This window comes from Streptomyces sp. NPDC002835 (genome assembly GCF_053591995.1).
This window is the reverse complement of the sequence record NZ_JBSFUW010000001.1, coordinates 510,859-568,529: the sequence shown is the minus strand read 5'-3', so window position 1 is coordinate 568,529 and position 57,671 is coordinate 510,859. Positions and strand designations below refer to the sequence as shown.

At 72.0% G+C, this 57,671-nt stretch carries 50 protein-coding genes, 1 tRNA gene and 1 other RNA gene (2 of these 52 only partly in view); 39 read left to right on the top strand and 13 right to left on the bottom strand.

Features of this window, described 5'->3' with window-relative positions:
* The 4 genes from ACWD01_RS02535 to ACWD01_RS02520 form a co-directional block, all read left to right on the top strand.
* Window positions 1-642: the 3' end of a serine/threonine-protein kinase gene (locus ACWD01_RS02535; protein WP_451157247.1), read on the top strand. It extends 1,002 nt beyond the left edge of the window; 642 of the gene's 1,644 nt are visible here — the last part of the coding sequence; the start codon falls outside the window, past its left edge; its stop codon occupies window positions 640-642.
* Between the two features lie 129 nt (window positions 643-771).
* Entirely contained in the window at window positions 772-2,043 is a 1,272-nt protein-coding gene (locus ACWD01_RS02530) for a serine/threonine-protein kinase (RefSeq protein ID WP_451157245.1), read from the top strand.
* An 85-nt stretch (window positions 2,044-2,128) separates the two neighbouring features.
* Complete coding sequence (gene prfB / locus ACWD01_RS02525; RefSeq protein ID WP_451157243.1) at window positions 2,129-3,235, top strand: peptide chain release factor 2; 1,107 nt, start codon at window positions 2,129-2,131, stop codon at window positions 3,233-3,235.
* 378 nt (window positions 3,236-3,613) lie between these two features.
* Window positions 3,614-4,489, top strand: a complete 876-nt coding sequence (locus ACWD01_RS02520; protein ID WP_451157241.1) for a hypothetical protein — start codon at window positions 3,614-3,616, stop codon at window positions 4,487-4,489.
* Between the two features lie 101 nt (window positions 4,490-4,590).
* On the opposite strand, the gene ACWD01_RS02515 is transcribed toward ACWD01_RS02520, so the two are convergent.
* Entirely contained in the window at window positions 4,591-4,782 is a 192-nt protein-coding gene (locus ACWD01_RS02515) for a hypothetical protein (protein ID WP_451157239.1), read from the bottom strand.
* Window positions 4,783-5,036: 254 nt separating this feature from the next.
* Between ACWD01_RS02515 and ftsE the strand changes: the two genes are divergently transcribed.
* From ftsE to ACWD01_RS02430, 17 genes are all read left to right on the top strand, one after another.
* Complete coding sequence (gene ftsE / locus ACWD01_RS02510; RefSeq protein ID WP_005316903.1) at window positions 5,037-5,726, top strand: cell division ATP-binding protein FtsE; 690 nt, start codon at window positions 5,037-5,039, stop codon at window positions 5,724-5,726.
* A 40-nt stretch (window positions 5,727-5,766) separates the two neighbouring features.
* Window positions 5,767-6,684, top strand: a complete 918-nt coding sequence (gene ftsX, locus ACWD01_RS02505) for a permease-like cell division protein FtsX (protein WP_451157236.1) — start codon at window positions 5,767-5,769, stop codon at window positions 6,682-6,684.
* A 67-nt stretch (window positions 6,685-6,751) separates the two neighbouring features.
* Window positions 6,752-7,909, top strand: coding sequence for a S41 family peptidase (locus ACWD01_RS02500; protein WP_451157234.1), 1,158 nt, complete (start codon window positions 6,752-6,754; stop codon window positions 7,907-7,909).
* 18 nt (window positions 7,910-7,927) lie between these two features.
* A complete protein-coding gene (gene smpB / locus ACWD01_RS02495; RefSeq protein WP_451157232.1) occupies window positions 7,928-8,407 on the top strand; it encodes an SsrA-binding protein SmpB in 480 nt (159 codons plus the stop codon).
* 101 nt (window positions 8,408-8,508) lie between these two features.
* Window positions 8,509-8,878, top strand: a transfer-messenger RNA (tmRNA) gene (gene ssrA, locus ACWD01_RS02490).
* A 183-nt stretch (window positions 8,879-9,061) separates the two neighbouring features.
* Window positions 9,062-10,159, top strand: a complete 1,098-nt coding sequence (locus tag ACWD01_RS02485) for a class I SAM-dependent methyltransferase (RefSeq protein ID WP_451157230.1) — start codon at window positions 9,062-9,064, stop codon at window positions 10,157-10,159.
* Window positions 10,160-10,568: 409 nt separating this feature from the next.
* Window positions 10,569-11,174, top strand: coding sequence for a hypothetical protein (locus tag ACWD01_RS02480; RefSeq protein WP_451157228.1), 606 nt, complete (start codon window positions 10,569-10,571; stop codon window positions 11,172-11,174).
* A 69-nt stretch (window positions 11,175-11,243) separates the two neighbouring features.
* Window positions 11,244-13,370: a glycosyltransferase gene (locus ACWD01_RS02475; protein ID WP_451157373.1), complete on the top strand. Its 2,127-nt coding sequence runs from the start codon at window positions 11,244-11,246 to the stop codon at window positions 13,368-13,370.
* Window positions 13,367-14,527, top strand: a complete 1,161-nt coding sequence (locus ACWD01_RS02470) for an acyltransferase family protein (RefSeq protein WP_451157226.1) — start codon at window positions 13,367-13,369, stop codon at window positions 14,525-14,527. The genes ACWD01_RS02475 and ACWD01_RS02470 overlap by 4 nt, the downstream gene beginning before the upstream one ends.
* Window positions 14,528-14,600: 73 nt before the next feature.
* Complete coding sequence (locus tag ACWD01_RS02465; protein WP_451157224.1) at window positions 14,601-15,953, top strand: nitrate/nitrite transporter; 1,353 nt, start codon at window positions 14,601-14,603, stop codon at window positions 15,951-15,953.
* A gap of 128 nt (window positions 15,954-16,081) precedes the next feature.
* Entirely contained in the window at window positions 16,082-17,233 is a 1,152-nt protein-coding gene (locus ACWD01_RS02460) for a uroporphyrinogen-III synthase (RefSeq protein ID WP_451157222.1), read from the top strand.
* An 89-nt stretch (window positions 17,234-17,322) separates the two neighbouring features.
* Window positions 17,323-17,955, top strand: a complete 633-nt coding sequence (locus tag ACWD01_RS02455) for a CGNR zinc finger domain-containing protein (protein ID WP_451157220.1) — start codon at window positions 17,323-17,325, stop codon at window positions 17,953-17,955.
* Window positions 17,956-18,047: 92 nt separating this feature from the next.
* Window positions 18,048-18,641 (top strand): sigma-70 family RNA polymerase sigma factor, encoded by a 594-nt coding sequence (locus ACWD01_RS02450; protein ID WP_264243816.1) that lies wholly within the window; start codon window positions 18,048-18,050, stop codon window positions 18,639-18,641.
* The gene (locus ACWD01_RS02445; protein ID WP_451157217.1) at window positions 18,638-19,468 is read left to right on the top strand and encodes a zf-HC2 domain-containing protein; all 831 of its coding nucleotides are present in this window, start codon (window positions 18,638-18,640) and stop codon (window positions 19,466-19,468) included. The genes ACWD01_RS02450 and ACWD01_RS02445 overlap by 4 nt, the downstream gene beginning before the upstream one ends.
* Before the next feature lie 189 nt (window positions 19,469-19,657).
* On the top strand, window positions 19,658-22,075 hold the full coding sequence (locus tag ACWD01_RS02440; protein ID WP_451157215.1) for a HelD family protein: 2,418 nt from the start codon (window positions 19,658-19,660) through the stop codon (window positions 22,073-22,075).
* A gap of 410 nt (window positions 22,076-22,485) precedes the next feature.
* The gene (locus ACWD01_RS02435) at window positions 22,486-23,919 is read left to right on the top strand and encodes a malic enzyme-like NAD(P)-binding protein (RefSeq protein WP_451157213.1); all 1,434 of its coding nucleotides are present in this window, start codon (window positions 22,486-22,488) and stop codon (window positions 23,917-23,919) included.
* A gap of 353 nt (window positions 23,920-24,272) precedes the next feature.
* Entirely contained in the window at window positions 24,273-24,554 is a 282-nt protein-coding gene (locus tag ACWD01_RS02430; RefSeq protein ID WP_004571953.1) for an HU family DNA-binding protein, read from the top strand.
* 758 nt (window positions 24,555-25,312) lie between these two features.
* Here the strand turns inward: ACWD01_RS02430 and murA are convergent.
* Window positions 25,313-26,653, bottom strand: coding sequence for a UDP-N-acetylglucosamine 1-carboxyvinyltransferase (gene murA, locus ACWD01_RS02425; RefSeq protein WP_451157211.1), 1,341 nt, complete (start codon window positions 26,651-26,653; stop codon window positions 25,313-25,315).
* Window positions 26,654-26,942: 289 nt separating this feature from the next.
* On the opposite strand from murA, the gene ACWD01_RS02420 reads away from it, so the two are divergent.
* From ACWD01_RS02420 to ACWD01_RS02395, 6 genes are all read left to right on the top strand, one after another.
* The gene (locus ACWD01_RS02420; RefSeq protein ID WP_451157209.1) at window positions 26,943-27,503 is read left to right on the top strand and encodes a YqgE/AlgH family protein; all 561 of its coding nucleotides are present in this window, start codon (window positions 26,943-26,945) and stop codon (window positions 27,501-27,503) included.
* Between the two features lie 136 nt (window positions 27,504-27,639).
* On the top strand, window positions 27,640-27,939 hold the full coding sequence (locus tag ACWD01_RS02415) for a DUF3039 domain-containing protein (protein ID WP_451157207.1): 300 nt from the start codon (window positions 27,640-27,642) through the stop codon (window positions 27,937-27,939).
* 399 nt (window positions 27,940-28,338) lie between these two features.
* Window positions 28,339-30,009, top strand: a complete 1,671-nt coding sequence (locus ACWD01_RS02410) for a beta-N-acetylhexosaminidase (RefSeq protein ID WP_451157205.1) — start codon at window positions 28,339-28,341, stop codon at window positions 30,007-30,009.
* A 293-nt stretch (window positions 30,010-30,302) separates the two neighbouring features.
* Complete coding sequence (locus ACWD01_RS02405; RefSeq protein WP_451157204.1) at window positions 30,303-31,199, top strand: FAD binding domain-containing protein; 897 nt, start codon at window positions 30,303-30,305, stop codon at window positions 31,197-31,199.
* On the top strand, window positions 31,196-32,785 hold the full coding sequence (locus ACWD01_RS02400; RefSeq protein ID WP_451157202.1) for a 2Fe-2S iron-sulfur cluster-binding protein: 1,590 nt from the start codon (window positions 31,196-31,198) through the stop codon (window positions 32,783-32,785). The genes ACWD01_RS02405 and ACWD01_RS02400 overlap by 4 nt, the downstream gene beginning before the upstream one ends.
* Window positions 32,782-35,097 (top strand): xanthine dehydrogenase family protein molybdopterin-binding subunit, encoded by a 2,316-nt coding sequence (locus ACWD01_RS02395; RefSeq protein ID WP_451157200.1) that lies wholly within the window; start codon window positions 32,782-32,784, stop codon window positions 35,095-35,097. The genes ACWD01_RS02400 and ACWD01_RS02395 overlap by 4 nt, the downstream gene beginning before the upstream one ends.
* A gap of 61 nt (window positions 35,098-35,158) precedes the next feature.
* On the opposite strand, the gene ACWD01_RS02390 is transcribed toward ACWD01_RS02395, so the two are convergent.
* Complete coding sequence (locus tag ACWD01_RS02390; protein WP_451157198.1) at window positions 35,159-36,115, bottom strand: serine/threonine protein kinase; 957 nt, start codon at window positions 36,113-36,115, stop codon at window positions 35,159-35,161.
* Between the two features lie 178 nt (window positions 36,116-36,293).
* Window positions 36,294-36,368: transfer RNA gene (locus ACWD01_RS02385), tRNA-Cys, on the bottom strand.
* Window positions 36,369-36,538: 170 nt separating this feature from the next.
* Here ACWD01_RS02385 and ACWD01_RS02380 point away from each other — a divergent pair.
* The 6 genes from ACWD01_RS02380 to ACWD01_RS02355 all read left to right on the top strand — a co-directional run bounded on the left by ACWD01_RS02380 (window position 36,539) and on the right by ACWD01_RS02355 (window position 42,652).
* Window positions 36,539-38,065, top strand: a complete 1,527-nt coding sequence (locus ACWD01_RS02380; RefSeq protein WP_451157196.1) for an MFS transporter — start codon at window positions 36,539-36,541, stop codon at window positions 38,063-38,065.
* A gap of 31 nt (window positions 38,066-38,096) precedes the next feature.
* Window positions 38,097-38,303, top strand: a complete 207-nt coding sequence (locus ACWD01_RS02375; protein WP_451157194.1) for a hypothetical protein — start codon at window positions 38,097-38,099, stop codon at window positions 38,301-38,303.
* Entirely contained in the window at window positions 38,300-38,674 is a 375-nt protein-coding gene (locus ACWD01_RS02370; protein ID WP_451157192.1) for a type II toxin-antitoxin system death-on-curing family toxin, read from the top strand. The genes ACWD01_RS02375 and ACWD01_RS02370 overlap by 4 nt, the downstream gene beginning before the upstream one ends.
* 127 nt (window positions 38,675-38,801) lie before the next feature.
* The gene (locus tag ACWD01_RS02365) at window positions 38,802-40,586 is read left to right on the top strand and encodes a DEAD/DEAH box helicase (protein ID WP_451157190.1); all 1,785 of its coding nucleotides are present in this window, start codon (window positions 38,802-38,804) and stop codon (window positions 40,584-40,586) included.
* A gap of 269 nt (window positions 40,587-40,855) precedes the next feature.
* The gene (locus ACWD01_RS02360; RefSeq protein WP_356889352.1) at window positions 40,856-41,497 is read left to right on the top strand and encodes an IclR family transcriptional regulator; all 642 of its coding nucleotides are present in this window, start codon (window positions 40,856-40,858) and stop codon (window positions 41,495-41,497) included.
* 366 nt (window positions 41,498-41,863) lie between these two features.
* Window positions 41,864-42,652 (top strand): S16 family serine protease, encoded by a 789-nt coding sequence (locus ACWD01_RS02355; RefSeq protein WP_451157187.1) that lies wholly within the window; start codon window positions 41,864-41,866, stop codon window positions 42,650-42,652.
* Here the strand turns inward: ACWD01_RS02355 and ACWD01_RS02350 are convergent.
* The 4 genes from ACWD01_RS02350 to ACWD01_RS02335 all read right to left on the bottom strand — a co-directional run bounded on the left by ACWD01_RS02350 (window position 42,591) and on the right by ACWD01_RS02335 (window position 45,334).
* Window positions 42,591-43,958 carry an MFS transporter gene (locus ACWD01_RS02350; protein ID WP_451157185.1) on the bottom strand — a complete coding sequence of 456 codons (1,368 nt, stop codon included), beginning with the start codon at window positions 43,956-43,958 and terminating at the stop codon, window positions 42,591-42,593. The two genes, ACWD01_RS02355 and ACWD01_RS02350, sit on opposite strands and share 62 nt — an antisense overlap.
* Window positions 43,955-44,137: a hypothetical protein gene (locus ACWD01_RS02345; protein WP_451157183.1), complete on the bottom strand. Its 183-nt coding sequence runs from the start codon at window positions 44,135-44,137 to the stop codon at window positions 43,955-43,957. The genes ACWD01_RS02350 and ACWD01_RS02345 overlap by 4 nt, the downstream gene beginning before the upstream one ends.
* A 14-nt stretch (window positions 44,138-44,151) precedes the next feature.
* Window positions 44,152-44,766 carry an ArsR/SmtB family transcription factor gene (locus ACWD01_RS02340; RefSeq protein WP_451157181.1) on the bottom strand — a complete coding sequence of 205 codons (615 nt, stop codon included), beginning with the start codon at window positions 44,764-44,766 and terminating at the stop codon, window positions 44,152-44,154.
* Window positions 44,767-44,854: 88 nt separating this feature from the next.
* Window positions 44,855-45,334: an Lrp/AsnC family transcriptional regulator gene (locus tag ACWD01_RS02335; RefSeq protein ID WP_356889358.1), complete on the bottom strand. Its 480-nt coding sequence runs from the start codon at window positions 45,332-45,334 to the stop codon at window positions 44,855-44,857.
* 121 nt (window positions 45,335-45,455) lie between these two features.
* On the opposite strand from ACWD01_RS02335, the gene hppD reads away from it, so the two are divergent.
* The gene (gene hppD / locus ACWD01_RS02330) at window positions 45,456-46,601 is read left to right on the top strand and encodes a 4-hydroxyphenylpyruvate dioxygenase (RefSeq protein WP_451157179.1); all 1,146 of its coding nucleotides are present in this window, start codon (window positions 45,456-45,458) and stop codon (window positions 46,599-46,601) included.
* Between the two features lie 120 nt (window positions 46,602-46,721).
* Here the strand turns inward: hppD and ACWD01_RS02325 are convergent, their stop codons facing one another.
* Entirely contained in the window at window positions 46,722-48,362 is a 1,641-nt protein-coding gene (locus ACWD01_RS02325) for a tetratricopeptide repeat protein (protein ID WP_451157177.1), read from the bottom strand.
* Window positions 48,363-48,471: 109 nt separating this feature from the next.
* On the opposite strand from ACWD01_RS02325, the gene ACWD01_RS02320 reads away from it, so the two are divergent.
* Window positions 48,472-49,839: an FAD-binding oxidoreductase gene (locus tag ACWD01_RS02320; RefSeq protein ID WP_451157175.1), complete on the top strand. Its 1,368-nt coding sequence runs from the start codon at window positions 48,472-48,474 to the stop codon at window positions 49,837-49,839.
* A 34-nt stretch (window positions 49,840-49,873) separates the two neighbouring features.
* Here the strand turns inward: ACWD01_RS02320 and ACWD01_RS02315 are convergent, their stop codons facing one another.
* Entirely contained in the window at window positions 49,874-50,344 is a 471-nt protein-coding gene (locus tag ACWD01_RS02315) for an SsgA family sporulation/cell division regulator (protein ID WP_451157173.1), read from the bottom strand.
* Window positions 50,345-50,569: 225 nt separating this feature from the next.
* On the opposite strand from ACWD01_RS02315, the gene ACWD01_RS02310 reads away from it, so the two are divergent.
* Entirely contained in the window at window positions 50,570-52,114 is a 1,545-nt protein-coding gene (locus ACWD01_RS02310) for an RDD family protein (RefSeq protein ID WP_451157171.1), read from the top strand.
* A gap of 86 nt (window positions 52,115-52,200) precedes the next feature.
* Window positions 52,201-52,893, top strand: a complete 693-nt coding sequence (locus ACWD01_RS02305; RefSeq protein ID WP_451157169.1) for an RDD family protein — start codon at window positions 52,201-52,203, stop codon at window positions 52,891-52,893.
* Here ACWD01_RS02305 and ACWD01_RS02300 read toward each other — a convergent pair.
* A complete protein-coding gene (locus ACWD01_RS02300; protein WP_451157167.1) occupies window positions 52,879-53,190 on the bottom strand; it encodes a hypothetical protein in 312 nt (103 codons plus the stop codon). The genes ACWD01_RS02305 and ACWD01_RS02300 overlap by 15 nt on opposite strands.
* A gap of 376 nt (window positions 53,191-53,566) precedes the next feature.
* Here ACWD01_RS02300 and ACWD01_RS02295 point away from each other — a divergent pair, with 376 nt between their 5' ends.
* Together ACWD01_RS02295 and ACWD01_RS02290 are read left to right on the top strand one after the other, a co-directional pair.
* Window positions 53,567-55,984, top strand: coding sequence for an immune inhibitor A domain-containing protein (locus ACWD01_RS02295; RefSeq protein ID WP_451157165.1), 2,418 nt, complete (start codon window positions 53,567-53,569; stop codon window positions 55,982-55,984).
* 122 nt (window positions 55,985-56,106) lie between these two features.
* Complete coding sequence (locus ACWD01_RS02290) at window positions 56,107-56,412, top strand: hypothetical protein (protein ID WP_451157163.1); 306 nt, start codon at window positions 56,107-56,109, stop codon at window positions 56,410-56,412.
* 317 nt (window positions 56,413-56,729) lie between these two features.
* Here ACWD01_RS02290 and ACWD01_RS02285 read toward each other — a convergent pair whose 3' ends face one another.
* Window positions 56,730-57,314, bottom strand: coding sequence for an isochorismatase family protein (locus ACWD01_RS02285; protein ID WP_451157161.1), 585 nt, complete (start codon window positions 57,312-57,314; stop codon window positions 56,730-56,732).
* A gap of 193 nt (window positions 57,315-57,507) precedes the next feature.
* Window positions 57,508-57,671, bottom strand: the final stretch of a protein-coding gene (locus tag ACWD01_RS02280; protein ID WP_451157159.1) for a nicotinate phosphoribosyltransferase. The gene runs 1,165 nt beyond the window's last position; the window shows 164 of its 1,329 coding nt (coding positions 1,166-1,329); its start codon lies off the right edge, out of view; its stop codon occupies window positions 57,508-57,510.

Sequence of the window (57,671 nt, the reverse complement as noted above, 5' to 3'; positions counted from 1 at the left end):
GCCGCCGCGACCAGCGTCATGCCGCAGACCGGGCAGCCCGGCGGCAACGCCGACCCGACCGCCGTCATGCCGCCCGTACCCCCGGGGCAGGGCCCCGAGGAGCCGCACCCCTGGCAGAGCCAGCTCCGCGCCGCGCGGGACCGCAACGAGCAGACCCAGGTCCAGTACCTCGACCCGAGCCAGGACCCGCTGCGCCGCCGTCCCCAGCGCCAGGCCCCGCAGCAGCCGCCGCAGAACCAGCAGCGGCCGCCGCAGAACCGTCAGCCGCAGCGCCCCCAGCCGTACGCGCCGGCTCCCCAGCCGCCGCGCCAGCAGTACGCCCCGCAACAGCAGCAGTACGCGCCCCCGCAGGCGCCGCCGCCCCAGCAGCCGCCGGCGCAGCGCCCGCCCCGCCAGCCGAGGCAGCGCGCGAACCCGATGCGCATCCCGGGGCTCGGCTGCCTCAAGGGGTGTCTTTTCACGGTGCTGCTGTTCGTCGTGGCCGGCTGGCTGATCTGGGAGCTCACCCCGCTCCAGGGCTGGATCGCGGAGGGCAAGAGCTACTGGGAGGCGATCGGCGACGCCGTTTCGACGGTCACCGACTGGATCGGGCAGCTCGGCGAGGCCAAGGACACCGCCGACCAGATCGGTAACCAGCAGTAACCCTGTCGTTTTGTCGACTTCTGCGGGCCGACTTATCCCGCAGAAGTGGAGGTTGGCGCCATCCGGGGCACACAGCACCCCGATGCCCGCGTACGTTGTGGGACAACGCCAGCCGCTGAGGGAGCAGTCTTGGCACGGAATATCGGCAGCCGGTACACGGCCCACCAGATCCTCGGGCGGGGCAGCGCCGGCACGGTGTGGCTCGGCGAAGGACCCGAAGGGCCCGTCGCCATCAAGATTCTTCGCGAGGACCTTGCCTCCGACCAGGAGCTGGTCGGACGCTTCGTCCAGGAGCGCACCGCCCTGCTCGGACTCGACCACCCCAGAGTCGTCGCCGTCCGCGACCTCGTCGTGGACGGCAACGACCTCGCACTGGTCATGCAGCTCGTACGCGGCACCGATCTGCGCACCCGGCTGGACCGCGAGCGCCGCCTCGCGCCCGAGGCCGCGGTCGCGATCGTCGCCGACGTCGCCGACGGCCTCGCGGCCGCCCACGCGTCGGGCGTCGTGCACCGGGACGTGAAGCCGGAGAACATACTGCTCGACATGGAGGGCCCGCTCGGGCCCGCCGGCTCGCACCCCGCGCTCCTCACCGACTTCGGCGTCGCCAAACTGATCGACACCCCGCGCCGCACCAAGGCGCCCCGCCCCGCCGGCGGCGCCGCGCCGAACCCGTCGGGCATCATCGGCACCCCCGACTACATCGCGCCCGAGATCGTCGAGGGTCTGCCGCCCCGCGCGGCCGTCGACATCTACGCGCTCGCCACGGTCCTCTACGAGCTGCTGGCCGGCTTCACCCCCTTCGGGGGCGGCCACCCCGGCGCCGTACTGCGCCGCCACGTCACCGAGACCGTGGTGCCGCTGCCCGGCATCCCCGACGAGCTCTGGCAGCTCGTCGTCCAGTGCCTGGCGAAGGCCCCCGCCTCCCGGCTGCGCGCCTCCGAGGTGGCCTCCCGGCTGCACGACCTGCTGCCGACGCTCGCGGGCATCCCGCCCCTGGACGTCGACGAGCCCGACGCGGAGCAGCCCCCGGAGCCGTACGAGGACGTCGCCCGGCCCGCCCCCGGCGAGCAGCGCCGCCGCGCCGCGGTGCCGCTGGTCCCGGGCGGCGCACCGGCCGACTCCAACCGCGACACCCACACCTCGATGCGCGTCCCCGCCCCCGACGAGCTCGCGGGCGGCGCCCACGGGACGGCGCGGGCGCCCCGCACGCCCGGCCAGCGCAGGCCCGGCTCCGCCCGGAACCGGGCCGCCGCGCTGCGCAGGCGCCGCATCACTCTCGGTGTCGCCGCACTCGCCGTGGCCGCGGCGGTCGGCGTCGGCGGCTGGCTGGCCGCCGGCGGCGACGACGGCCAGGCGCCGCCGCAGGACAACCGGCAGTCGGCGCCCGCGGAGCCGTAGGGCCCGCGGGGCCCCTGCGGGCCCCCGGAAGCCCGGGCCACCGGGGGCAGCACTGGTCCGCCGGCTCAGCCGTTACGCTGGACCCGTGGCAGTCGTCGATGTATCCGAAGAGCTGAAGTCCCTTTCCTCGACCATGGGGTCGATCGAGGCCGTCCTGGACCTCGACAGGATGAGGGCAGACATCGCCGTGCTCGAGGAGCAGGCGGCGGCACCGTCCCTGTGGGACGACCCCGACGCGGCGCAGAAGATCACCAGCAAGCTTTCGCACTTGCAGGCCGAGGTCCGCAAGGCCGAGGCGATCCGCAGCCGTATCGACGATCTCGAGGTCCTCTTCGAGCTCGCGGAGGCCGAGGACGACCCGGACGCCCTCGCCGAGGCGGAGGCCGAGCTGGCCGAGGTGCGCAGGGCCCTCGACGAGATGGAGGTCCGCACCCTCCTCTCCGGCGAGTACGACGAGCGCGAGGCCCTCGTGACCATCCGCGCCGAGGCCGGCGGCGTCGACGCCTCCGACTTCGCGGAGCGCCTCCAGCGCATGTACCTGCGCTGGGCCGAGCGGCACGACTACAAGACCGAGGTCTACGAGACGTCGTACGCGGAAGAGGCCGGCATCAAGTCGACCACCTTCGTCGTCCACGCCCCGTACGCGTATGGCACCCTCTCCGTCGAGCAGGGCACGCACCGCCTGGTCCGCATCTCGCCGTTCGACAACCAGGGCCGCCGCCAGACGTCCTTCTCGGGCGTCGAGGTGCTGCCCGTCGTTGAGCAGACCGACCACATCGACATCCCGGAGAACGAGCTCCGCATCGACGTGTACCGGTCCTCCGGCCCCGGCGGTCAGTCGGTCAACACCACGGACTCCGCCGTCCGCATCACGCACCTGCCCACCGGCGTCGTGGTCTCCTGCCAGAACGAGAAGTCGCAGATCCAGAACAAGGCGTCCGCGATGCGCGTTCTCCAGGCCCGGCTGCTGGAGCGTCAGCGGCACGAGGAGCGCGCCAGGATGGACGCCCTCAAGGGCGACGGCGGAAGTTCGTGGGGCAACCAGATGCGTTCGTACGTGCTGCACCCGTACCAGATGGTCAAGGACCTGCGCACCGAGTTCGAGGTCGGCAACCCGCAGTCGGTGCTCGACGGCGAGATCGACGGTTTCCTCGAGGCGGGCATCCGCTGGCGCAAGCAGCGGGAGAAGTAACGCGCGACAAGGCACGCCGAAGGCGCCGGGTTCCTCTGGGCCCCGGCGCCTTCGGCGTTCCGCCGTCCGGCCCCGGGCGATTCGCGCCCGCAAGCGCCGCGCGGGCGTATTCGGCGCTTTATCGACAAGGGAACTGCCGCCTACGAGGCGGCAGTTCCTTTTTATGTCACAGTTGCATGCCCCCAGGCCAGGCAACTGAGAGTATTCCGGACATCGCGTCTGCTAACGAACTTGACGCCCTTTCGAAAACTGGGAAGGGTGGCGCGCGGCATGCGTACTTCTGGGGCGCGTGTGAACTGGGGGCGCGACACAAAGGCCCCCGGACCCGCTGCCCCTGACGCAGCTCCAATGACGAGAGCTACTGGGGGTAGCAGTTACATGACGAAGAACACGCGGATCCGTGTCGCGCGTATAGCCGCGGGCGCAGTGATCGCCGCGGGTGCGTCGCTGACCGCCGCAGGCGCGGCGCAGGCATTCGACCTGACCGGCGACGTCGAGGTTGCCGGCATCGGCGTCAGTGGCGAGGTCACCACCAACGATGAGCCTGACTGCGAGCTCATTCCGACGCTCTGCGAGTCCGGTGGCACCAGCACGGGTACCTCGGGTGAGACGAGCACCGGTACGTCCGGTGAGACGAGCACCGGTACCTCGGGTGAGACGAGCACCGGTACCTCGGGTGAGACGAGCACCGGCACGTCCGGTGAGACGAGCACCGGTACCTCGGGTGAGACGAGCACCGGCACGTCCGGCGAGACGAGCACCGGTACCTCTGGCGAGACCAGCACCGGCACGTCCGGCGAGACGAGCACCGGTACCTCTGGCGAGACCAGCACCGGCACGTCCGGCGAGCAGTCCGGCGGTAACGGCAACTCGGGTGGTAACGGCAACTCGGGTGGTAACGGCAACTCGGGTGGCAACGGCAACTCGGGCGGCAACAGCGGCGGCAGCACCACCGGCGGCGGCAACGGTGGCGGCGGTGTGATCGACGGTGACGGTGACGGCACCGACACCGACAACGCCGGCTCCAAGCCCATCGAGCAGAGCCAGGGCAGGGAAGAGCTGGCCGGCTCCGGCGACGCCGGCACGGGCACCGGTACCGGCACCGGTACGGGCACGGGCACCGGCGGTGAGCTCGCCGAGACCGGCGCCGCCGAGACGACCTTCCTGCTGATCGGCGCCGCCACGATGATCGCCGGTGGCATCGGCTTCCGTATGCTGCCGCGTCTGGTGGCCGGTGGCCGCGCCGTCGCCTAAACGACGGACAGTGCACAAGCGGTAACGCACCACGAGAAGAGCCCGGGGCCGACGGCCCCGGGCTCTTCCATGTCTCGCGCGCGCAGCGCACCCCGCGCGCCCTACCCGGTCTGCGCCGCCAGGAGGGCCACCGCGGCCACCAGCAGCACCAGCAGGGCGAGCAGCGCAGCCGGGTTCAGGCCGCCGAGCGGCCCTTCCTGCTGCAGTCGCTCACGATTCGCCCGGCAGACCGGGCAGCGGCCCTCGGTGACAGGTGCCGCGCAGTTGGCGCACACCAATCGGTCATAGGTCATGCGCTCTCCTCCTCACCGCGCGCCGGGGCCGCAAGGTGCGCGGACCGCAAGCACATTTCTCTCCCGACAACGCACAGGGAAACGCGACTGTTCCCCTACCACTGTGCCAGCTCGCGCGCTTTTAGGCGCGGGCCGCCGGATTTGCCCTTGGCCGACGAACGGACAAAATACGCAAGTCAGGACGGGGACTGCGCGGCCGCGGCGCAGTCGCGTAAGGTCACGCTCACCTACTCCCGGCCGACCGTGGTGCACCCGTGATCCGATTCGACAACGTCTCCAAGACATACCCCAGGCAGAACCGTCCTGCCCTGCGCGACGTCTCCCTCGAGATCGAGAAGGGCGAGTTCGTCTTTCTCGTGGGCTCGTCCGGTTCGGGCAAGTCGACGTTCCTGCGGCTGGTTCTTCGCGAGGAGCGCGCGAGCCAGGGCATGGTCCATGTCCTCGGCAAGGACCTGGCCCGGCTCTCCAACTGGAAGGTGCCGCAGATGCGCCGCCAGCTGGGCACCGTGTTCCAGGACTTCCGGCTCCTGCCCAACAAGACCGTCGCGGAGAACGTGGCGTTCGCGCAGGAGGTCATCGGCAAGCCGCGTGGCGAGATCCGCAAGGCCGTGCCCCAGGTGCTCGACCTCGTCGGCCTCGGCGGCAAGGAGGACCGGATGCCCGGCGAGCTCTCCGGTGGTGAGCAGCAGCGCGTGGCGATCGCCCGGGCCTTCGTCAACCGCCCCATGCTGCTCATCGCGGACGAGCCGACGGGAAACCTCGACCCGCAGACCTCCGTCGGCATCATGAAGCTGCTCGACCGGATCAACCGCACCGGCACCACCGTGATCATGGCGACGCACGACCAGAACATCGTCGACCAGATGCGCAAGCGCGTCATCGAGCTCGAGAAGGGCCGTCTCGTCCGCGACCAGGCCCGCGGCGTCTACGGCTATCAGCACTGAGCCCGGACAGACTGCAAGACTGAAAGGCTGACAGCACGCCATGCGCGCCCAGTTCGTGATGTCGGAGATCGGGGTCGGTCTCCGCCGCAATCTCACGATGACCTTCGCGGTGATCGTCTCCGTAGCCCTGTCGCTCGCCCTGTTCGGCGGTGCGCTGCTCATGCGTGAGCAGGTCAGCACGATGAAGGACTTCTGGTACGACAAGGTCAACGTCTCCATCTTCCTCTGCAACAAGAACGACGCGGCGACCTCGCCCCAGTGCTCCAAGGGGGCCGTCACCGCGGCGCAGAAGGAACAGATCGAGACCGATCTGAAGAAGATGGACGTCGTCGACAAGGTTCACCACGAGACGGCGGAACAGGCGTACAAGCACTACCGCGAGCAGTACGGCGACACTCCCATCGCGTCCACGATCACCCCGGACCAGATGCAGGAGTCGTTCCGCGTGAAGCTGGACGACCCGGAGAAGTACAAGGTCGTGGCGACCGCGTTCGCCGGCCGGGACGGCGTGCAGTCGGTCCAGGACCAGCGCAACATCCTGGAGAACCTGTTCTCCCTGATGAACGGCATGAACGTGGCGGCGATCTTCGTCATGGGACTGATGCTCGTCATTGCGCTGATGCTCATCGTCAACACCGTGCGCGTCTCCGCGTTCAGCCGTCGGCGTGAGACCGGCATCATGCGGCTCGTCGGCGCCTCGAGCTTCTACATCCAGATGCCGTTCATCATGGAAGCCGCTTTCGCGGGCCTGTTGGGCGGTGTGGTCGCCTCCCTGATGCTGCTGGTGGGGCGTTACTTCCTGATCGACCACGGTCTGGCGCTCTCCGAGAAGATGCAGCTGGTCAACTTCATCGGCTGGGACGCCGTGATCACCAAGTTGCCCCTGGTGCTGGCGATCGGGCTGCTGATGCCCGCTGTGGCCGCTTTCATCGCATTGCGCAAGTACCTGAAGGTGTGACAAGCGCCCCGGGCGCCGTACGGGCAACCTCCGTACGGCGCCCTTTGCTTGTCCTAGACTCGTCGCCATGTCCGGCCCCGAGTTCAGTCTCAGGCCCCACGGTATTCGCCGCGGGGCTGCCCTGACTTTGGTCTTCGGAGTCGTCGTGGCCACGGCCGCGGTCACCAACTGCCTGCCGCAGGACGACGCCTCCGCACGGCCCGCGCTCTCCGCCCGCGCCGCCGCGGCGACGGTGGACCGCGAGGACGTGGCCCGCGCCGCCGCCGAGGCCGCGGCCAAGGGCAAGTCGGGTACGGAGGCGGCCGAGGAGGTCGTCAGCCGCAGCGGCGACCGCTGGGGCGCCGTGTACGACAAGCAGGAGTACGAGGAGTTCCGCAAGGCGCTCGACGGCGAGTACACCGGCGTCGGCCTCGGCGCGAGACGTGCCGCCGGCGGCACGGTGGAGATCGCCCGGGTGCAGCGGGACAGCCCCGCGGCGCGGGCCGGGATCAGGGCCGGCGACCGGCTCCTCTCGGTCGACGGCAAGGACGTCGACCGGCGGCCGGTCACCGAGGTCGTGGCGCTGCTCCGCGGCGGCAGCGGCACCGATGTGGTCCTGGAGCTGGAGCGCGACGGGCGTCGCTGGTCGAAGACGCTGACCCGTGCCCTGCTGAGCACCGAGACGGTCACCGTGGAGCATCTCGCGGACGGCGCCGTCGTGATCAGGGTCTCGTCGTTCACCAAGGGCTCCGGCGAGCGGGTGCGGCGGGCCGTGCACGACGCCCCCGAGGGCGCCGGCGTCCTCCTGGATCTGCGGGGCAACGAGGGCGGCCTGGTGTCGGAGGCGGTCACCGCCGCGTCCGCCTTCCTCGACGGCGGCCTCGTCGCCACGTACGACGTGGACGGCCGGCAGCGGGCGCTCCACGCGGAGCAGGGCGGCGACACCGGACGGCCCGTCGTCACCCTCGTCGACGCGGGCACCATGAGCGCCGCCGAGCTCGTCACCGGGGCGCTCAAGGACCGTGGCCGTGCTGTCACGGTCGGTACCCGCACCTTCGGCAAGGGCTCGGTGCAGATGCCGAGCAGGCTCCCGGACGGGTCGGTCGCCGAGCTCACCGTGGGTCACTACCGGACGCCCGCGGGTCACAGCGTCGACGGCAAAGGCATCGCCCCGGACCTGGTGGCGCCCGAGGGCGCCGAAAAACGGGCCCAGACAGTATTGAGTGGCCTCGGGGGCGGGTCGTAGTGCGAAAATGACCGCACTATGGCTAAGGAAACAGGGCGCAAACTGATCGCGCAGAACAAGAAGGCGCGGCACGACTACCACATTCTCGACACCTACGAGTGCGGTCTGGTGCTGACCGGTACCGAGGTGAAGTCGCTGCGCCAGGGGCGGGCGTCGCTGGCGGACGGCTTCGTGCAGATCGACGGCAACGAGGCATGGCTGCACAACGTCCACGTGCCGGAGTACAGCCAGGGCACCTGGACCAACCACAGCGCCCGCCGCAGGCGGAAGCTGCTGATGCACCGGGTGGAGATCGACAAGCTCGAGTCGAAGTCCCAGGAGACCGGGCACACGATCGTCCCGCTGGCGCTGTACTTCAAGGACGGCCGGGCGAAGGTCGAGATCGCGCTGGCGAAGGGCAAGAAGGAGTACGACAAGCGCCAGACGCTGCGGGAGAAGCAGGACCGCCGCGAGACGGAGCGCGCGGTGTCGGCGGTCCGCCGGAGGGCACGGGGCTGACCCCGGGGAATACGCTGGCATCGGGGTGCGTTGGTCACGTACGATGGCAACAGTCCCGCCGAGCGGGGCGCCGCCCCTCCGGGGGCTTGAAAAATACACATGGGGATGATCGGTTTCGACAGCGGATGTTGAAGCAGGGGAAGCGTGTCGAGGAAGCGGCAATGATCTCGTAAACCATATGTCGCAAACAATAATCGCCAACACCAAGCGCGATTCCTTCGCCCTCGCTGCCTAAGTAGCGATTTGCGAAGTGTCAGCCCGGGGCTGTTCCCGACCCGGATCCTGGCATCAGCTAGGGAACTAAACCTCTAAGCCCGGTCACGGGGCGTAGAGGGAAATCAAACAGTGACTGAGCCCGTCGGAGACTTGTTCGCGTGATCTCCGGGGCCGAGAAAATCGCAGCGAACTGCACACGGAGAAGCCCTGATTCTGCACCGTTGGACGCGGGTTCGATTCCCGCCATCTCCACTCATCCCATGTAGACCTCCGGCCCGCGGACACCTCCGCGGGCCGGAGGTCTTTCATGTGCGCCGTGCCCGTGCCTCTCTGTGCGCCCCCGGTATCGATTTGACCGTTGTTGTCCGACTTGTAGTGAACTAGCCTTATTTGTGGGGCTGATGCAGTCGCGTCGGCCTCTCTCTGGAGGCGGTCCTCATGGCAACAGCAGCAGAGGCCGGTCGCGCGACCGGCCAGCAGGCACTCGACTCGGCGCGCCTGGAACAGCTACTCGGGCAGGCCGTCACCGACATGGGAGCCGCCATGAACGGCGTGCTCATCATGATCGGTGCGGAGCTCGGCCTGTGGTCGGCGCTCAAGGACGCCGGACCGCTGACGGCGGCGGAGGTCGCCGAGCGCACCGGTGTGCCGGTCCTGTACGTGAACCAGTGGCTGGCGGCCCAGGCGGCGAGCGGCAATGTCGACTACGACGCCGGCGGCGGCACGTTCACCCTCTCGCCCGAGCAGGCGCTCGTCCTCGCCGACGAGAACAGCCCCGTCTACCTGGTCGGCGGCTACCACATCGTCGCGTCCGTCTACCGCGACCGCGACCGGATCGCCGAGGCGCTGCGCAGCGGGCGGGGATTCGGCTGGCACGAGCACGATCCCGAGCTGTTCCGCGGCACCGAGCAGTTCTTCCGGCCCGGCTATCGCAGCCACCTCGTCGCGGAGTGGATCCCCGCCCTCGACGGGATGACGGAGAAGCTGCGCGCCGGTGCGAAGGTGGCCGATATCGGCTGCGGCCACGGCGTGTCCACGATCCTGATGGCCCAGGCGTATCCGGCCTCCACGATCCACGGGTTCGACTACCACCAGGCGTCGGTCGACAAGGCGGCCGCCCTCGCGGCCGAGGCGGGGGTCTCTGACAACACCGCCTTCGCCGCCGCTTCGGCGAAGGACTTCCCCGGCGAGGGATACGACCTGGTCTGCTTCTTCGACTGCCTGCACGACATGGGCGACCCGGTCGGAGCGCTGCGGCACACCCGCGAGGTCCTCGCCCCCGACGGGGCGGTCATGCTGGTCGAGCCGTTCGCCAACGACGAGCTCGCGGACAACCTCAACCCGGTGGGCCGCATCTACTACGCCGCGTCGACGGTCATCTGCACCCCGTCGTCGCTGTCGCAGGAAGTCGCCGCCGGGCTCGGGGCGCAGGCCGGCGAGAAGAGGCTGCGCGAGGTGGCGGAGGAGGCCGGGTTCACCCGGTTCCGCCGCGCCACGGAGACGCCCTTCAACATGGTGCTCGAAGCCCGGCCGTAGCCGGTTCTTCGCGGCCTGCTTGAACGCCCGCACCGGCGAAGCCGTACAGGCCGGTGCGGGCGCGGTCGTGGGTGCGGGCGCGCGGGCCGGACGGCGCCGCGGGCCGCCGGATTCGACGCGCCCGGAAGCTGGCCGGAAAGCGCGCATGTCGGTGGTTGCCGGAACGAGATATGTCCCTGATGTGTGACAAGAACCGGCTGCGGTGCGCCGGGTGCGACAGGGTGCGCTACATTCATGGATCGGGTGAGTGAGTGGGGTAGAAGCGCTCGGACAGGGCTTGGGGACCGCGTCCGAAAGCAGCCGGGGAGCTGTGCGCGCACCCGAATCCAGTCAGTGGGGGGATGTGCCACACGCCATGGAGAATTGGCAAGAAAACGCCGGTGCCGGTCATACGCACGAGCCGCACGAGGTGACGATTCAACTCGACGGCCTCGGACGGCAGCTGCGGGACCTGCCCGTCGAGCCCATCGCCGTCCAGGAGAGCGACGAAGGGCCGGTCTTCGTCGACGAGAGCGGCCGGCGCAGCAAGAAACTCCGCCGTATCGGCTGGGTGCTGGCCGCCGCCTGCGCCTGCTACGCCATCACCCTGGTCGCCGCCCTCCTCGGAGGCGACTCCAGCGCGCCCTGGATGCCCGGCCTCGGCCAGGCGGGGGACCAGAAGCCCGAGCACGTCGAGATCCAACCCGCGCCCACCGACCGTGAGTCGACGGTGGCCACGCCCAACGCCCCGCCCGGCAAGCCCGCCCCCGACGACTCCGCCGACGCCGTGCTGCCCCGGCCCACAGGCAGCTCCGCCGGCAGCAGTGCACCGCCCGCCGTGCCGCCCCCCGCCGCGACCCCGGCCCCGCGGCCGACGAGCAGCGGCACCGGCGCGGACCCGGGCGGCGGCCCCGCGGCCCCGGCCAGCAGTGCGCCCACCCCCGACACCACTCCGTCCGGTGGCAGCGTGCCCTCCGAGCCCGCGGCTCCCACCAGCGACGCCCCCGTACAGCCCGTGCAAGAAGGCGCACCGTAAATGACCGTCCCCACCCCAGGGGCTCCGCCGCGGCGGAGTCCCAAGCGAGTCGTACGCCGCAGACTGCCGATGCGCTATCTGCTGCCCGTGGTCTTCCTGGTCGCCCTGCTGGCGATGCTGATGCTGCGCGGCTATGTGAACAGCGAGATCCTCGCCGACCACCGCGTCCGCCCCCCGGCCCCCACGGACCAGGTCCCCGAGCACATACTCACGGGCGGCCCCGTCATCGACGCGCGGGACAAGCAGAACCCGAAGGCGCTCAGCGTCCCCGAGCGGCGGCTGGTGCTGACCTTCGACGACGGTCCGGACCCCGTCTGGACGCCGAAGGTCCTCGACGAGCTCAAGGAACACGACGCGCACGCCGTCTTCTTCGTCACCGGCACCATGGCCTCCCGCCACCCGGACCTGGTCGAACGGATGGTGCGCGAGGGCCACGAGATCGGCCTGCACACCTTCAACCACCCCGACCTTTCCTTCCAGTCCACCGACCGCATCGACTGGGAGCTGTCGCAGAACCAGCTCGCGATCGCCGGCGCGGCGGGCATCCGCACCTCGTTGTTCCGGCCGCCGTACTCCTCCTTCTCCGACGCCCTCGACAACGAGGCCTGGCCGGTCACCCAGTACATAGGCACCCGCGGCTACATCACCGCCTTCAACGACACCGACTCCGAGGACTGGAAGCGTCCCGGCGTCGAGGCGATCATCGAGCGCGCCACCCCCAAGGGCACCGAGGGCTCCATCGTGCTGATGCACGACTCCGGCGGCGACCGCTCCCAGACCGTGGCCGCCCTCGACCGCTTCCTGCCGGACATGAAGGCGCGCGGCTACCGGTTCACCAACCTCACAGAGGCGCTCGGCGTGCCCAGCGCCCACACCGGGGTGAGCGGCCTGGAGCTGTGGAAGGGCAAGGCGTTCGTCGGGGCCGTGGCCGTCTCGGAGAACACCACCGAGGTCCTGGTCGTCTGCCTGGCCGTGATCGGCGTGCTGGTCTTCGCCCGCTTCGGGCTGATGCTGATCCTGTCCTTCGCCCATGCCCGCAAGGTCCGGCGCAGGAACTTCAGCTGGGGGCCGCCGATCACCCGGCCGGTGTCCGTGCTGGTCCCCGCGTACAACGAACGCGAGTGCATCGCCAACACGGTCCGCTCACTGATGGCCAGCGACCACCCGCTGGAGGTCATCGTCATCGACGACGGCTCCAGCGACGGCACCGCCGACATCGTCGAGGCGATGGGGCTGCGCGGCGTCCGTGTCGTACGGCAGCCCAACTCGGGCAAGCCCGCCGCCCTCAACAACGGGATCAGGAACGCCCGGTACGAGATCGTCGTCATGATGGACGGCGACACCGTCTTCGAGCCGGCCACCGTCCGCGAGCTCGTGCAGCCCTTCGGCGACCCGCGCGTCGGCGCGGTCGCGGGCAACGCCAAGGTCGGCAACCGCGACACCCTCATCGGGGCCTGGCAGCACATCGAGTACGTGATGGGCTTCAACCTCGACCGGCGCATGTACGACCTGCTCGGCTGCATGCCCACCATCCCCGGTGCCGTCGGCGCCTTCCGCCGCACCGCGCTGGAGCGGGTCGGCGGCATGAGCGAGGACACCCTCGCAGAGGACACCGACATCACCATGGCCATGCACCGCGACGGCTGGAAGGTCGTCTACGCGGAGAAGGCCCGCGCCTGGACGGAGGCCCCGGAGTCCGTGCAGCAGCTGTGGTCCCAGCGCTACCGCTGGAGCTACGGCACCATGCAGGCGATCTGGAAGCACCGTCGCGCCCTCGTCGAACGCGGGCCCTCGGGCCGCTTCGGCCGGGTCGGCCTGCCGCTCGTCTCCCTCTTCATGGTCCTCGCGCCGCTGCTGGCCCCGCTGATCGACGTCTTCCTGCTGTACGGGCTGGTCTTCGGCCCCACCCAGAAGACCATCGCGGCCTGGCTCGGCGTGCTCGCGATCCAGGCGGTCTGCGCCGCCTATGCCTTCCGGCTCGACAGGGAACGCATGGTCCACCTCCTCTCCCTGCCGCTCCAGCAGATCCTCTACCGCCAGCTGATGTACGTGGTGCTCCTGCAGTCCTGGATCACCGCCCTGACCGGCGGCCGGCTGCGCTGGCAGAAGCTGCGGCGCACCGGGGCGGTCGAGGCCCCCGGCGTCGCCCAGAACCAGCGGCAGCGCGCCGCCGCGGAGCGGAGGCCGGTCGCATGACCGCCACGTCACCGCGGACGGCGCCGACGCCGACGGAGGGGACCTCCCCGGTCCCCGCCGGCGGCAGGGACCGCTACTTCGACCTGCTGCGGGCGCTAGCCCTGTTCCGGGTCGTGCTCTACCACCTGGTGGGCTGGGCCTGGCTGCCGCTCCTCTTCCCGTCCATGGGCGTGATGTTCGCGCTGGCCGGCTCCCTGATGGCCCGCTCGCTCGCCCGCCCGGCGCTCCAGGTGATCCGCGGCCGGATACGGCGGCTGCTGCCCCCGCTGTGGGTGCTGGGAGCCGTGGCGGTCACCGCGATGCTCGTCGGGGGATGGCGCCCCGGGCCGTCGGCGGTCTTCTGGATCCTGCCGCTGAGCGACCCGCCGTACCTCGCCGCCGGCTGGGCCGGCGACCTCGCGGAGCCGCTCTGGTACCTGCGCGCCTATCTGTGGTTCGTGCTCCTGACGCCGCTGCTGCTGCGCTGCCTGCGCAGGCTGCCGTGGGCGACCCTCGCCGCACCCCTCGTCCTCTCCTTCGTGCTGGCCACCGGCCACCTCTCCACGCCGGAGCGGATCGACTCGGCGCTCACCGACTTCACCACCTTCGGCGCGTGCTGGATCCTCGGCATGGCCCGCCAGGAAGGCGTCCTCGCCCGCCTGCCGCGTTACGTCGTGCCCTCGCTGTCGCCGATCGTGATGGCGGCCGGGCTCTGGTGGGCCGTGCGCCACGGCTTCCCCTCCGGCGACGGGCTCGACGGCATCCCGCCGGCCGCCGCCCTCTGGTCGCTCGGCGCGGTGATGCTGCTGATGCACGTCAGCCCGTCCTGGGAGTCCTGGCCGCCGAAGCTGCGCCAGTGGGACAGCGTGATCACCCTGCTCAACGCCCGGGCCGTGACCGTCTACCTCTGGCACAACGTGTGCATCCTGCTCGCGGCGGCGCTCTGGGACCGGATGTGGGACATCGACGCGCTCGCCGAGCACGCGCCCTGGCTGCTGGAGAGCTGGGTGCCCGTGCTGCTGGCCGCCTGGGGGCTGATCGCCGTGTGCGTCCTGCTCTTCGGCTGGGCCGAGGACCTGGCGGCGAAGCGCCGTCCGCGGCTGTGGCCGAACGGTCAGGGGAGCGGCCGCTCACACTCCGCCCGGCCCGCAGGTGAGAGCAAGGTTTCGCATCGGTGACGTGTAACCACCGGCCCTGAAACGCGCCGTCCATAACGTCGCTCCCACGATCGGAAACAGGTGGAGGCGCGTGATGGCAGGCCGATGGATCGAAGAGTGGGACCCAGAGGACGAGACCTTCTGGCAGACCAAGGGGGAGCGGGTCGCCCGGCGCAACCTCGCCTTCTCGGTGCTCAGTGAGCACATCGGCTTCTCGATCTGGAGCCTGTGGTCCGTGATGGTCCTCTTCATGGGGCCGGAGTACGGGGTCGACCCGGCGGGCAAGTTCTTCCTGATCGCTACGGCGACGCTCGTCGGCGCCGTGATCCGGGTGCCGTACACCTTCGCGGTCGCGAAGTTCGGCGGCCGCAACTGGACGATCTTCAGCGCGCTGCTCCTGCTGCTGCCGACGGGCGCGGCGTATCTGGTGATGGAGCCGGGCACCTCGTACACGACCTTCCTCGCGGTCGCCGCTCTCACGGGTGTCGGCGGCGGCAACTTCGCCTCGTCGATGACCAACATCAACGCCTTCTTCCCGCTGCGGAAGAAGGGCTGGGCGCTCGGCCTCAACGCGGGCGGCGGCAACATCGGCGTACCGGTGATCCAGCTGGTCTCGCTGCTGATCATCGGCACGGCGGGGGCCGCCCACCCGCGGCTGGTGCTGGGCATCTACCTGCCGCTGATCGTGGTCGCCGCGATCTGCGCCGCGCTGTGGATGGACAACCTCGCGCCGGTGAAGAACGACACCGGCGCGGCGATCGACGCTGCCAAGGAGGGCCACACCTGGATCATGGCCTTCCTCTACATCGGCACCTTCGGCTCGTTCATCGGCTACAGCTTCGCCTTCGGTCTCGTGCTCCAGACCCAGTTCGGCCGCACCCCGCTCCAGGCGGCCTCCCTCACCTTCATCGGCCCGCTGCTGGGCTCGCTGATCCGGCCGCTGGGCGGCGCGCTCGCCGACCGCTTCGGCGGAGCGCGCATCACCCTGTGGAACTTCGTGGGCATGGCCGCCGCCACCTCCGTGGTCATCGCCGCCTCCGTCCAGGAGTCCCTGGCCGTGTTCCTCGTCGGCTTCATCTCGCTGTTCGTGCTCACCGGCCTCGGGAACGGCTCGACCTACAAGATGATCCCCGGCATCTTCCAGAACAAGGCGCTCGCCAAGGGCCTGACCGGTGAGACCGCGGCCGCCTACGGGCGCCGGCTGTCGGGCGCCTCCATGGGGCTCATCGGCGCCGTCGGCGCGGTCGGCGGGCTCGCCATCAACCTGGCCTTCCGCCAGTCCTTCCAGACCGCCGGCACCGGAACCGCCGCCTTCGTCTCCTTCCTCGTCTTCTACGCGGTGTGCTCGGCCGTCACCTGGGCGGTATACCTTCGCCGGCCCGTCGCGGTGCCGGTCCGCACCGCGGACGCGCAGACGGAGCCCGCGCGCGCCTACGCACGGGTCTGAGCGAGCGGAGTCCGTAACCACGGTGAAATATGAGCGAACCGGGCCTGTCACGCACCTTTGACAGGCTCGGTCGCCCGTTCACCGTCCGATGGCACCGCCGATGGGGCACTCAAGTGGGGACGACCGAGATGCACGACCAAGGCCAACCGCACGGCCCGCTCGCGGGCTTCACCGTCGGCGTGACCGCCGCCCGGCGCGCCGACGAGCTGGGCGCACTGCTGCAGCGGCGGGGCGCGGCCGTCCTGCACGCCCCCGCGCTGCGCATCGTTCCGCTCGCCGACGACACCGAGCTGCTCGCCGCGACCAAGGAGCTGATCGACCACACCCCCGACGTGGTCGTCGCCACGACCGCCATCGGCTTCCGCGGCTGGGTGGAGGCCGCCGACGGCTGGGGGCTGGGCGAGGAGCTGCTCGGCCGGCTGCGCGGCGCCGAGCTGCTGGCACGCGGCCCCAAGGTCAAGGGTGCGATCCGGGCGGCCGGGCTCACCGAGGAGTGGTCGCCGCCGTCCGAGTCCATGGCGGAGGTCCTGGACCGGCTGCTCGGCGAGGGCGTGGCGGGCCGCCGGGTCGCGCTCCAGCTGCACGGCGAGCCGCTGCCCGGGTTCGTCGAGTCGCTGCGGGCGGGGGGCGCGGACGTCGTCCTCGTACCCGTCTACCGCTGGATGCCGCCCGAGGACATCACTCCGCTCGACCGGTTGCTGGACGCGACGATCGCGCGCGGCCTGGACGCCGTCACCTTCACCAGCGCCCCGGCCGCCGCCTCCCTGCTGAACCGGGCGGAGAGCCGCGGCCTCCTGCCCGAGCTGCTGGGCGCCCTGCACCGCGACGTCCTCGCGGCCTGCGTCGGCCCGGTCACCGCGGTGCCGCTGCAGGCCGCCGGCGTCACCACGGTGCAGCCGGAGCGGTTCAGGCTCGGCCCGCTCGTGCAGCTCCTCGGCGCCGAACTGCCCGCCCGCGCCCGTGCGTTCCCGGCCGCGGGCCAACGCGTCGAGATCCGCGGCCACGCCGTCCTCGTCGGCGACGAGCTGCGTCCGGTGCCGCCCGCCGGCATGGCCCTGCTGCGCGCCCTCTCCGAGCGGCCCGGCTGGGTCGTCTCCCGCGCCGATCTGCTGCGGGCCCTGCCCGGCTCCGGCAAGGACGAGCACGCGGTCGAGACGGCCATGGCCCGGCTGCGTACCGCCCTGGGCGCGCCCAAGCTGATCCAGACCGTCGTGAAGCGCGGCTACCGGCTCGCCCTCGACACCGCGTCCGACGCCAAGTACGCCGACAACGACACCTGACCGCGTCCCGATGAGGTCTTCCGGCGGCACCCGCCGGCGGGCACTCTGGTGGGAACACCCGACGGTGATCCCGAGGCGGTGACAGGCGCATGACAGCGGCGGGCGGCTCCCACGCGCAGCCGTGGCGGTTCGACTCCGGTCGGATCTGCCTGGACCTGGTGGCGACGGCACAGGAGGCGGACCGGCGGCCCGGCGGGCGCGACCCCCTCGCGGACCCCGGGAGGCTGACGAGCTGGCTCAACTGCGCCGGTCTCGTCCCCGCGGGGGCCCGGCCGGCCGGGGTCGACGGCGACTGGGTGGCGGCCTTCGTCGAACTGCGCGACTGCGTCGACCGCCTGGTGCGCACCCGCCCCGCCGACCGCTGCGCGGAGCGGGACCTGGAGGTCCTCAACTCCCGCGCGCAGAGCGCCCCGCCCGGCATCAGGGCCGTGACCGACCAAGAAGGCCGCCTGGTACGGGCGCTGAGCGCCGAACCCGGGTGCGCCGCGCTGCTCGCGGTCGTCGCACGGGACGCGGTCGACCTTCTCACCGATCCCGTCGCGCGCTCGCGGCTGCGGCAGTGCGAGGGCGACAACTGCCGCCGCGTCTATCTGGACACGTCACGGGGCAGGCGTCGGCGCTGGTGCTCGAGCGAGGTGTGCGGAAACCGCGAGCGCGTGGCCAGGCACCGCAGGCGGACCTCGGTAAAAGATCTTGAAGTTTCTTCCGCCGGTATTGAGTGAACCTCCCGCCGTCCCCGTAGTGAAGAGGGACCAGGCCACGCCCCAGCGACGCCTGGCGGCTCAGCCGACGAACACAGGGTCTCGACCGGGAGGTGCAGGTGCGCAAGGATGCCGCCGTGGCCGATGACCGTCCGCAACGGGCCCGCCATCGCAGTGAGAAGCCACGTATCGACACCTCCGTGCCCGACGAGGAGTTGATGCGTGCTCTCTACCGCGAACACGCGGGACCGTTGCTCGCCTATGTACTGCGTCTCGTCGCCGGCGATCGCCAGCGTGCCGAGGACGTCGTGCAGGAGACGCTCATCCGTGCCTGGAAGAACGCCGGCCAGCTCAACCGTGCGACCGGCTCTGTCCGACCCTGGCTGGTGACGGTCGCCCGGCGTATCGTCATCGACGGTCACCGCAGCCGGCAGGCCCGGCCGCAGGAGGTCGATCCGTCGCCGCTGGAGGTCATGCCCGCGGAGGACGAGATCGACAAGGCGTTGTGGCTGATGACGCTCTCAGATGCGCTCGATGATTTGACGCCCGCCCACAGGGAAGTTCTTGTCGAGACGTATTTCAAGGGGCGTACGGTCAATGAGGCGGCCGAAACGCTCGGCATACCCAGCGGGACCGTGCGGTCCCGAGTGTTCTACGCACTCCGTTCCATGAAGCTCGCTCTTGAGGAGAGGGGGGTCTCGGCATGACGATGTACGAGCAGGAATCCGTGCACGACGCCGTCGGCGCATATGTGCTCGGCGTACTCGACGAAGCGGACGCCTCCGCCTTCGAAGCGCATCTGGCGGGGTGCGACATCTGTGCCGCCCACCTCGAGGAGTTCTCGGGGATGGAGCCGATGCTCGCGATGCTCGCGGAGGCCCCCGCCGCCGCGCCACCGCAGGGCAACGTCTACAGCCTGCCCGGGATGCGCGGCATGGAGGACTTCCCGCCGCCCCGGCCCGTGCCCGTGGTGCCCACGGCCCCGAGCCCCAAGGTGCTCGACGGCCTGCTGAACGAGGTCGCCGTCAAGCGCGCCCAGAAGCGCAGGCGCGGCATGTACCTGATCGCCGCGGCCGCCGCGCTGGTCATCGGCGGTCCGGCCGTCGCGGTCGTCGTCACGGCGGACGGCACGGGGAACAACGTGGCGGGCGCCGACCCGCACCCCACCAGTCCCGCGGAGGACGCCTTCTTCCACCACATGGACGAGAAGGTGCAGGCCACGGACGCGACCACCAAGGTCAGCGCCGTCGTCGGCATGGAGAAGAAGGGCTGGGGAACGCACGCCGTCCTGGAGCTGAAGAACGTCAAGGGACCGCTCAAGTGCAACCTCATCGCCGTCTCCAAGACCGGTGAGGAGGAGGTCGTGACCTCCTGGGCCGTCCCCAAGTGGGGCTACGGCATCCCCGACAGTCCCAGCAAGGAAGGCAAGAACCCGCTGTACGTGCACGGCGGCTCGGCGATGGAACGGAACGACATCGACCACTTCGAGGTCCGCACGTTCGAGGGCGAACGGCTGGTCGAGATCGACGCGTAGCGGACGCCGCATCGCGGCCGGGGAGCTGGGCGGCCCCCGGCCCCATTCGCATGTCCACGGCCGCCCTGTTCGCGCGGTCCCCGAGTGCACCTGTCCGAGCCCCGTCGCTCCACGGCCCGGACGGGTGCAATATCCTCCCCCCTTGCCGTACGGTTGACGGCTGCCCAGTGCACGTCAGAAGGGGGCCCGGTGGCCGCGCAGGATGCCGCTGTCGAATCCGTGGTCGGCTCCGCCGCCGACACGGTGCGAGACCGAGAGATCGGTGTCGAACAGGAACACCTCGACCAGGTGTACCGCCGCCTCGAGGAGAAGATCCACGAGGCCGAGTTCCTGATGAACGACGCCGCCCAGAGGGGGCAGGTCGGCACCCCCGGCGCGCTCGCGGAGCGGGACGCCCAGGTCTTCCGGGCCGGCATCCACCTCAACCGCCTCAACAACGAGTTCGAGGACTTCCTCTTCGGCCGGATCGACCTGCTGTACGGCAAGGACGGCGAGAAGGGCCCCGACGGCGCCTACACCTCCGTCGAGCCCGCCGAGGACGCCGTACGGCCCGACAACACCGCCGAGATCGGCGAGACCCTGCACATCGGCCGGATCGGCGTCCTCGACTCCGACTACGCCCCCCTCGTCATCGACTGGCGCGCCCCGGCCGCCGCGCCGTTCTACCGCTCCACCCCGGTCGAGCCGGGACGGGTGGTGCGCCGCCGCGTCATCCGCTCCAAGGGCCGCAAGGTCCTCGGCGTCGAGGACGACCTGATGCGCCCGGAGCTGACCGCCACGCTGAACGGCGAGAAGCTCCCCGTCATCGGCGACGGCGCGCTGATGGCGGCGCTCGGGCAGGCCCGCAGCCACTCGATGCGGGACATCGTCGCCTCCATCCAGGCCGAACAGGACCTGGTCATCCGCGCCCCCGCCGCCTCCGTGACCTACGTGGAGGGCGGTCCGGGCACCGGCAAGACGGCCGTCGCCCTGCACCGGGCCGCGTATCTGCTCTACCAGGACCGCCGCCGGTACTCGGGCGGCATCCTCATCGTGTCCCCGACGCCGCTGCTCGTCTCCTACACCGAGGGCGTGCTGCCCTCGCTCGGCGAGGAGGGACAGGTCGCGATCCGCGCGGTCGGCTCCCTGGTCGACGGCGCGGAGGCGACGGTCTACGACGAACCGGCCGTCGCCCGCGTCAAGGGCTCCTCCCGGATGCTGAAGGTGCTCCGCAAGGCCGCCCGCGGCGCCCTGGAGACGTCGGCGCCCCAGGTCTCCGCTCCCGGCCCGGAGGGGCAGCTCGCCTTCGGCGAGGAGCCGGCGGACGGCCCCGCCCTCGCCGCCGCGCCCACCCGGCTGCGCGTCGTCGCCTTCGGCCGGCGCCTGGAGCTGGAGGCCGACGAACTGCAGCGCATCCGCCACACCGTGCTCGGCGGCACCGCCCCCGTCAACCTGCTGCGCCCGCGCGCCCGGCGCCTCCTGCTGGACGCCCTGTACGCCAAGTCCGGCGCCGCCGCCCGGCACGCCGGCGATGCGGAACTCGCCGCCGAGCTGCGCTCCTCCTTCGACGAGGACGTCACTGGCGAGGACAGCTTCACCGCCTTCCTCGACGCCTGGTGGCCCGAGCTGACCCCGCGCGGAGTGCTCGCCGCCATGGCCGACGAGCGCCGCCTCGGCCGCTGGGCCCGCCGGGTGCTCAACCCGGGCGAGGTGCGCAGGCTGGCCCGCTCGCTGCGCCGCGACGGCCTGTCCGTGCACGACGTGGCGCTCCTCGACGAGCTGGGCACCCTGCTCGGCACGCCCGCCCGCCCCCGCAGAAGGCGCGAGGTCGACCCGCTGGACCAGCTCACCGGGCTGGAGGAGCTGATGCCGCAGCGCGAGGAGTCGCAGCGCGAGCGGGCGGAGCGCCTCGCGGCGGAGCGCACCGAGTACGCGCATGTGATCGTCGACGAGGCGCAGGACCTCACGCCCATGCAGTGGCGGATGATCGGCCGGCGCGGCCGGCACGCCACCTGGACGGTCGTCGGCGACCCGGCCCAGTCGTCCTGGTCCTCGCCGGACGAGGCGGCCGAGGCCCGCGACGAGGCGCTGGGCACCCTTCCCCTCGCTCCGCTGGGGAGACCCCACTCGCGCCTGCGCCGCTTCGAGCTGACCGTCAACTACCGCAACCCGTCCGAGATCGCCGAACTGGCCGCCAAGGTGCTCAGGCTCGCCATGCCGGGCATGCGGTCCCCGTCCGCCGTGCGCTCCACAGGGGTGCGGCCGCGGTTCGCGGTCGTCCCGGACGGGGCCGACCTCGCCGGGGCCGTACGGGCCGAGGCGGAGCGGCTGCTGGAGCAGGTCGACGGCACGGTCGGCGTCGTCGTGTCGATGAACCGGCGCGAGCAGGCGGCGCGCTGGCTGGCCGGGCTGGGGGAGCGGGTCGTCGCGCTCGGCTCGCTGGAGGCGAAGGGGCTGGAGTACGACGCGACCGTGGTCGTCTCACCCGCTGAGATCGCCGACGAGTCACCCGCGGGCCTGCGGGTCCTGTACGTGGCGCTGACCCGCGCCACCCAGCAGCTCACGGTGGTCTCCGGCCGCCGCGACCAGCCCGACGGGGACGGGGTGCCGGACCTGCTGCGGGACTGACCGGACCTGCTGCGGGACTGAACGGGCGACCGTCCACGAAGCCGGTGCGGCGTACGGGAATCACTTCCCGGGAGCGTGCGTTAGCCTGGATACGGCACCGGCCCGATCCAAGCCCCCGGGCCCAACCTTCGTCCCTCAGAGGGACCACTTGCCGCGAGGCGAGCATGGCGGGTCGGTGCCACCCAGCTACCGCGGACCCTTCCGCTCGAGAGGCCCGCGTCACCGGACCGGTGACGCGGGCCTCTTCAGTTTCCGGAACGCTTCTCGTATGGTGGAAAACAGTTTCCGAAAACAATATGACCGCATTACCTGCTACCGGCAGGTAGGTGTCACCATCTTCACAGCGCTGCCGGGCCTCCAGGCGCGGTGCCGCTTAGCAACGAAGCTAGGGAAAGCAGAGGAACCCGGTCATGGCAACGGCGCCCAGCGTCTCGTATTCGATGACGGTCCGGCTGGAGGTGCCCGCGAGCGGAACCGCGGTCTCCCAGCTGACCACGGCCGTGGAGTCCTCCGGCGGCTCGGTGACCGGCCTGGACGTGACCGCGTCCGGCCACGAGAAGCTGCGGATCGACGTCACGATCGCGGCCAGCTCCACGGCACACGCGGAAGAGATCGTCGAAGGTCTGCGGGACATCGAGGGCGTCGTCCTCGGCAAGGTCTCCGACCGTACGTTCCTGATGCACCTCGGCGGCAAGATCGAGATGGCGTCCAAGCACCCCATCCGCAACCGTGACGACCTCTCCATGATCTACACCCCAGGTGTGGCGCGCGTCTGCATGGCGATCGCGGAGAACCCCGAGGACGCCCGCCGGCTGACCATCAAGCGCAACTCCGTTGCAGTGGTGACAGACGGCTCCGCCGTCCTCGGCCTCGGCAACATCGGCCCCAAGGCCGCGCTGCCGGTCATGGAGGGCAAGGCCGCCCTCTTCAAGCGCTTCGCCGGCATCGACGCCTGGCCGCTGTGCCTCGACACCCAGGACACCGACGCCATCGTCGAGATCGTCAAGGCGATCGCCCCCGGCTTCGCCGGCATCAACCTCGAGGACATCTCCGCGCCCCGCTGCTTCGAGATCGAGGCCCGGCTGCGCGAGGCCCTCGACATCCCCGTCTTCCACGACGACCAGCACGGCACCGCCATCGTCGTCCTCGCCTCGCTGACCAACGCCCTGCGCGTGGTGGGCAAGAGCGTCAGCGACGTACGGGTCGTCATGTCCGGCGCCGGCGCCGCCGGTACGGCGATCCTCAAACTGCTCATCGCGGCGGGCGTCAAGCACGCCGTCGTCGCCGACATCCACGGCGTCGTGCACGCCGGCCGCGAGGACCTGGTGGCCGCCGCCCCGGGCTCGCCGCTGCGCTGGATCGCCGACAACACCAACCCCGAGGGCGTCACCGGCACGCTGAAGGAAGCGGTCGTCGGAGCGGACGTCTTCATCGGCGTCTCCGCCCCGAACGTGCTCGGCGCGGACGACGTCGCGGCCATGGCGGACGGCGCGATCGTGTTCGCGCTCGCGAACCCCGACCCCGAGGTCGACCCGGCAATCGCCCGGCAGACCGCGGCAGTTGTGGCCACCGGCCGCTCGGACTTCCCGAACCAGATCAACAACGTGCTGGTCTTCCCGGGCGTCTTCCGCGGTCTGCTGGACGCGCAGTCCCGTACCGTCAACACGGAGATGATGCTCGCGGCCGCGACCGCGCTCGCGGACGTCGTCACCGAGGACGAGCTCAACCCGAACTACATCATCCCGTCCGTCTTCAACGACAAGGTCGCCGGAGCGGTCGCGGGAGCGGTGCGGGACGCGGCGAAGGCGGCGAGCGGCGCTGTGACAGGCCCCACGTTCGTCTGACATACGGCGCGTCGCGGGTCGCGGGCTCGCAAACCCCCCTTTAGGGTGGCGGATCAGGAGTACGCGGCCCGGCCCGCCCGCTCCGACGAGTCCCGAGGGAGTCGACGGAACGTCACCACGATGAGGCAGTGGTGGATTTCGCACGGCTCCGGGGTGACACCGGAGGGTGCCGGATTGGCTTTCCCGCCGCTGGTGGGGGCAGGATGCTTCCCCGAGGACCTGCGTCCTGGGGGCAGCCCCCGCGGGCGCGGAGGGGTCTGACAGCAGACCCGGGTCCGGGGACTGTCCGAGGGCCCTGGCAGCATCGGCTTCGATCCACGCCTCACAGGCAAGAAGAACACGGGAGTAACAAAATGAACCGCAGTGAGCTGGTGGCCGCGCTGGCCGACCGCGCCGAGGTGACCCGCAAGGACGCCGACGCCGTTCTGGCCGCTCTCGCCGAGACCGTCGGCGAGGTCGTCGCCAAGGGCGACGAGAAGGTCACCATCCCCGGCTTTCTGACCTTCGAGCGGACCCACCGTGCCGCTCGCACCGCGCGCAACCCGCAGACCGGCGACCCGATCCAGATCCCGGCCGGCTACAGCGTGAAGGTCTCCGCGGGCTCGAAGCTCAAGGAAGCCGCCAAGGGCAAGTAAGCCCCCGGCACAACACGAAGGCGGCCACCCGGGCACGGGTGGCCGCCTTTCGCCACGCCTGGGGGTCCGTCGGGGCTTGGGGCCCGGGCCCCCGGCCGCGGCGCCTCAAACGCCGGCGGGGCTGGAACTTGCCGGCCTTGTCGGGGCTCCGCCTCGAGCCCCGCGCCTCAATCGCCGGCGGGGCTGAGGTTGCCTGTCGGGGCGCGCCCCTGAGTCTGGCGCCTTGATCGGCGGCGGGCTGAGGTTGCCCTGTCGGGGCGCGGCCGCCGGGCCGGGCGTCTCGATGGCCGACGGGGTCGAGAGCTTGGCCGGTCTCGTCGGGGCTCCGCCTCGAGCCCCGCGCCTCAATCGCCGGCGAGGCTGAGGTTGCCCTGTCGGGGCGCGGCCCTGGGGCCCCTCCAACCGGAGGTCCCCCATCGAGGCCCCCCAGTTCCTGCCCCGCCCTCGGGGCGCTGCCGGCCACGGCACCCGCGGCCTGCGAGACGCGGCCGGGCCCAGGGCCCAGGACCCGCCCTGCGCAGCGGGTACGGCCGGGCCCGTCCCGGGGCGTGTGGGGTCCGGGGCTTGCCCCGGTTTCGGGAAGGGGCGGGGTGGGGGAGAGCCCCGCGCAGCGGCCCCCACAACCGACCTGCACACGGCGACGGGACCCGCGGGGCGTACCGGGGTCCGGGGCCAGCCCGGACCCCGGCCGGAAAGGCCCCACGCACGCCGACGGCCCCCGCCGATCCACCCGCGGGGGCCGTCCGTACGCAGGACCGTCAGACGAGGGAGCCGCCCGGCAGCTCCACCTTCGCGCCGAGTTTCTCGAGCTTCTCCATGAAGTTCTCGTAGCCCCGGTTGATCAGGTCGATCCCGTGCACCCGGCTCGTCCCCTGCGCCGCCAGCGCCGCGATCAGGTAGGAGAAGCCGCCGCGCAGGTCGGGGATGACCAGGTCCGCGCCCTGGAGCTTCGTCGGGCCGGACACGACCGCGGAGTGGAGGAAGTTGCGCTGGCCGAAGCGGCAGTGGGAGCCGCCCAGGCACTCGCGGTACAGCTGGATGTGTGCGCCCATCTGGTTCAGCGCCGACGTGAAGCCGAGCCGCGACTCGTACACCGTCTCGTGCACGATGGACAGCCCCGTCGCCTGCGTCAGGGCCACCACCAGCGGCTGCTGCCAGTCCGTCTGGAAGCCGGGGTGCACGTCCGTCTCCAGGGCGATGGACTTGAGCCGCCCGCCGGGGTGCCAGAAGCGGATGCCCTCGTCGTCGATCTCGAACGCGCCGCCGACCCGCCGGTACGTGTTGAGGAAGGTCATCATCGAGCGCTGCTGCGCTCCGCGTACATAGATGTTGCCCTCGGTGGCCAGCGCCGCGGACGCCCAGGACGCCGCCTCCAGGCGGTCCGGGAGGGCCCGGTGCGTGTAGCCGCCGAGCTTGTCGACGCCGGTGATCCGGATCGTCCGGTCGGTGTCCAGGGAGATGATCGCGCCCATCTTCTGCAGCACGCAGATGAGGTCCTCGATCTCCGGCTCGACCGCCGCGTTCGTCAGCTCGGTGACGCCCTCGGCGAGCACCGCCGTCAGCAGCACCTGCTCGGTGGAGCCGACCGACGGGTACGGCAGACGGATCTTGGTGCCGCGCAGCCGCTGCGGGGCCTCCAGGTACTGGCCGTCCGCGCGCTTCTCGATCGTCGCGCCGAACTGGCGCAGCACGTCGAAGTGGAAGTCGATGGGCCGGCCGCCGATGTCGCAGCCGCCCAGCCCGGGGATGAAGGCGTGGCCGAGGCGGTGCAGCAGGGGGCCGCAGAAGAGGATCGGGATGCGCGACGAGCCCGCGTGGGCATCGATGTCGGCGACGTTCGCGCTCTCGACGTACGTCGGGTCGAGGACCAGCTCGCCCGGCTCGTCGCCGGGGCGGACCGTCACACCGTGCAGCTGCAGCAGTCCGCGTACGACTCTGACGTCACGGATGTCCGGCACATTGCGCAGCCGGCTCGGCTCGCTGCCGAGCAGCGCGGCGACCATCGCCTTGGGCACGAGGTTCTTCGCGCCGCGGACGCGGATCTCGCCCTCGAGCGGGGTTCCGCCGTGGACAAGCAGTACATCGTCTGTGCCGGTCATGAATCTCGCGTTCCGGAGGGTGTCCCCCTCAGTGGAGCGAGGGGGAGAGTCGGTCGGGGGACAGAGAAAGGGTAAGGGGGCGAGGGGCCGCTTCTGTATGGCCCGGTACGGTTCTCGTGCGTAATGAATTCGGCACAACACACAGCGTCCGCCACGCCTCGCGCACCGTCACCGCCCGCGCGGCGGGCCGCAGCCGCCCGCCCGGCCCGTGAGCTGCGGCCATGCAGCCGGTTCGGAGAGTGCGCCGCCGGGGCTCCGCGAACGGCCAAGATGCGGGATCATGTCTCGCATGACCGAGGTGTCCTCGCTCACAGGCCGGCTGCTCGTCGCCGCACCCGCCCTGGCGGACCCGAATTTCGACCGGGCGGTGGTCCTGCTGCTCGATCACGACGACGAGGGTTCCCTCGGTGTGATCCTCAACAGACCCACCCCGGTGGTCGTCGAGGACATCCTCGAGGCGTGGGGCGCACTGGCCGGCGAGCCCGGCGTCGTCTTCCAGGGCGGCCCCGTCTCCCTCGACGCCGCGCTCGGCCTCGCCGTGATCCCCGGTGACGAGGGCCCGCTCGGCTGGCGGCGGGTGCACGGCGCGATCGGCCTGGTCGATCTGGAGGCCCCGCCGGAGCTGCTGGGCGGCGCCCTCGGCTCGCTGCGGATCTTCGCGGGTTACGCGGGCTGGGGCCCCGGGCAGCTGGAGGACGAGCTGCAGGACGGCGCCTGGTACGTCGTGGAGTCGGAGCCGGGGGACGTCTCCTCGCCCAACCCGGAGAGCCTGTGGCGTTCGGTGCTGCGGCGGCAGCGCAGCGAGCTGGCGATGTTCGCCACGTACCCGGACGATCCGAGCCTGAACTGACCGGCCCCCGTGGCCGCGCGGCCCCATCGGTTCAGGCTCGCGCGGGCCGGTCACGGAAAGCCGCGCGGGCCCGTTACGGAAAGGCGTGCACGGCCTTGCTCCCGGACGCACCGCGTCGTAGGTACCCTTGGAGCCCATGAGCACTCTTGAGCCCGAGCGCGGGTCAGGCACGGGAACCCTCGTAGAGCCGACACCACAGGTGTCGCACGGCGACGGCGACCACGAGCGCTACGCCCATTACGTCCAGAAGGACAAGATCATGGCGAGCGCCCTCGACGGCACTCCCGTGGTGGCACTGTGCGGGAAGGTCTGGGTGCCGGGGCGTGACCCCAAGAAGTACCCCGTCTGCCCCATGTGCAAGGAGATCTACGAGTCCATGGGCGCCGGCGGCGACAAGGACAAGGACAAGGGCAAGAGCGGCAAGGACAAGAAGTAGCCTCTGCCGCCCAGCCCGCAACGGCCCCCGGGACGCGCTTCGGCGCGCCCGGGGGCCGTTCGCGTCGCGGGGGCGTTGCACAGGATGCTCCACCCGGTCACAGAGTGGTTGAGACCTCTTGCCGTCCCCTTGTCCGGCCGTTCGGCCGGGCCTAGCCTCCTGCGTGTTGTGTACAGCGAAACGTTCGTTGCATATGGCGCAATGCTTCTGCTGTTGTTGCGGCACTCGTGCCGGCGGGCCCCGCCGACACCGCCGGATACGTCAGGGACGGCGGACTGGCCGACGTCACCGCCGAGTTCGACGCCCGGTCTGCGGACCGGGCGGTGCGGTGCAGGGCTGACCGTGGCCGACCGGCCGACTCGAAAGGCAGACATGATGGCGGAGTTGAAGGCGGGCCCGATGGACTTCGTCCCCCTGCCGCGCGGCGGCGCCGCACGTGACGGCGGATTCGTGCTGGACGCGTCGACCGTCATCGACGCGGGCCCCGGCACCGAAGGCGCGGAGCGCCGGCTGCGCGCCGAGCTGGGCGCGGCGACCGGGCTGCCGCTGGCGCCCGCCGCCCGTGGCGGCTCCGTTGGCGGTTCCGGTCGCGGTTCCGGTGGTTCCGGTGACGGCGGCGGGGCGATCCGGCTGCGCGTCGACACGGCGGACGCCGGGCACCTCGGCCCCGAGGGCTACAAGCTGTACGCCGGCGGCGACGGCGTCACGATCCACGGCGGTGGCGCCGCCGGGGTGTTCTGGGGCGTACAGACGCTCCGTCAGCTCCTGGGCCCCGAGGCGTACCGCAGGGCGCCCGTGGCGGCGGGCCGGCGCTGGGAGGTGCCGGGCGGCTCCATCGAGGACGCGCCCCGGTTCTCCTGGCGCGGCCTCATGCTCGACGTCGCACGGCACTTCATGCCCAAGGAGGGCGTGCTGCGCTACCTCGACCTGCTCGCCGCGCACAAGCTCAACGTCTTCCACTTCCATCTCACCGACGACCAGGGCTGGCGCATCGAGATCAAGCGGCATCCCCGGCTCACCGAGGCGGGCGCCTGGCGGGCGCGGAGCAAGCACGGGCACCGCGCCTCACCGCTGTGGGACGACACCCCTCACGGCGGCTACTACACGCAGGACGACATCCGCGAGATCGTCGTCTACGCCGCAGAGCGGCATATCACCGTCGTCCCCGAGATCGACATCCCCGGGCACTCGCAGGCGGCGATCGCCGCATATCCGGAACTGGGCAACACCGATGTCATCGACACGACCTCCCTGACCGTCTGGGACAACTGGGGTATCAGTCCCAACGTACTGGCACCCACCGACAACACCCTCCGCTTCTACGAGGGAGTGCTCGAAGAGGTCCTCGGCCTCTTCCCGTCGGCCTTCGTCCACATCGGCGGCGACGAGTGCCCCAAGGACCAGTGGAAGGCGTCGGCCACCGCCCAGGCGCGCATCAAGGAGCTGGGGCTCGCGGGCGAGGACGAGCTGCAGTCGTGGTTCATCCGCCACTTCGACCGCTGGCTGACCGAACGCGGCCGCCGCCTCATCGGCTGGGACGAGATCCTCGAAGGAGGTCTGGCGCCCGGCGCGGCCGTCTCCTCCTGGCGCGGCTACCGGGGCGGCATCGCCGCCGCCGAGGCCGGGCACGACGTCGTCATGTGCCCCGAGCAGCAGGTCTATCTGGACCACCGGCAGGCCGCCGGCGACGACGAACCGATGCCCATCGGCTACGTACGCACCCTCGAGGACGTCTACCGCTTCGAGCCCGTGCCGCCCGCGCTCGCCCCGGAGGCCGCCGCCCATGTCCTGGGCACCCAGGCCAATGTGTGGACCGAGGTGATGCAGGACGGTGCCCGCGTCGACTACCAGGTCTTCCCGCGACTCGCCGCGTTCGCCGAGGTCGCCTGGTCCGCGCTGCCCGCGCCCGCCGAGCGCGACTTCGCGGAGTTCGAACGCCGGATGACCGCCCACTACGCGCGCCTTGACGCTCTCGGAGTCCACTACCGCCCGCCCGGCGGCCCGTTGCCCTGGCAGCGGCGCCCCGGTGTCGCCGGACGCCCGATCGACGGGACGCCCCCGAACGTGTGAGCCCGGCCCGAGCCCGCCACCCCGTCGCCCGGCCCCTGGGACCGTGGACCCGTGGCACCGCGAGGAACAAGGCGTACAACCGCTGTAGAAGAACCGCAACGCACCCTTGGCGACATCCAGCCGCGAAACCGGACCATTGGTGGAGTTTCGTACGTGTGGGGTGGATCCACCCTTCGTGGACCCTCCCGCCGGTCCGCCCGGAAGATGTGCCAGAGTTGCCACGTCCAACCTGTGAGCACGTACGGTACGGCAACACAGGCGGGACAGCCCGGACACCGGGAAGGGGCAGCTTGGTGACCACGCACGCACCGCACACGGCACAGTCGGTGACGCTGCCGGCCTCGCTCGACGAGGCCGTGGCGGCGCTCAGCGCCATGCCCGCCGCCGTTCCCGTGGCGGGCGGCACCGACCTCATGGTGGCGGTCAACCGGGGCCAGTTGCGCCCCGCCGGCCTGGTCGGTCTCGGCCGCATCAGCGAGATCCGCGGCTGGCGCTACCAGGACGGGCACGCGCTGCTCGGCGCCGGACTCACCCACGCCCGGATGGGCCGCCCCGACTTCGCGGCGCTCATCCCCGCGCTCGCCGCGTCGGCCCGCGCGGCCGGCCCGCCCCAGATCCGCAACGCGGGCACGCTCGGCGGCAACATCGCCGGCGCCGCCCCGACCAACGACTCCCTGCCGGTGCTCGCCGCCCTGGAGGCCGACCTCGTCGTCGCGGGCCCCGGCGGCGCCCGCCGCGAGATCCCCGTGTCGCACCTGCTGGCCGGCCGGGAGATGCTCGGCCCCGCCGAACTGATCGGCTTCGTACGCGTACCGCTCCTGCACGCCCCGCAGGTCTTCCTGAAGGCCACCGGCCGCACCGGCCCCGGCCGTGCCACGGCCTCCGTCGCCGTCGTGCTCGACCCGGCCCGGCGCGGGGTGCGCTGCGCGGTCGGCGCCATCGCGCCGATGCCGCTGCGGCCCCTGGAGGCGGAGCGCTGGATCGCCTCGCTGATCGACTGGGACGGCGAGCGCGGCCTCGCGGGCGAGGCGCTCACCGCGTTCGGCGAGTACGTCGCCACCGCGTGCATCCCCGACCCGGCGCCGGCCGCGGAGGGCGAGGAACAACCGGTGCTGTCACCGGCCGTACTGCATCTGCGGCGCACCGTCGCCGCGCTGGCCCGACGGGCACTGGGGAGGGCGCTGTCGTGAGCAACGAGGACAACCCGCACGGCCTTCCGCCGGAGTTCCGGCAGCCGCAGGAGGGCTACGAGCCGGACCACCGCGGCGAGCACTACGAGGGCAATGAGCAGCCCCAGCACCCGGACGGGCATGCGCAGGGGGAGCAGTACGACCCGTACGGCGCCGGTTCCGGCGCCTACGACTCGTACGGCTCGTACGCCGACCAGGGCGGCGGCGGGTGGCAGCCGACGCCGCAGGGCGGCGAGTACGACGGCGAGGCCACGGCGTTCTTCCAGCTGCCGCCCGAGTTCGCCTCCGACACCGCGCCGCTCGAGGCCCCCGGGCACGGGTACGTCCCCCCGATGATCACGCCGCTGACGCCTGCCGCCGGTACCGACCCGGCGTCGGCGGGCGGCTGGGCGCCGCCGCCCCAGTGGCCCGAGCCAGCGGCGCAGGACGCCTCGCCGGGCGCGGGCGAGCCCGCGGAGGCGGGCGGCACCGGCCAGTGGTCCTTCTTCCAGGAGACCGAGCGCTCCGTGCCGTCCGAGGGCGACTCGGGCGAGTTCCCGCTGCCGCCGCGCGGCGACGAGCCGTGGCACGCCGCGACCCCGCCCGCCACGCTCCCCGGAGGCGCGCCCGCGCCCTGGGCGACGCTGCCGGGCGGAGCGGCGGCGCCGTGGGCGCAGGAGCAGCCGGAGTCCGCGGGGTCCGGGCCTGAGCCGACGGCCGCCGAGCCGACGGCCGACGAGAGCGCCCCGGTGCCGGCTCCCGGACCCATGCCCGAGCCGGTACCGGCTCCGGACCCCGCCGGGGCGGACCGGGAAGCCGCCGCGCAGTCCCAGGAGTTCACGGACGAGCCGGAGTCGGAGCCCGAGCCGGTCGCCGAGGCGGAGCCCGACCCGGAGCCCGCCCCCGCCCCGGAGTCCGACCCCGCGAACGCCGAGGACCCCGCGGCCGCCGCCGAGCCCACCGCCGCGCCGGCGGACGTGCTGCCCACCGGGAACGAGGAGCACCCGCCGACCTCGTACGTCCTGCGCGTCAACGGCACCGACCGCCCCGTCAGCGACGCCTGGATAGGCGAGTCCCTCCTCTACGTGCTCCGGGAGCGCCTCGGCCTCGCGGGCGCCAAGGACGGCTGCTCCCAGGGCGAGTGCGGCGCCTGCAACGTCCAGGTGGACGGCCGCCTCGTAGCGTCCTGCCTGGTCCCGGCGGCGACCGCCGCCGGCTGCGAGGTCCGTACGGTCGAGGGGCTGGCCACCGACGGCGAACCCTCCGACGTCCAGCGGGCCCTGGCCGCCTGCGGAGCCGTCCAGTGCGGCTTCTGCATCCCCGGCATGGCCATGACCGTCCACGACCTCCTCGAGGGCAACCACGCCCCCACCGAACTGGAGACCCGCCAGGCCCTGTGCGGCAACCTCTGCCGCTGCTCCGGCTACCGCGGTGTCCTCGACGCCGTGCGCGAGGTGGCCGCCGGGCGGGCGGCGAGCGCGGCCGCCGTTTCCGAGGCGGGCGCCGCCGAAACCCCGGACGCCGGTGACGAAGCCCGCATCCCGCACCAGGCGCCCCCCGGCGCGGGTAGTGTGCAGATTCACCCGCACGACGGAGGCATGGCGTGAGCAACGACGCGGCCACCACTGCGACGCCGCAGCAGGTCGACGGCCCCCGGCCGGAACCTCCTGCCCACGGCCTCGGCGCGTCGCTCCCCCCGGCCGACACCCGCGCGAAGAGCGAGGGAACCTTCCCCTACGCCTCCGACCTGTGGGCGGAGGGGCTGCTGTGGGCCGCGCTGCTGCGCTCGCCGCACCCGCACGCCCGCATCGTCTCCGTCGACACCTCCGCCGCGCTGGAGATGCCCGGAGTGCACGCGGTGATCACCCACGAGGACGTCCCCGGTGACGGCTCGTACGGCAGGCGCATCGCCGACCGGCCCGTCTTCGCCTCCGAGATCGTCCGGCACCACGGCGAGGCGATCGCCGCGGTCGCGGCCGACCACCCCGACACCGCCCGCCTCGCGGCGGCGGCGATCGCGGTCGAGTACGAGCTCCTCGAACCGGTCACCGACCCCGAGAAGGCCTTCGCCGCCGAGCCGCTGCACCCCGACGGCAACCTCATCCGCCACATCCCGCTGAGCTACGGCGACCCCGACGCCACGGGCGAGGTGATCGTCGAGGGCCTGTACCGCATCGGCCGCCAGGACCCGGCCCCCATCGGCGCGGAGGCCGGCCTCGCCGTACCCCGCCCCGACGGCGGCGTCGAGCTCTACGTCGCCTCCACCGACCCGCACACCGACCGCGACCTGGCCGCCTCGTGCTTCGGCCTCGAGCCGGAGCGGGTCAAGGTCGTCGTCACCGGCGTCCCCGGTGCGACCGGCGACCGCGAGGACCCGGGTTTCCAGCTCCCGCTCGGCCTGCTGGCCCTGCGTACCGGCTGCCCGGTCAAACTCACCGCCACCCGCGAGGAGTCCTTCCTCGGGCACGCCCACCGCCACCCCACGCTGCTGCGCTACCGCCACCACGCGGACGCCGAGGGCCACCTGGTCAAGGTCGAGGCGCAACTGCTGCTCGACGCGGGCGCGTACGCCGACGCCTCCTCCGAGTCGCTGGCCGCCGCCGTCGCCTTCGCCTGCGGCCCGTACGTCGTCCCGCACGCCCACATCGAGGGCTGGGCGGTCCGTACCAACAACCCGCCGTCGGGTCATGTACGCGGCGAGGGCGCGATGCAGGTCTGCGCCGCGTACGAGGCGCAGATGGACAAGCTCGCCGTGAAACTGGGCCTGGACCAGACGGAGATCCGCCTGCGCAACGTCCTGGCCACCGGCGACATCCTGCCCACCGGCCAGACCGTCACCTGCCCGGCGCCCGTCGCCGAACTGCTCCAAGCCGTACGCGACTTCCCCCTCCCGCCGCTCCCCAAGGACTCCCCGGAGGACGACTGGCTCCTCCCCGGCGGCCCCGAAGGCGCCGGCGAACCGGGGGCGGTGCGCCGCGGCGTGGGCTACGCCCTGGGCATGGTCCACATGCTCGGCGCGGAAGGCACGGACGAGGTCTCCACCGCCACGGTCAGGGTCCAGGACGGCGTGGCGACGGTCATCTGCGCGGCCGTGGAGACCGGCTCCGGCTTCTCCACGCTGGCCCGCCAGATCGTGCAGGAGACCCTGGGCGTGGACGACGTCCGCGTCGCCGCAGTCGACACCGACCAGCCCCCGGCCGGCCCGGCCGCCCACGGCCGCCACACCTGGGTGTCCGGCGGCGCGGTCGAACGTGCCGCCAAGATGGTCCGCACCCAGCTACTCCAGCCGCTGGCCCACCAGTTCGGCATGTCCACCGAGCTCCTCCAGATCACCGACGGCAAGATCACGTCGTACGACGGCGTGCTGTCGACGACGGTCACCGAGGCGATGGACGGCAAGGAACTCTGGGCCACCGCCCAGTGCCGACCCCACCCCACCGAGCCCCTGGACGAGGCGGGCCAGGGCGACGCCTTCGTCGGCCTCGCCTTCTGCGCGATCCGCGCGGTGGTCGACGTCGACATCGAACTGGGCTCCGTACGCGTGGTCGAGATGGCCGTGGCCCAGGACGTCGGCCGCGTCCTCAACCCGTCCCAACTGGCCACCCGCATAGAAGCCGGCGTCACCCAGGGCGTCGGCGCGGCCCTCACCGAGAACCTCCGCACGGCCCGCGGCCTGATTCGCCACCCCGACCTCACCGGCTACGCGCTGCCCACGGCCCTGGACGCGCCGGACATTCGCATCGTCAAACTCGTCGAGGAACGCGACGTCGTGGCCCCCTTCGGCGCCAAACCCGCCAGCGCGGCCCCGGTCGTCACCTCCCCGGCCGCCGTCGCCTCCGCCGTCCGCGCCGCCACCGGCCGCCCCATCAACCGCCTCCCGATCCGCCCCCAGGCGGCGGTGGCTGTCCCGAACACGTAAGGCAGGCTGGGCTGGTCGCGGCGAGGCGGGGGACGCACCTCCCGGGTGAGGGCTGTCGGTACTACTCGACAGAGCGTCGGCGGGTCAGTCCGGCGCCCGAGCGCCGGAACTCTCCCTTCAGTCCGACCTCGGCAGCCAGGACTTCCGACGACTGACGGGCGAGGGCCGCCACCACCCGGCCAGGCAGCCAGCCAGGCCCCAGGAGGGAGCCGGCCGAGTCCAGGGCCGTTGAGGTCGGGGCGGTGGAGGGCGGGGGCAGCGAGTGCAGCAGTTCGGCGGCCGTCGGTCTGGCCGCCGCGTCGAGGGCCAGGCAGCGGGAGATCAAGGGGCGCAGGGACTCCGGGAGTTCGGCGCTGCCCGGGACCGTGTGGCCGGTGGCGGCGTAGGCGAGGACGGCGCCGAGGCCGTGGATGTCGCCCGGCGGGCGGGGGCGGCCGCCGGCCGCGGCCTCGGGGGCGAGGCTGCCCGGCTCCAGCCCGGCGAGACCGGTGCGGGCCTCGCCGTCGGGCGCTGCCGCGCGTGCCGCGCCGAAGCAGGTCAGGCGAGGTCCGTTCCAGGCCAGCAGTACGGCGGCGGGGGAGAGGCCCGCGTGTGTGACGCCGGCGGCGTGTGCGCCCGCGAGGGTCTCGGCGAGGGCCGTGCCCACGGCCCGAACGGTGTGCTCGGGCAGCGGGCCGCCGTGCACGGCCAGGGCGACGGGCAGCGGCAGTACGGGCAGGTAGGGCGTGGCGTACCAGGGGGCCTGCGGCGTCGGCGACAGTTCGGCGACGGGCAGCGTCCACGGGCCGGCGAGCCGGCGGGCGGCGTTCGCCTCGACGAGGAAGCGCCCCGGGTCGGCTCCGTCGAGGGGTGCGACGACGAGGACCGTGCGTTCACCGTCCGCGCTGCGGGCGATGAAGCGGCGCTCCGGGACCGGCGGGAAGCCGTCGCCGGCCGGGTCGAGTCGGGTGATGAGCTGGTACGGGCCGATCCGGCGCGGTCCGCCCGGACGTGGGCGCTGCCTCTGCGCTCGTTCCATCTGCGAAATCCCCCTAGGCATGACAACGCCACAGGAGCCTACCGGCGCACCCGTCGCGCCCCGGCGCCGCGGTCGGCCGCCGGGGTGGCGCGGACGGGGGTCACGGGCTGACCTCGCGACATCGCGACGGCGGCCGCCCCTCACCATGAGGGGCGGCCGCCGCCGTGTCGTCGGACCGTGGAGGCCGTGACCGGATTCGAACCGGCGTCACTCGGTTTGCAGTCGAGTCCCTGAGCCACTCGGGCACACGGCCGTGTGTTCCAACTCCTCGACCGTAGGCGGCCGGTGGGGCGCCGCTCAAGGGACCGGCCGGGGCCGCAACACGACTGCCATACGCCGTTCATGGTCGTACGACCAAGGGCCCTGTCCTGCCCCGTCCAACGACAGGGGCCATCCAGCACTTTGCCCCTTACTCTTAAGGCCATGACCGCCCTCGAACCGCGCGACGCCGACGTCACGCCGCACCCCGCGGACCGCCCGCACCCCGCGGACCTCCCGCACCCGACGGACCTGCCGACGACGCCAGAAGCCGCCCCTGCCGCCCGGCAGGACGGGGTCCTCGGGCGTGACCTGCGGGCGCTCAGCATCGGCATCGTCTCCGTCGTCCTCCTCATCGCGTTCGAGGCCACCGCCGTCGGGACCGCCATGCCGGTGGCCGCCCGGGAACTGCACGGCATCCCGCTGTACGCCTTCGCCTTCTCCGCGTACTTCACCACCAGCCTCTTCGGCATGGTCCTCTCCGGTCAGTGGGCCGACCGCAGCGGACCGCTGGGCGCGCTCGCGGGCGGCATGAGCGCGTTCGCCGCCGGGCTGCTGCTGGCGGGGACCGCGGGCGCCATGTGGGTGTTCGTGCTCGGGCGGGCCGTCCAGGGCCTCGGCGGCGGGCTGGTCATCGTCGCGCTGTACGTCGTCGTCAGTCGCGCCTACCCGCAGCGGCTGCAGCCGTCCATCATGGCGGCGTTCGCGGCGAGTTGGGTGATCCCCTCCGTCGTCGGACCGCTCGCCGCCGGAACCGTCACCGAACAGCTCGGCTGGCGCTGGGTGTTCCTCGGCATACCCGCGCTCGTCGTGCTGCCGCTCGCGCTCGCGCTGCCCGCGATCCGCCGTACGGCCTCCGGGCCCGCCGACCCGTCCGCGCCCGTGGCGGCCTTCGACCGGCGCCGGATCCGCCTCGCCCTCGCCATCTCCCTCGGCGCCGGTCTGCTGCAGTACGCCGGCCAGGACCTGCGCTGGCTCTCCCTGCTGCCCGCGGCCGCCGGCGCGGCGCTGCTCGTACCGTCCGCGCTCGGCCTGCTGCCGCGCGGGACCTACCGGGCGGCGCGCGGACTGCCGTCCGTCGTCCTGCTGCGCGGCATCGCCGCCGGGTCCTTCATCGCGGCCGAGTCCTTCGTACCGCTGATGCTCGTCACCCAGCGCGGACTCTCCCCCACCATGGCCGGACTCTCACTCGCGGTCGGCGGCGCGACCTGGGCGCTGGGCTCGTACGTCCAGTCCCGGCCGCGGACCGAGCCGTACCGGGAGCGGCTGGTCGTCCTCGGCATGCTGCTGGTCGCGGCGTCGATCGCGACCGCGCCGAGTGTGCTGATCGCTGCGGTGCCGGTCTGGACCGTCGCCGTGGCGTGGGCGTTCGGCTGCTTCGGCATGGGGCTGGTCATCGGCTCGACGAGCGTGCTCCTGCTGAAGCTCTCCGCGCCGAAGGAGGCGGGCGCGAACTCGGCCGCGCTGCAGATCTCGGACGCGCTGTCGAACGTGCTGCTGCTCGCGGCGGGCGGCGCCGCGTTCGCCGCGCTGGGCGGCGGCGCGGTGGGCGCGGGCCACGCCGTGGCAGGCGGGGCGTCGGGCGGAGCGGCCACGCACCCCATCGCGTTCGCGGCGGTGTTCCTGCCGATGGCCGGAGTGGCGCTGGCGGGGGCGTGGGTGGCGACGCGGCTCAAGGTGAAAACCGGGTGAACCACCCCGTACAGGTCCGTAGGCTCGCGCTATGACCACGCACGAGTATGCCGTCCGGCTTGCCGACCCCGAGCGCAGGGCGCTCCAGGACCTCGCGGACGCGCGTGCGACGACCCCCGAGGTGCTGCTCCAGGAGGCCGCTCGGCACTTTCTGCAGGCAGAGGGCGAGCTCGTCCGCACCGTGGCCGCCCGCTACGCGGCGGACCACGCCGAACTGCTGAGGAGGCTGGGGGAGTGACGCGCCATCTCACCGTGGCCGACGTGACGGCCGTCGCGGCGCTCGCGTTCGGCGGCGCCCCGCCCGAGCTGCGTACCCCCGGACTGCTCGAGTCCGCCGTGCACCGGCCGCGGGCGCGGATGTTCGGAGTGTCCGCCTACGAGGACGTGTACGAACAGGCTGGCGCGCTGCTGCACGCCCTCGCGGCGAACCACCCGTTCGTCGACGGGAACAAACGCACCGCCTGGCTCTGCGCCGTCGTCTTCCTCGCGCTCAACGGGGCCGACCTCGCCGACGCCGACCAGGACCGGGCCTACGACCTGGTGGTCTCCGTCGCCGCCGGACGGGTAGCGGACCCCGCTGTGATCGGCGGCGCACTGCGCGCGTTGTGACCCCGGTCGCATACCGCGCCGGCGGGCCCGTCGGGCCCGGACGGCGGCCGGACCCCCGGTAGGGTGGCCCGGTTGTCGTACGTAACGACCCGCGCCCACGTCAGCCGAGAGCACCGAACCGGAGACCGTGACTACTACCGCCTCCCACCATCTCTCACCCGCCTTCCCCGGCCGCGCCCCCTGGGGCACCGCCAACAAGCTGCGCGCCTGGCAGCAGGGCGCGATGGAGAAGTACGTCCAGGAGCAGCCGCGTGACTTCCTCGCCGTCGCCACGCCCGGCGCCGGCAAGACGACGTTCGCGCTGACCCTCGCCTCCTGGCTGCTGCACCACCATGTCGTGCAGCAGGTGACCGTCGTCGCACCGACCGAGCACCTGAAGAAGCAGTGGGCGGCCGCGGCGGCGCGGATAGGGATCAAGCTGGACCCCGAGTACAGCGCGGGACCGCTGAGCAAGGAGTACCACGGGGTCGCGGTCACCTACGCCGGCGTCGGCGTACGCCCCATGCTCCACCGCAACCGCTGCGAGCAGCGCAAGACCCTCGTCATCCTCGACGAGATCCACCACGCCGGTGACTCCAAGTCGTGGGGCGAGGCGTGCCTCGAGGCGTTCGATCCGGCGGCCCGCCGGCTCGCCCTCACCGGCACCCCGTTCCGCTCGGACACCAACCCGATTCCGTTCGTCACGTACGAGGAGGGCAACGACGGCATCCGCCGCTCCGCCGCCGACTACACGTACGGCTACGGGAACGCCCTCGGCGACGGCGTCGTCCGGCCCGTGATCTTCCTGTCCTACAGCGGCAACATGCGCTGGCGCACCAAGGCCGGCGACGAGATCGCCGCACGGCTCGGCGAGCCGATGACCAAGGACGCGATCTCCCAGGCCTGGCGCACCGCGCTCGACCCCCGCGGCGACTGGATGCCGAACGTGCTGCGCGCCGCCGACCAGCGGCTCACCGAGGTACGCAAGGGCATCCCCGACGCGGGCGGCCTCGTCATCGCCTCCGACCAGGACTCCGCCCGCGCCTACGCCAAACTGATCCGCGAGATCACCGGCACGAAGGCGACCGTCGTCCTCTCCGACGAGACGGCATCGTCCAGGCGCATCGAGGAGTTCAGCGAGGACGGCTCCCGCTGGATGGTCGCGGTCCGCATGGTGTCCGAAGGCGTCGACGTGCCGCGCCTCGCGGTCGGCGTGTACGCGACGACGATCTCGACGCCGCTGTTCTTCGCGCAGGCCGTGGGCCGTTTCGTACGGTCCCGCCGGCGCGGCGAGACCGCGTCCGTCTTCCTCCCGACCATCCCGAACCTCCTGGGCTTCGCCTCCGAGATGGAGGTCGAGCGCGACCACGTCCTCGACAAGCCGAAGAAGGACGGCGAGGAGGACCCGTACGCCGAGTCCGAGAAGGAAATGGCGGAGGCCGAGAAGCAGCAGGACGAGGACACCGGCGAGCAGGACATGCTCCCCTTCGAGGCCCTCGAGTCCGACGCCGTCTTCGACCGGGTCCTCTACGACGGCGCCGAGTTCGGCATGCAGGCCCACCCCGGCAGCGACGAGGAGCAGGACTACCTCGGCATCCCCGGACTGCTCGAACCCGACCAGGTGCAACTGCTGCTCCAGAAGCGGCAGGCACGCCAGATCGCGCACAGCCGCAAGAAGCCCGACGAGGAGGCCGACCTCCTGGAACTGCCGGCCGAACGGCGGCCCGTCGTCTCCCACAAGGAGCTGCTCGGACTGCGCAAGCAGCTCAACACCATGGTCGGCGCCTACGTCCACCAGAGCGGCAAACCGCACGGCGTCGTCCACACCGAACTGCGCAGGGTCTGCGGCGGACCGCCGAGCGCCGAGGCGACGGCCGGTCAGATCCGCGAGCGGATCAAAAAGGTCCAGGAGTGGGCCACGCGCATGCGCTGACCGGCCGCCGCGCCGCGCCGGGACGTCACGAACAGGGATCAACAACCCATCGCCGACGGCCCGGCGCCCGGATTCTGGACGAGGGCTTCCGCTGAGCGGTGCCGGTCGCTACTGTCCCCGCAATACAAACGCCCCGTGGCAGCGTCGCCGCGGAGCGCAGTCGGTGTGCCATGGCCTGCCGGCGGCCTCTGGGTGCGTCGCCGATGGGACCGGTGCCGCGGCAACCCCTCGCGAGGACCGCCGTCACTCACTCCGAAGGAGAGGGCGTCGTGACCGCGGAAACCTCCCAGACGCTCGACAGGGGACTACGTGTCCTCAAGCTGCTCGCCGATACCGACCACGGGCTGACCGTCACCGAGTTGTCCAACAAACTCGGCGTCAACCGCACCGTCGTCTACCGTCTGCTCGCCACCCTCGAGCAGCACGCTCTCATCCGCCGCGACCTCGGCGGCCGCGCCAGGGTCGGCCTCGGCGTGCTGCGCCTCGGCCGCCAGGTCCACCCGCTGGTGCGGGAGGCGGCTATGCCGGCGCTGCGCTCCCTCGCCGAGGACATAGGGGCCACCGCGCATCTCACCCTCGTCGACGGGGCGGAGGCCCTCGCGGTCGCCGTCGTCGAACCGACCTGGACGGACTACCACGTCGCGTACCGGGCCGGATTCCGGCACCCGCTGGACCGGGGCGCGGCCGGCAAGGCGATACTCGCCGCCCGCCAGACCAAGTCCACGGAGCCCGGATACACCCTCACCCACGGCGAACTCGAAGCGGGCGCGAGCGGGGCGGCGGCGGCGCTCGTGGGGGTGACGGGTATAGAGGGCAGCGTCGGCGTCGTGATGCTCGCGGACTCCGTCCCAGAACGGGTCGGCCCGCGCGTGGTCGACGCGGCGCGCGAGGTGGCGGACGCCCTCCGCTGACGTCTCCGGGCGCGGCCCGATCACGGGTACGTGTCCGGGCGGGGCCCGGCCCGGCCCCGGCCCGGCGGGTCCCGAGTACGCGCCCGGCCCTGGCCCGGTCCGGGTGCTTGGGCGTCCGGGTGCCGCTCCGGTGGTCGTGTCCGGGACTGCTGTCCTCACCGCGCTTCGCGCGAGTTGCGACGCTTTACGTCCCGGCCACGACCCCCTGCGCGTCCCCCTGCCCCGGGGCCGACGGTCCCGCTGCCGCCGGTGGGCACGTGCGGGTGGGGAGTAGTCCTCCACCCCGCCCCTTCCCGAAACTGGGGCTCCGCCCTGCCCCCCGGGCCACGCCCCGACCGGCCCAGTCCGCCCGGATACATTGGCAGGGTGCTCTCCAGTCTCACGCGCCCCCGCGCCCTCGCCCTCTGTGCCCTGCCCGTCGTCGCGTTGTTCAGCGTCGCCGGGCTCGCGCCGTTGCCGTTCGTCGTCGCTCAGCCCGGGATGACCGCGGACGTGCTCGGCGAGCACCAGGGGACGCAGGTGATCACGATCCAGGGTGCGCCGACCCGGAAGACGGAGGGGGAGCTGCGGATGACGACGATCGTGGCGACCGGTCCGGGGGCCGACGTGGATATGGGGGACGTGGCCGACGGCTGGTTCCGTTCGGACCGGGCCGTGCTGCCGCGCGACGCCGTGTATCCGGCGGGCAAGTCGGAGAAGGAGGTCGAGCGGCACAACGCCGAGGACATGAGGGAGTCGCAGGACGTCGCGACCCGCGCCGCGCTGGCGTACCTCGGTGAGGACCCGGCCGAGGTGAAGGTCTCGCTGCGCCTCGCCGACGTGGGCGGACCCAGTGCCGGTCTGCTGTTCTCGCTGGGCATCATCGACAAGGTGGCGGGCGACGGCGCCGGCGGTGACCTCACCGGTGGCCGCAGCATCGCGGGTACGGGGACGATCACCGCCGACGGGAAGGTCGGCGCGGTCGGCGGGGTGTCGCTGAAGACGCAGGCGGCCGCTCGCGACGGGGCAACCGTGTTCCTGGTACCGGAGGCCGAATGCTCCGATGCCCAGGCGGAGTTGCCCGAGGGTCTGCGGCTGATCCCGGTGTCGACGCTCAAGGGCGCGGTGGAGTCGCTGCGCTCGCTGGAGCGGGGCGGGCAGGTTCCGGGCTGCTGACCGGGGGACCGGGACCGTCGTCAAGAGGCCCGCGAAGAGGCTCGCGCCCCGCGTCCATCTCGCGCCAGCGGGGGAACACGGCCGGGGCGAGCGTCGTCAGGAAGTACAGCCCGCCCAGCGTGAGCAGGGCCGTCGCCAGCCCGGTCTGTTCGACGAGGTAGCCGGCCGCCAGGCCGCCCAGCGGCATGGTCATCAGCACCCCGGCCGTGACGGCACTGGCGACGCGACTGCGCAGGTGGTCCGGTATCCGCTCGTACATGACCGTGGTCAGGATCGGGTTGAGCATCCCGGCGGCCAGTCCGCTCACCGCCATGGTGACGGCCAGCGGCAGCGTGCCGTCGACGAGTGCCGCCACGACGTACCGCGGCAGCCCGACGATCAGGAACGCGACGGTGAAGAGCACCCACCGCCGGAAGCGGTGCCCGACGGCCGCGTAGAGCAGCGCGCCGAGCAGTGCGCAGCCGCCGAAGACGGCGGCGAGCAGGCCCAGGTCCCGTGCGCCGCCCAGGTTCTCCCTGGCGTGTACGGGCATCAGGACCGAACTCCAGCTCTGGTCCAGGCCGTTGGTGACCATCACCATCAGGACGACGCCCAGGAGCAGCCGGGCGCGCAGCAGGAACACGTACCCCTCGCGCAGTTCGCCGCGGTAGGCGGCGAAGGACACCGGCGCCGCCTCCCGCCGCGGTTCGGCCGCCTTCACCCGCCGCAGGCCGAGGCGGATCAGCAGGGCGGAGCCGCAGAAGGTGGCCGCGTCGAGCAGCAGGACCGCCTCCGCGCCGATGAACGCGATGAGGATGCCGGCGAGGGCCGCGCCGGACATCCGCGCGCCGCGCGAGACGGCGTCGAAGAGGCTCGCGGCGCGTGACAGCCGGGTGCCCGCCAGTTCGGCGAGGTCGGGCACGAGTACGGAGCGGGCGGTCTCGCCCGGCGCGTGGAAGAGGCCGGTGACGGCCATCAGGGCGCACAGCATCCAGAAGCGCAGCGCTCCCGCGTAGTGGAGCAGCGGGATCGCGGCGAGGGCGACGGCGCAGATCAGGTCGGTGAGGATGCTGACCCGGCGCCGGCCGATCCGGTCGATGACGGGTCCGCCGACGACGGCGGAGACGACGACGGGCACGGTGGCGCAGAAGGCGACCAGGCCGGCCTTGGCGGGGCTGCCCGTGGTTTCGAGCGCGAACCACGGGACGCCGATCATGGTGAGCGAATTGCCGGTGATGGAGACGGCGTTGGCCGCCAGTACGGTGGCGAGCGGCCCCCGCCGCCCCCGCGCCGCCACGGAGGCGGCGGCTCCCCCCTGCCCGCTCATGCGAGGTGGGTCGTGCACCGGGCCTGCGCGGGAGGCTGCCGCAGCAGCCGCAGCCCGAACTCGACTAAGGCCCACCCCACTTGGTTGCGCAGCCGCTCTCGCGGCAGATGATCCGCGGCGGCCGTGCGCAGTTCCTCGGCGCGCAGCCGGTGCAGCATCAGATGGATGTCGCTGTGCATGGCCAGAGGTCTCCTCAGTCGGTGGAGCGTGGGAATGCGTGTGTGTGCAGCCGGAATTGGGCCGCGCCTTCGGTGCCGGGCGCCGGCTCGAGGTCGCGGTAGCTCTCGATGAGCTCGTGGATCTTCTCGTTGAGCTCGCGCGCCTGCGTTGCGGTCAGGCGCAGCGTGAAGTCGCTGAGGTCGGCGCTGCGCCGCCACTCCTCGGGCCAGTCCCGCTGGCTGCCGAGCCAGGTGGCGACCTCCTGGGTGTGCATGGTGGCGTGCTCGTGGAGGTACAGGTCGGCCGCGCCGCGCACCGTGGGGTCGGGGTCGCTGTAGAGGGATTCGTCGAAGAGCACGCCGTCCATGGACGCCTTCCACCACCGCTCCCGGCCCTTGCCCCGCTCCGGGTCGTCCTCGATGAAGCCGTGCGCCGCGAGCTGGCGCAGGTGGTAGCTGGTGGCGCCGCTGGATTCGCCGAGTTTCTCCGCGAGCCGGGAGGCGGTCGCCGGGCCGTCCTGTCGCAGCACGGTGAACAGGCGCATCCGCAGCGGGTGGGCGATGCCGCGCAGTGATCGCGGGTCGAGCCGGCGGACCTTGCGCGCGGCGGGTCCCGCCTCGGCCGCGCCTTCTTCCTCGTTCTCGCTCATGCGTGCAAAGGTAGCGTTGCAAAGAAACCCTTGCAACGGTTTTTATGCAACCACTCCTTTGCAACTTCTCTCAGGATCCCCGCGAGCCTCAGGAGCCCCGGGAGTCCTCCGCCGCCTGCTCCACCAGCGGGATGATCCGCAGCGGCACCGGGTTCTCCATCACGATCGCCGTGGACGCCCGCATGATCCCCTCGAAGCCGACGACCCGGTCGATCACCCGCTGGAGGTCGGCGTTGGAGCGGGCGACCAGCCGGCAGAGCATGTCCCCGTGGCCGGTGGTGGTGTGCAGTTCGAGCACCTCGGGGACGGTCGCCAGATGCGCGCGCACATCGGCGCCCTGCCCCTGCTTGATCTCCAGCGTCGCGAACGCCGTCACCGGATACCCGAGCGCCGCCGGGTCGACGTCCGGCCCGAAGCCCCGGATCACGCCCTGCGACTGCAGCCGGTCCATCCGCGCCTGCACCGTCCCGCGCGCCACGCCGAGCCGCCGCGACGCCTCGAGTACGCCGATCCTCGGCTCGCGCGCCAGCAGCACGATGAGCCGCCCGTCCAGATGATCGATCGCCATGGAAGCCTCCCGATGGTCATCCTGTACACAACGTCCGGCGAATGCGGACTCCGGCTGGGCAGATTGTGCAGCCGGAAGACGAACTATTGCGCACCTTGTGGATCGGCGGGAGCCTTCCCCTATGACTGAGACCATGGATCACACCCCGGACACCGCGCGGCAGGCCGACCCCTTCCCGGTGAAGGGAATGGACGCGGTCGTCTTCGCCGTCGGCAACGCCAAGCAGGCCGCGCACTACTACTCCACGGCCTTCGGCATGAAGCTCGTCGCCTACTCCGGACCGGAGAACGGCAGCCGTGAGACCGCGAGTTACGTCCTGGCCAATGGCGCCGCCCGCTTCGTTCTCACCTCCGTGATCAAGCCGTCCACCGACTGGGGCCACTTCCTCGCCGACCACGTCGCCGCCCACGGCGACGGCGTCGTCGACCTGGCCATCGAGGTGCCCGACGCCCGCAAGGCGTACGCGTACGCGGTCGAGCACGGCGCCACCGGCATCACCGAGCCGTACGAGGTCAAGGACGAGCACGGCACCGTCGTCATGGCCGCCATCGCGACCTACGGCAAGACCCGCCACACCCTCGTCGAGCGCGGCGGCTACGACGGCCCGTACCTGCCCGGCTTCGCCGCCGCCGACCCGATCGTCGAGCCGCCGGCCAAGCGCACCTTCCAGGCCATCGACCACTGCGTGGGCAACGTCGAGCTCGGCCGGATGAACGAGTGGGTCGCGTTCTACAACAAGGTCATGGGCTTCACCAACATGAAGGAGTTCGTGGGCGACGACATCGCCACCGAGTACTCCGCGCTCATGTCGAAGGTCGTCGCCGACGGCACCCTCAAGGTGAAGTTCCCGATCAACGAGCCGGCGATCGCGAAGAAGAAGTCGCAGATCGACGAGTACCTCGAGTTCTACGGCGGCGCCGGCGTCCAGCACATCGCGCTCGCCACGAACGACATCGTCGCCACCGTCCGCTCCATGCGCGCCGCGGGCGTCCAGTTCCTCGACACCCCGGACTCGTACTACGACACCCTCGGCGAGTGGGCCGGCGAGACCCGGGTGCCGGTCGAGACGCTGCGCGAGCTGAAGATCCTCGTCGACCGCGACGAGGACGGCTATCTGCTGCAGATCTTCACCAAGCCGGTCCAGGACCGCCCCACGGTCTTCTTCGAGATGATCGAGCGACACGGTTCGATGGGCTTCGGCAAGGGCAACTTCAAGGCGCTCTTCGAGGCGATCGAGCGCGAGCAGGAGAAGCGCGGCAACCTCTGAGACGCCGCCCCGCCCCGCTGACACCGCGGCCCCACGGACCTGACCCGTGGGGCCGCGGCGCTGCGTACCGCCTGCCGCGGGCAGCCGGGCGGTCCTGGCACGCTCGTCCCGCCAGGCCGATCAGCCCGTCGTGGCCGCCGGCGAAGCCACGGTCGCCGAGCGCTGCACCGGCCGCAGCGCCGGCGCGGGCGGCGCGGCGGCTGGCGACGCCGCCGCACCGCCGGAACCCGAAGGGACCGAGGGTGAAGGAGCCGCCGAGGCGGCGGCCGACGGCGACGCGGACACCGAAGCCGGCGCGGACACCGAAGCCGGCGCGGACGGCGACGACGACGGGGACGGGGACGGCGACGCCGACGGCGGGTCGATGGGCGACGGCCCGTCACCCACCACGTCCGACGGCCCGCCCGCCGCGGGCTCGCCGAGCGCGTCCCGCGCCTCCCGCGCCGACGGCGCCAGCAGCGGCGAGAAGTTCGGATTCGTCCGCAGCGCCTCGTCGAGGTGCCGCCGCGCCGGCCCGTGGTCGCCGAGCGCACGCTCGATCTCGCCGAGGTGGTACGAGAACAGCGCGCTGCGCAGCCCCTGGTCGGTCGCCAGCCTCGCGAACGGCAGCGCGTCCTTCGCCCGGCCCGCCTTGTACAGCGCCCATCCCATGGTGTCGGCGACCTGCACGCTGCGGTGGCCGCGCCGCCATTCGCCCTGCAGCCGGCGCACCGCGGCGGCCGGGTCCCCGTGGTCCGCCTCGTAGCGGGCCAGCACCAGATTCCCGTTGACGCCGTGCTCACCGGCGCGGGTGACCTGCTCCCGCATCAGCTCGTACCGGGTGGCGGCGTCCCCGGTCAGCCCCAGCGACTCGTACAGCTCGCCCGACTCCAGCGCGTACTCGGGCAGCGGCACCTTCGCCAGCGCCGCCCGGTAGTCGTCCAGCGCCTCGTCGGGGCGGCCCAGCGCCGCCAGCGCGCGGGCCCGGCCGGCCAGCGACCGGTGGCTGTCCGGCACGGCCTTGAGCGCCTTCGTGTAGTGCTCCACCGCGTCCGCGGCCTCGCCGCGCTCCCACGCCAGCTCACCCTCGCGGTGCAGGGCGACGGCCTTTTCCGCGGGGGTGCGCGAGTTCGCCGTCGCGCCGTACGCCAGGGCCGCCGCGTCCTCGCGCCAGCCCTTGTTCCAGTAGACCCGCGCCTCCATGCCCTGCACCCGCGGCCCGCTCTGCAGTTCCACCAGCCGGTCCATGGCCTTGCCGACGGCCGCGTACCTGCCGAGCCCGTGGTACGCGTCGATCAGCGCCGGATACACCGTCCAGCGCTCCGGCTGCCGCTTCCTGGCCTGCTCGGCGTAGCCGCGCGCCGCCGCGAAGTCGTGCCGGGCGTTGGCCAGCTCCGCCATCCCCACGAGCGCGTCGACGTCTGCCTTGTCGGCGGGCACGCCGCCCAGCGACCGCTTCAGCGCGCGCTCCGCCTTCGGGTAGTACGCCGTGTCCCCGAGCCGGTTGCCGCGCTCCACGTACGTGGAGCCCAGCGCCGCCCACGCCCGCCGGTCACCCGGATGGTCGCGTACGGCGCGCTCCCGGTCGCGGATCAGCGCGTCCAGGTCGGCGAGCGAGGCCGGCGCGCCGGTGTCGGCCGCGGCCATCGCCCGGGCCACGGGGCCGGGGGCCGGCGGTGGCGCGTTCTTCCCCCAACCGGGCGCGAGCATGATCACCCCGGTGACCAGTGTCGCGCCGACCAGCGTGCTGACAGCGGCGTTCTTCAGGGTTTCGCTCTTCATGGCGCTCACTGTGCGGCAGCGGGCAGCCGATACGAAGAACACACTCTGACCCGCGGAGCGGAACGCAGACGGGTTCACACCGATGGCCCCCGGTGCGAGGCTTGGGATCATGGACGATCTCCTCGAGCGGCTGCGCGCCGGTCTGCCCGCCGAAGCCCTCATCACCGATCCGGACGTCACCGCGTCGTACGGCAACGACATGGCGAGCTTCTGCGCGGCGGGCACCCCCGCCGTCGTGGTCCTGCCGCGCACCGTCGAGCAGGTGCAGCACGTGATGCGCACCGCCACGGACCTGCGCGTGCCGGTCGTGCCCCAGGGCGCCCGCACGGGCCTGTCGGGCGCGGCCAACGCGTCCGACGGCTGCATCGTGCTGTCCCTGACGAAGATGGACCGGATCCTGGAGATCAGCCCGGTCGACCGGATCGCCGTCGTCGAACCGGGCGTCGTCAACGCCGTGCTGTCCCGGGCCGTGGGCGAGCACGGCCTGTACTACCCGCCGGACCCCTCCAGCTGGGAGACGTGCACGATCGGCGGCAACATCGGCACCGCGTCCGGCGGCCTGTGCTGCGTCAAGTACGGGGTGACGGCCGAGTACGTCCTCGGCCTGAAGGTCGTCCTGGCCGACGGACGGCTGCTGAACACCGGCCGGCGCACCGCGAAGGGCGTCGCCGGATACGACCTGACCCGGCTCTTCGTCGGCTCGGAGGGCAGCCTCGGCATCGTCGTGGAAGCGGTCCTGGCGCTACGGCCGCAGCCGCCGGCCCAGCTGGTGCTCGCCGCCGAGTTCCCGTCGGCGGCCACCGCCTGCGACGCCGTCTGCGCGATCATGGAACGCGGGCACACCCCGTCCCTCCTCGAGATCATGGACCGCACCACGGTCCGCGCGGTCAACAAGCTGGCCAACATGGGCCTCCCGGAGACGACGGAGGCCCTGCTCCTCGCCGCCTTCGACACCCCCGACCCGACGGCCGACCTGGCCGCCGTCGGCGCGCTGTGCGAGGCCGCGGGCGCGAGCGGGGTGGTGCCCGCGGACACCGCCGCCGAGTCCGAACTGCTCCTCCAGGCACGTCGGATGTCGCTCACCGCCCTGGAGACCGTCAAATCGGCGACGATGATCGACGACGTCTGCGTACCGCGCTCGAAGCTCGGCGCGATGATCGAGGGCACGTCCGCGATCGCGGAGAAGTACGGCCTGACCATCGGCGTCTGCGCCCATGCCGGTGACGGCAACACCCATCCCGTCGTCTGCTTCGACCACCTCGACCCCGACGAGTCGCGGCGCGCCCGCGAGTCGTTCGACGAGATCATGGCGCTCGGTCTGGAACTGGGTGGCACCATCACCGGCGAACACGGCGTAGGGGTCCTCAAGAAGGACTGGCTGGCCCGCGAACTCGGGCCCGTCAGCCTCGAGTTGCAGCGCGGCATCAAGCAGACCTTCGACCCGCTGGGCATCCTCAACCCGGGCAAGCTCTTCTGACGCCGCCCGGGCGGACCGCGCTGCTCCGTACCCCTCAGGCATCGCCGTCCTGCGGGTCACCGGAGGAGCCGTGCGCCCGCAGCTCGTCCGCCCTGGCCGGGGCGAGCAGTTCGGCCAGGGCCTCGTCGATCCCGAGCGCCGCCGACTCCGACCCCGGCGGGACGATGCGCAGCGTCCGCTCCAGCCAGGCCGACACCGCCCCGGACGGCGCCTCCAGCAGCGCGTCACCATCGGGTGAACTCAACGCCACCAGGATGACGCCGCCCCCCTCGCTCTTCGACGGCCGGACCCGTACGTCCCCGGCGCCGCACGGCCGGAACACCCCTTCGATCAGCAGCTCGCGGGCGAACGTCCAGTTGACGGGATGCTCGGAGCCGACGTGGAAGACGATGTGCACGGCATAGGGGTCCTCCGGCCGGTAGATCAGCCGGACCGGTACGGGGACGCTGCGCTCCGGCGACAGCACCAGCTTCAGTTCGAGTTCGCGTTGCACCACGGTGTGCATAGGTCTCTTCCTTCCTTCTGCGCCTGCTGCGGCGGCCCGGTGAGCGGGCCTCACAGGAAGAGAGCGCGCTGCCCCGCGGTCATGACGCGACTTTCCGCAACAACTTTCCGTGACCGCCATGTGACCGGAAAGGGGTCGTTACGGCGGGACCGGCCCAGGGGCGCTCGCGGGTCTGATAGATGTGGTGCCTTGTATTGAGGCCTCAAGAGATACGGGACCACGGTGATGAGCGCCCCAACCCCGGCCACCGGCGACGGCAGCCCCACGCCCGGCTACTACCCGGACCCGTCCATTCCCGGATATGTCCGGTACTGGAACGGCTCGGCATGGGTGCCGGGCACCAGCAGGCCCGCCCCCGAGTCGGGCGAGGCGATGCCCGCGCCGCCCCGGTCGGCGGCGTCCCCCGCACCCGCGGCGGCGGCCCCCGCCCCGCCCGCGCCCGCCGTCGAGGAGACGGGCCCGGTCTTCCTGGACGAGGATCCGTCGGACGAGCCGTCCCGCCCCGAGCCCGCCACCGCGTGGCAGGCCGACACCTCACGTCAGGCCGGTTTCGGCGGCGACCTCGACAACCGGGTCTCGTGGGGCGGTGATCCCCGCACCGCCGACCTCCCGGCGTCCTCCGAAGCGCCGGCCGATCCGCGCCGCCCGGCCGAGCCCGTCCAGCCGGCGGACCCGACCGGCGGACGGCTGCCCGGCGTCCGTTCCGTGGGCCGCCAGGCCGGACCCGCCGACGAGGTCCCCGGCGGCGTCCGTCCGGTGAGCGCGTCCTCCGGGGCCGAGCCGCCGGCGGACGGCACCGTCACCATCCGCGCAATCCGACCCGGCGGCCAGGGGCGGCAGGCGGCGCAGGAGCCGTCCACCCCCCGCACGCCCGGGCAGCCGCACCAGCCGGCCGAGAACACGGTCACCATCCGGGCCCAGCGCCCGGGACAGGCCGACGGCGCGACGACGGTCCGCCCGGCCGGCGGCGACGCCGAGGCACAGCCCGGCCCGCAGTCCGCCGCGGGCCGGGCCCCGGCGCCCACGCCCCAGGCGCAGCCCGCCCCGGCCGCGTACCGGGCCCAGCCGGCCGCACCGGCCCCCGCCGCCCAACAGGCCCCCGTACAGCCCCAGGTGCCCGCACAGGCCCAGCCGCCGGTGACCAGCAGCGCCGGCGGCGGCGCCGCCTCCTGGGCGCAGCAGGCGCACCAGCTCGCCGGGTCCCCGGGGGCCGGCGACGGTGAACCGGTCCTTCCGTGGAGGCCGCCGGTCAACGACCCGTTCCTGGCCGCCGCGCAGGCCCAGGCGGCCGCCCGCCCCGCCGGCCTCGGCAAGCGGCTGGCCGCCCGGCTGATCGACACGGTGCTGCTCGGCGCGCTCGTCGGCGGCGTGGCCGTCCCGGTCCTCGCCCGGACGCGCGCCCACATCGACGACAAGATCGAGGCGGCGAAGCTGTCCGGCGAGACGGTGACCGTCTGGCTGCTCGACGGCACCACCGCCGTCCACCTCGGCATCGTCCTCGGCGCCCTGCTCGTCCTCGGTGTGCTGTACGAGTCGCTGCCGACGGCCAAGTGGGGCCGGACGCTCGGCAAGAAGATCTGCGGTCTGACGGTGGTGGACATCGAGAGCCACGAGCCGCCCGCGTTCGGCGCCGCGCTGCGCCGCTGGCTGCTCTACGGCGTGCTCGGCATTCTCGTCGTCGGTCTGCTCAATGTGCTCTGGTGCCTCTTCGACCGGCCGTGGCGGCAGTGCTGGCACGACAAGGCGGCGCACACGTTCGTGACCGGCTGACCCCGTTGCCGCAGGGGCCCCGGGGCGGTTCCCCCGAACGCACGTGAGCCGTTGCGGGGCCCCGGGGGCCGGGATGCACTGCCCCCATGAGCAACGATCAGCCGCCGACCGGACCGCAGCCCGACGACGACCCGCTGCGCAAGAGGCCTCAGGAGCCGGAGGGGCCCGGCGAGCCGACACCGCCTCCCGCGGGCGGCGGTTCGCCGTACGACACACCCGCCGGCGGCCCGTACGGAGGCGCCGGCGGCACTCCGTACGGCGCGGGCGCCCCCGGCGGCCCGTACGGCGCCGATCCGCTCGCGGGGATGCCGCCGCTCGCCCCGTTCGGCAAGCGGGTGCTGGCCAGGCTGATCGACATGATCATCGTCTTTGTGCCGCTCATCCTCATCTCGCTGATCTTCGGCGGCATCGAGGGGAGCTACGGCGGCGACGACTGGGACGACGTCACGGACCGGGTGAACTCCGGTGAGCAGTGGCTGTGGTCGCTGATCAGCCTGGTGGCCTACGTCGGCTATGACACGCTCATGACGGCGAAGAACAACGGGCAGACCGTCGGCAAGAAGATCATGAAGCTGCGGACCGCGATGCTCAACGACGGACGCGTGCCGGACGTCGGCTCCTCGCTCCTGCGCGCGGCCGTGCTGTGGGTGCCCGCGCTGGTGTGCTGCTACTGCGTCTGGTGGTTCGTCATCGTCATCACGGTGTACGCCGACAAGCCGTACCGGCAGGGCCTGCACGACAAGGCGGGCAAGACCGTCGTGGTGTCAGCGGCGCAGTGAGTGCTCGCCGACCCTGGCCTCGGCCCCGGTGTGCGTACGCGCCGCGGGGACCCGGTCGCTGAGCGGGTCGGGGGCGGCGTTCGACACGGCCGGGTCCGCCGCGGCGGACCCGGCCGGCCCGGTCCTGCGGCGCTGGGGGAACGACACCGCGACCAGAAGTCCCAGTGCCAGTGAGGCGATGCCGATCGCAGCGACCGCGACGCCGTTGGTGGTGCGGGTCAGCAGCAGGAGGGCGACGGTCGAGAAGACGACGGTGGCCGAACCGTAGGCGAGCTGTGCGGCAGTCGGACGCGGCATGACGGTATCCGTCCTCGGGACAGGGGCAGGGCGGAGTCTCGGCGAAGTTCGCACTGACGCGAGACTCTACGACGGTGGATGCCCGTGCGGAACCGGCAGTAAGCGTGACCTAACCCACGGTGCCGGAGCATGGGGGGCGCACTGGTTCATCCGTCCACCCAAGTGGCTTAAATCGTGCGCCTCTTGTCCTGATTCGCCATCGTCCGGATAGCGGATCTGGGCTCCGCATAGTGCAGTTGGCCTGTCCAAGTCAAGGGCTGTCTTTTCTTCGTCAACTCCGGTCGAATGTCGTCACTTGAGACGCGATACCGTGCGCGCGGACGACCCCACAAACCGGTCCGCAGCAGCAACGGGACGCGGGGGAGGACACCATCAAGTGACCAGCAAGCGACGGACGTTCAGAGCGTCCGCGGTGCTCGTGGCCCTTGCCGCGACCACTGCGACCGCCTCGGCGTTCACCAGTGCGCAGGCCGACGGCCAGAAGCCGTCGGACCCTGCGGGCATCGAGCGGCACGACCCGGCACCGCACAAGGGCCATGTCGAGCACGACCTCGAAGGACCCTTCAGCAAGGAGCAGGAAAGTCAGCGTCAGGCCGCTCTCGAGCAGGTCATAGCGGGCGACGCCGATGTGCAGACGCGTGGCGGCTCCAAGGTCGTCAAGCTCGACGACAAGAAGTACGTCGAGCTCGAGCGCGAGAAGTCCGACAAGATCTTCACCATCCTCGTGGAGTTCGGCGACAAGGTCGACGACACGACGATGTACGACCCGGACGGGCCCGACGGCCCCAAGCCGCCCGTCAAGAAGTACGGCGGCGAGCCGGGTCCGCTGCACAACGAGATCGCCGAGCCCGACCGGTCGAAGGACAACACGACCGCCTGGCAGGCGGACTACGACCAGCAGCACTTCCAGGACCTGTACTTCGGCACCGGAAAGGATGAGAACGGACAGCCGAAGCACTCCCTGAAGACCTACTACGAGAAGACCTCCTCCGGCCGTTACACGGTCGACGGCACGGTCTCCGACTGGGTCAAGGTCGACTACAACGAGGCCCGTTACGGCTCGAACTACTGCGGCCAGTCCAACTGCGCCAACGCCTGGGACGCCGTCCGTGACGGTGTGAACGCCTGGGTCGAGGACCAGAAGGCCAAGGGCCGGAGCGACGCCGAGATCAAGGCGACACTTGCCGAGTACGACAAGTGGGACCGCTACGACTTCGACGCCGACGGCAACTTCAACGAGTCCGACGGCTACATCGACCACTTCCAGTTCGTTCACGCGGGCGAGGACGAGTCGGCCGGCGGCGGCGCCCAGGGCCCCAACGCCCTGTGGGCCCACCGCTGGTACGCCTACGGCACCGACGTGGGCCGCTCCGGCCCGGCGGAGAACAAGGCCGGCGGCGCCCAGATCGGCGACACCGGCATCTGGGTCGGCGACTACACCGTGCAGCCCGAGAACGGCGGCCTCGGCGTCTTCGCCCACGAGTACGGCCACGACCTCGGTCTGCCGGACCACTACGACACCTCCGGCGGCGGCGAGAACTCGACCGGCTTCTGGACCCTGATGTCGTCCGGCTCCTGGCTCGGCGCCGGCAAGGACACCATCGGTGACATGCCCGGCGACATGACCGCCTGGGACAAGCTGCAGCTCGGCTGGCTCAACTACGAGACGGCCAAGGCGGCGACGAAGTCCACCCACACCCTGGGTGTGTCGGCGTACAACACCAAGAAGCCGCAGGCGCTCGTCGTCGAGCTGCCGAAGAAGGCCGTCACCACGACTGTCGTGAAGCCCGCCGAGGGATCCATGCAGTGGTGGAGCGACATGGGCGACGACCTCAAGAACACCCTGTCCCGCTCGGTCGACCTCACCGGCAAGTCCACGGCTTCGCTGGAGCTCGACGGCTGGTGGGACATCGAGGCCGACTACGACTACCTCTACACCGAGGTGTCGACGGACGGCGGCGCCAACTGGACCACGGTGGACGGCACGGCCGACGGCCAGGCCATCCCCCGTGACGCCAGCGACAAGCCGGCCCTGACCGGCCCCTCCACGGGCCACCAGAAGCTCGTCTACTCGCTGGACGCCTACGCGGGCCAGAAGGTCGACGTCCGCTTCCGCTACCAGACGGACGGCGGCGTGGCCGGCAAGGGCTTCGCGGCCGACGCCATCACCGTCACGGCCGACGGTGCGCCGGTCTTCACCGACAACGCCGAGGGCGAGGTCGAGGGCTGGACCGCGAGCGGCTTCAACCGCATCGGTGAGTCGTTCACGCTCGAGTACGAGCAGTACTACATCGCCGAGAACCGCCAGTACGTGTCGTACGACAAGACCCTCGCGGTCGGCCCGTACAACTTCGGGTTCAAGGCGCCCCGGGACAGCTGGGTCGAGCACTACCCGTACCAGAACGGTCTGCTCATCTGGCAGTGGGACACCTCCCAGAAGGACAACAACACCAGCGCCCACCACGGGCAGGGTCTGGTCCTTCCGATCGACGCCCACGCCAAGCCGATGAAGTGGTCGGACGGCAAGCTGCTCCGCAACAGGATGCAGTCGTTCGACTCGACGTTCAGCCGGTACCGCACGGACAGCTTCTGGCTGCACAACGCGGACCAGCCGCACTGGATCTCCTCGCAGCGCGGCAACCCGGTCTTCGACGACCGGAAGGGGACCTACTGGTACCCCGAGAACCCGACGGGCAGCGTCAAGGTAACTGACACCAACACCAAGATCTCGATCGTCGACGAGCCGCGCCACGGCCGGACGATCACGGTCAAGGTCGGTCCGTCGACCAAGTAATTCGTAACACTGCAGGTCACAGCATGATCGGCCGTCGCCCTCTAGCGGGCGGCGGCCGATCGTGTTTAGGTGCGTCTGACCGAGGTTCTTATTGACAGTGACTGACGGGGGAGTGGTTCCGCATGCCCGGCGGAGGTTTCTGCAAGCTGCCGAACGGCAGCGTGGTGGTCGCGCTCAGCCTGCCGAGCCCGGCCGGCGGGGGCGGCACGGTCCGCTTCCTGGTCCACGCGGCGAACCGGGCGCGGGCGCTGACGCGGCTGCGGAATCTGGGGTTCCGGGCGGTGTATCTGCGGGGGAACGCGGAGCCGCCGACGCCGGACGAGATCACGGCGGTGCTCCACCACCCCGAGGGCCTGCTGTGGCGCCCCACCCAGGCCGTCTCCCCCTTCTGGCACCCGGCCCGCGCCCTCCTCCGCGACCCGGCCTGACGACGGGTTTCCGCGGGGCCGCCTGCGGCGGGCTGTTCCCCTACCCGCCCCTTCCCGAACCGGGGGCTCCGCCCCCGGACCCCCGCGCCTCAAACGCCGGCGGGGCTGAGTTGCCGGGCAACTCAAGCCCGGCCTGGGGGCACCTCCCACGGCCGCCAGGCCGTAGGGGGAGATTGAGGCCACCGCGCGAAGCGCGGTACCGGGCCCGGGCGAAGCCCGGCCCGCCCGCCCGCAGGGCGGTACGGGGTCCGGGGCTTGCCCCGGTTGTGGGAAGGGGCGGGGAGGGGAACAGGCCCCGCGCAGCGGAGCGGCAGGGGTCAGACGACCGGCTTGCCGGTCAGTTCCACGTCCGCGCCCCGCAGTTCCTCCAGCGCCCGCGCCGTCGTCTCCGGCGACACCCCCGCCGTCAGGTCCAGCAGCACCTGCGTGCGGAAGCCCTCCCGCGCCGCGTCCAGCGCCGTCGCACGGACGCAGTGGTCGGTCGCGATGCCGACCACGTCGACCTCGGCGACCTGGTGCGTCCGCAGCCACTGCGCGAGCGTCGTGCCGTTCTCGTCCTTGCCTTCGAAGCCGCTGTACGCCGCCGCGTACGCCCCCTTGTCGAAGACCGCGGCGATCGCGCCGGAGGCGACGGCCGGCGCGAAGTTCGGGTGGAAGCCGACGCCCTCCGTGCCGGCCACGCAGTGCGGCGGCCACGACTCGGCGAAGTCCGGGTTCTCGGAGAAGTGGGCGCCCGGCTCGATGTGGTGGTCGCGGGTGGCGACCACATAGCGGTAGCCCGGCTGGGCCTGGCCGATCAGCTCGGTGATGGCGGCCGCGACATCGGCGCCTCCCGCCACCGCGAGGCTGCCGCCCTCGCAGAAGTCGTTCTGAACGTCCACGACGATCAAGGCGCGGTGCATGGCGGGCTTCCTTCGGTGGCGTAGGGGAGCGGGGAGAGGAGGTAGGGCAGGCGAGAGAACGGTCAGGACGCGAGCGGAACGCACGGAACCACCGAGCCTAGACACTCGCCACCCCGTACGGGAGAGTCACGGCCCCGCGGCCTACACGTGCCCGATCGGGGGCGCTTCATGCGCCCCGCCCGCACCGCCGGCCTCACACGTACTCGGTCGGGATCACCGGCTCGCCCCGGGAGAGCTGGATCGCCGACATCGGCAGCCCGGCGCGCGCCGCGATGTGCCGGTCGCGGGCCGCGTCCAGCGGTTCGCGGGCGACGACCCGGCCGTCCTTGACCAGCTCCACCAGCAGCTGCCGGTCGG

Coding starts and splice junctions, on each gene's coding strand:
- ACWD01_RS02520 (WP_451157241.1), top strand. CDS start 3,614: ATGACGAAGAACACGCGGATCCGTGTCGCGCGTATAGCCGCGGGCGCA.
- ACWD01_RS02515 (WP_451157239.1), bottom strand. CDS start 4,782: ATGACCTATGACCGATTGGTGTGCGCCAACTGCGCGGCACCTGTCACC.
- ftsX (WP_451157236.1), top strand. CDS start 5,767: ATGCGCGCCCAGTTCGTGATGTCGGAGATCGGGGTCGGTCTCCGCCGC.
- ACWD01_RS02500 (WP_451157234.1), top strand. CDS start 6,752: ATGTCCGGCCCCGAGTTCAGTCTCAGGCCCCACGGTATTCGCCGCGGG.
- smpB (WP_451157232.1), top strand. CDS start 7,928: ATGGCTAAGGAAACAGGGCGCAAACTGATCGCGCAGAACAAGAAGGCG.
- ACWD01_RS02485 (WP_451157230.1), top strand. CDS start 9,062: ATGGCAACAGCAGCAGAGGCCGGTCGCGCGACCGGCCAGCAGGCACTC.
- ACWD01_RS02475 (WP_451157373.1), top strand. CDS start 11,244: ATGCGCTATCTGCTGCCCGTGGTCTTCCTGGTCGCCCTGCTGGCGATG.
- ACWD01_RS02470 (WP_451157226.1), top strand. CDS start 13,367: ATGACCGCCACGTCACCGCGGACGGCGCCGACGCCGACGGAGGGGACC.
- ACWD01_RS02465 (WP_451157224.1), top strand. CDS start 14,601: ATGGCAGGCCGATGGATCGAAGAGTGGGACCCAGAGGACGAGACCTTC.
- ACWD01_RS02460 (WP_451157222.1), top strand. CDS start 16,082: ATGCACGACCAAGGCCAACCGCACGGCCCGCTCGCGGGCTTCACCGTC.
- ACWD01_RS02455 (WP_451157220.1), top strand. CDS start 17,323: ATGACAGCGGCGGGCGGCTCCCACGCGCAGCCGTGGCGGTTCGACTCC.
- ACWD01_RS02445 (WP_451157217.1), top strand. CDS start 18,638: ATGACGATGTACGAGCAGGAATCCGTGCACGACGCCGTCGGCGCATAT.
- ACWD01_RS02435 (WP_451157213.1), top strand. CDS start 22,486: ATGGCAACGGCGCCCAGCGTCTCGTATTCGATGACGGTCCGGCTGGAG.
- ACWD01_RS02430 (WP_004571953.1), top strand. CDS start 24,273: ATGAACCGCAGTGAGCTGGTGGCCGCGCTGGCCGACCGCGCCGAGGTG.
- murA (WP_451157211.1), bottom strand. CDS start 26,653: ATGACCGGCACAGACGATGTACTGCTTGTCCACGGCGGAACCCCGCTC.
- ACWD01_RS02420 (WP_451157209.1), top strand. CDS start 26,943: ATGACCGAGGTGTCCTCGCTCACAGGCCGGCTGCTCGTCGCCGCACCC.
- ACWD01_RS02415 (WP_451157207.1), top strand. CDS start 27,640: ATGAGCACTCTTGAGCCCGAGCGCGGGTCAGGCACGGGAACCCTCGTA.
- ACWD01_RS02410 (WP_451157205.1), top strand. CDS start 28,339: ATGGACTTCGTCCCCCTGCCGCGCGGCGGCGCCGCACGTGACGGCGGA.
- ACWD01_RS02390 (WP_451157198.1), bottom strand. CDS start 36,115: ATGGAACGAGCGCAGAGGCAGCGCCCACGTCCGGGCGGACCGCGCCGG.
- ACWD01_RS02380 (WP_451157196.1), top strand. CDS start 36,539: ATGACCGCCCTCGAACCGCGCGACGCCGACGTCACGCCGCACCCCGCG.
- ACWD01_RS02375 (WP_451157194.1), top strand. CDS start 38,097: ATGACCACGCACGAGTATGCCGTCCGGCTTGCCGACCCCGAGCGCAGG.
- ACWD01_RS02350 (WP_451157185.1), bottom strand. CDS start 43,958: ATGAGCGGGCAGGGGGGAGCCGCCGCCTCCGTGGCGGCGCGGGGGCGG.
- ACWD01_RS02345 (WP_451157183.1), bottom strand. CDS start 44,137: ATGCACAGCGACATCCATCTGATGCTGCACCGGCTGCGCGCCGAGGAA.
- ACWD01_RS02340 (WP_451157181.1), bottom strand. CDS start 44,766: ATGAGCGAGAACGAGGAAGAAGGCGCGGCCGAGGCGGGACCCGCCGCG.
- ACWD01_RS02335 (WP_356889358.1), bottom strand. CDS start 45,334: ATGGCGATCGATCATCTGGACGGGCGGCTCATCGTGCTGCTGGCGCGC.
- hppD (WP_451157179.1), top strand. CDS start 45,456: ATGACTGAGACCATGGATCACACCCCGGACACCGCGCGGCAGGCCGAC.
- ACWD01_RS02325 (WP_451157177.1), bottom strand. CDS start 48,362: ATGAAGAGCGAAACCCTGAAGAACGCCGCTGTCAGCACGCTGGTCGGC.
- ACWD01_RS02320 (WP_451157175.1), top strand. CDS start 48,472: ATGGACGATCTCCTCGAGCGGCTGCGCGCCGGTCTGCCCGCCGAAGCC.
- ACWD01_RS02315 (WP_451157173.1), bottom strand. CDS start 50,344: ATGCACACCGTGGTGCAACGCGAACTCGAACTGAAGCTGGTGCTGTCG.
- ACWD01_RS02310 (WP_451157171.1), top strand. CDS start 50,570: ATGAGCGCCCCAACCCCGGCCACCGGCGACGGCAGCCCCACGCCCGGC.
- ACWD01_RS02305 (WP_451157169.1), top strand. CDS start 52,201: ATGAGCAACGATCAGCCGCCGACCGGACCGCAGCCCGACGACGACCCG.
- ACWD01_RS02300 (WP_451157167.1), bottom strand. CDS start 53,190: ATGCCGCGTCCGACTGCCGCACAGCTCGCCTACGGTTCGGCCACCGTC.
- ACWD01_RS02290 (WP_451157163.1), top strand. CDS start 56,107: ATGCCCGGCGGAGGTTTCTGCAAGCTGCCGAACGGCAGCGTGGTGGTC.
- ACWD01_RS02285 (WP_451157161.1), bottom strand. CDS start 57,314: ATGCACCGCGCCTTGATCGTCGTGGACGTTCAGAACGACTTCTGCGAG.